This is a genomic window from Stieleria maiorica (assembly GCF_008035925.1).
Taxonomy (GTDB): domain Bacteria; phylum Planctomycetota; class Planctomycetia; order Pirellulales; family Pirellulaceae; genus Stieleria; species Stieleria maiorica.
The window spans coordinates 7431753-7489423 of the sequence record NZ_CP036264.1 but is presented as its reverse complement, the minus strand read 5'-3'; the positions used below and the strand labels follow the sequence as shown (position 1 = coordinate 7489423).

Here is a 57671-nt window from a genome sequence, read left to right as displayed (position 1 = left end):
AAACCATCACGCCGCTGATCACGGCAACCACGGCCAACCAAATGTGAACCAATAACGCCAGCACGACGCACCCCAGCAAGAGGAACAAGCTGCGCGGCATGGAGCGATACCAGAACGATAGCCCGGCTTGAACGGCCGGCAGGTGTCGACCGATCAGTTTCTGAGCGTTCAACGATTGCGCCGCGGCGCCCTCCAGTTCCGCCCGGCGCACGCTCTGCTTCAGCACTTTTTGATGCAGTGCCTTGGTGATCGCGGCCGCACGACGATCGGCCAAACGGCGATGACGCCACACCGCCACACTCAACACCACCGCCATCGCAAACGCCAGCGAAGTCAGCTGAGTCAATTGGACCAGCGGTGGCTGGTCGACAAATGAGGCCGGAAGCTGGATGTACAAATTCGCCCCCAGCCGCGCCGACGCCTGACGCAATTCTCTCGATTCCAGCAACAACGAGATCAGCCCGACCACCAGGACCACACAGGGGATCAGCAGGCCGGCAAGTGTCGCCCAAAGCAACGAGGAAAGTGCGCCCGGGCCCGCCTCCGGTTCGCGACGGGCTGCCGAAAGAGTATGGAATCGATTCAAAGCAACGGCTCCCCGATGATGAACGTCACGGTGTCATTGGAGAACGAATCGCTTGCCGGTCCCAGCCGGCGGTCTCCGCCTTCGCGAAAACCTGTCTTTCCGTTCACCCACTATGCCAGGTCGCGGTCCTCGAACAACAGCATCGCCAACATCCAAATCGCGACCGCGAAACATACAAGATAGTTAAAAGAACCGGCCAGGTAGATCCAGGGCACGTGGCTTCCGCTATCCATCGCACTTTGAACGTTAAATACATTCAAATTCGGCACGATCACCGCGATCAAATTGCCAAAGAAGCCCACCAGCGCGTTTTCCCCCTGGGCCGACGCGACCAGCGGTTGGGTCAGGTTGCCGATGACATAGATCACGAAACAGAGAATCAAATTGGCCAACAGCGGCAGCCGGGTTGCCAGGGCGACCGCGATCGAAGCGATCACCATCGTTTGCATGAAGTACAACCCCAACACCGGGACAGTCGACATGATCTCCTCAAATCCGATCTCCCAAATCGGCGTCGCCTTGGACGTTTCCCGAGCATCATAGATCGGCTTGTACGCCATCAACAACAGCAAGACTGCCCCGATAATCACGAACATCACCGCAACCGACATGATGATTCCGGCATACTTGCCCAACAGAAACGAGCGTCGGGACACCGGTTTGCTCAACACCGTCAGTGCCGTTCGGCCTTCGATCTCTTCGCTGACCGAGGTCCCCGAACTCCACACCGCTTGCAGCATCGCCAGCACCATGATCAGTGTCACGCTGCTGTCCTTGAACATGCGGATGTCGTCACCGAGCGTGTTGAACGGGTAAATCGAAAAGATGACGACTCCGACCACGCCGATGACCAACAGGATCAGATACAGCGTCTGCGCCATTTCGTTCTTCGCCGTCGACCAAGCCAGTGCCCAGACTCGCGGGGCGGCTTGGCGAAACGCGACCAGTCCGCTGAGCAAAAAGAACACCAGCCCGCCGATCCCGGCAGCCTGCGTCATCTCGGGGATCCTGGGGATCGACGTCATGGTGATGGTGACGGTCGCCGGGTCGAGTTCGCGGTTTTGAATGTGGAACCGCGACGAATCTTGCGGCAGCGGCGGCTGATCGCGGTCCTCATAGCGAAACACCAGCGTCTCGCCGGCATCGACGCGCGTCGGGTTGCGGCTGAATTCCGCCATCGTCGCACCGTCGGACAGCATCACCGTCTTGTCGGTCGAAATCTTCAACTCCGAAATCCCGATCAAATCGTATTCGATCGATTGCGGGTGAAACGTCGCCGCGTCGGGACTGACCGATGGATCCGCCCCCGGGATCGTCAACGCAACTTCCCTCGTTCCGTCACCGATCACATGCACTTCCGAGAGCGCGCGGACGAATCGCATGGGCTCGGAAATGAAGTAGGTGCCCGCCAATCCGATCAACACAAAAACCCCCGCGACGGACAACACGTAGGGCACGATCCCCTCGGTCAGAATCTCTCCCCATTCCACTCGCGTGCGGTACCACATCCCATAGACCACCGCGTACCCCATCACCAATCCGATCAGAACCAGGGGCAAAATCAGCGGCTGGACCGCTCCCTCGTCGGACATCGCGTACTGGCCGCACAGCACGACTGCAAACACCACCCCGATCACGATCGAAGCGATATTCCCGGTGGTCGATGAATCGGCCAGCTTGCCCAGCGGGGGGATGAACGACAGCAACGCCAGGGCGGCGTAGAAAACGGCCGCCGCGACAGCTCCCAACAGCAATCCGATCGCAATCGTGTAGATCGGGGTGACCCAAATCGGGAACCAGTCTGCGATCTGCCCCAGCATCATCGGTCCGGGAAACAATTGCGAAGCGTCCAACGGAAGAGCGGAAAGAGCGGCGGGAGCCGATAGCGCAGACGGGGCCATGAGCGGGGCAGCAACGAAGGGAAGGGTGACGAGTGCGTGCGACGGACCTTTTCCGCCGACTGATCGCTACGCAGCGAGTCACCAAATGGTTGCCCGGCTGGGAACAGAATTCTCAGTTTCGCCGGCGGGCAAGCAGAAATGCCAGCGGGACGCGTCAGCGAGCGGCCTGCCGAGGCACTCGGAAGACGACGATACACGAGTGACATCAGCCGATTCGCGCAAACGTTCGGGCACCAGAGTCGATGAAGGCAGCGTCGATAGAGGCCCGCGTCGATCGAGGCCCGTAGGCTGGCGCCAAACGGCTGATCCCAACAGGGTTTCGCACAATAAGAACCCCAAAATCCGACGAACGAAAACGCGAACGATTTCGCGCAACCCAGGCTCCGCCGCGTGTGGCGGAGCCACCCCGGCAATGCGTTCCGAGTTCTGAGTTTGATGTGATCATGCCAGCCCGAAGTGGAGAGCGGCACCTACCCCTAAACCGCATCCAGCTTGGCCCGGATGTCATCGGGGATGACCGCTTTTTCCAACCCGCCGCCGGGGCGGAGACGGCAGCAGACGGCGACGATGGTCCCTGTGGCGATCGGGATCACCCCACCATCGCCACCCTGGCGTGAAAACGCCAACCGATACTGAACACTGGAGCGACCGGTTTTGACCACCGACACGTCGATGTCCAGCCAGTCTTCGAATCTCGCGACGTTGGCATAATCGCAGCTGACGCTGACGCGGGGCCAGGTCACCGAGGGATCGTCGTGGGATTCGGGCAGGACCTTGATTCCCAGCGAGCGAAGCATTTCGTGCTCGGCGGATTCCATCCACGGAAAGAACGCCGAAAAGTGAACAATTCCGGCGGCATCGGTGTCACGAAACTCGACCATCCGGCGAGTTCGAAAGCTCATCAGTCGCCTTGGAAGGGCAGCAGCGCCATGTAGCGGGCGCGTTTGACGGCGGCGGTCACGGCGTGTTGGCTGACTGCGGTGCAACCGCTCTTGCGTCGCCCGACGATCCGGCCTTGGCGGTTGATCATCTTTTTCAGCAGCTCGACGTCCTTGTAATCCACGTACATCGGCCGCGGTCGTTGACCGTCGACAAAAATCGGGTCTTGTTTTTTGGCGCGGGATCGGACGCGTGAACGTTTTCGGGCTCGGCTACGCGAGCTCATCGGTCGGGCTGGCATGATGGTGCTCAGTACAGGACAGGTGGCGATCGGACACTCATGGCGGCTTGCGGCACCCTTAATCAGCTTAAGCGGTGTCGGCGCCTTCAATACGAGTGGTCGGTGAGACTGGAGCTTTCAGCGGGAACCGTTCCCGCCGGCGGCTCATCGACTCGCCAAAGGAAGTCAACAGAAGCGGGAGAGTATGCCGCGGCCGACGCCCTTGGGCAAGAGGAAACCGACCGCCATCACGTGAAAACGGTGTGAAATCCCGTCGAATTGTTCGCCCCTCCCGTTGAATTTGCCCTTTCCGCTGGGGCCAACCTTTGCCATATTCCGCAAAAATTTTTCGGCGTGGTTCTGGCGGCCCGGATCGCCGGCCCCAAATTCGCCCCTTCCCCGTTACTGAGACCTCGTACCGAACGGCTGTGCTTTTTGCCCCTCGCGGGGCAGACCAGGCCACATCGATCGGTGCCCCACAACACAAAATTGCTCCGACCCACCATTCTCGGTCTTTCCAATAAACAAGTTGACGCGAATTGTTTTCCGCGTCCCCGAGACGTCTTCGGTCGGCTGCGACAGCTAGGTGAATGAGATGAAATTGGAGAAAGTTAGAAACATCGGGATCAGTGCCCACATCGACTCGGGCAAGACCACACTCAGCGAACGCATCTTGTTCTACGCTGGTCGAATTCACAAGATCGAAGACGTCCGTGGCGGCGGCGACGGCGCGACGATGGACCACATGGAACTGGAAAAGGAACGTGGGATCACCATCACCAGTGCCGCGACCAGCCTGGAATGGAAGGGCTACAAGATCAACTTGATCGACACCCCCGGCCACGTCGACTTTACCGTCGAAGTCGAACGCTCCCTCCGCGTGCTCGACGGCGCCGTGCTGGTGCTCTGCAGCGTCGGCGGCGTGCAAAGCCAGTCGATCACCGTCGACCGCCAAATGAAACGCTACCAGGTGCCCCGCGTCGCGTTCATCAACAAGATGGACCGCACCGGCGCCAACCCGTTCCGCGTCGTCCAGCAGCTGCGTGACAAACTGGGTGCCGAAGCCTTCTTGATGCAATACCCGATCGGTGCCGAAGACAAGTTCGAAGGCGTCGTCGACCTGATCGAAATGAAGTCCTATCGCTTCTCGGGCGACGAAGGCCAAAACGTCGACGTCGGCGAAGTTCCCGCCGAACTGATGGACAAGTGCGTTGCCCAACGTGCCCACATGCTCGAACAGCTGTCGATGTACAACGACGAGATGATGGAGCTGTTGCTCAGCGAAGAAGAAGTGCCGCTGGAGATGATCTACAAGGTCACCCGCGACGCCGTGCTGGGCGGTGCCACCCCGGTCTACATGGGCAGTGCGTTTAAGAACAAAGGCGTCCAGCCGCTGCTGGATGCCGTCAACCGGTACCTGCCCAGCCCGCTGGATCGTGAAATCCGCGGCGTGGACCCCGCCGATGAAACCAAGAAGATCGAACTGAAACCGGATCCCGACGCTCCGTTCGTCGGCATGGCGTTCAAGATCGTCGACGACGAATTCGGTCAATTGACGTTCATGCGGATCTACCAAGGAACTATCGAAAAAGCGGGCACCTACATCAACCAGCGGACCGGTCGCAAGGAACGCTTCAGCCAGATCGTTCGGATGCACAGCGACAAGCGTGAAAAAATCGATTCGGCCAGCGCCGGCGACATCGTCGCGGTGACCGGGATCGACGCGGCCAGCGGTGACACCTATGGCGTCGAACGTGACCAGTGCACGCTGGAGTCGATGTTCGTCCCCGATCCGGTCATCAAGATCGCGGTCACCCCCAAGAACCGCGGCGACGGCGACAAGATGAGCAAGGCGTTGCAACGGTTCCGCAAAGAGGATCCGACGTTCCGCGTGATGACCGACGAGGAAACCAACGAGATCCTGATCAGCGGCATGGGCGAATTGCACCTGGAGGTCTACATCGAACGGATCCGACGTGAATACGACGTCGAGATCGAAGTCGGTGCGCCGAAGGTCAGCTACCGCGAAAGCCCCACGCGAATGATCGAATTCAACTACAAGCACAAGAAGCAAACCGGTGGTTCGGGCCAATACGCCCACATCGTCGGCAAGCTCAGCCCGCTGGATTCGATCAGCGAAGACAGCTTTGAATTCGAGGATCACGTCGTCGGTGGCCGGATTCCCAAGCAGTACATCCCGGCCATCGAAAAGGGCTTCCGCGATATCCTGAACAAGGGTCCGCTGGCCGAGTATCCGGTCGTGGGCACCAAGATCGACCTGGACGACGGATCGTTCCACGAAGTCGACTCGTCGGAAAAGGCGTTCTACACGGCCGCCCAAGGCTGTTTCCGCGAGTACTTCAAGCAAGCCGCCCCCAAGCTGCTCGAGCCGATCATGAAGATCGAAATCGAATGCCCCGAGGACTTCCAAGGGACCGTCGTCGGTGACGTCATCCGTCGCCGCGGCATCATGAACAGCAACGACATCGTCGACGGGGTCAGCATCATCATCGCCGAGATCCCGCTGGCCGAAACCTTCGGCTACTCGACCGACCTGCGTAGCATGACCCAAGGCCAGGGAACCTTCACTATGGAACTGGCCACCTACCGCGAAACGCCGTCGAACGTCCAAGAAGAAATCGTCGAGCAAAAGCGCCGCGAAAAGGAAGGCAAGTAAGCTCGACGGGCGGATCGATTGACCGCCCGAAACGCAGCCAACTGAAAGGGCCGTCGCAATCGCGACGGCCCTTTTCTGTTAGGTACGACGGCCGTTCCAGGCAGTCGCGCAGAGGCTGGGCTGCGCGAAATCGTTCGATTCGTTCGCGTTTTCCCTCGTAGGGTTTTTGGCGTTTTCAATTCCGCGCAACCCTCTTGGGATCAGCCGTTTGGCGCCAGCCTACGGGCCTATATCGACGCTGGGGCCCGAACGCTTGCGCGAATCGGCTGATGCCATTCGTGTTTCGTCGCCCGATGGCTGCTGTGAGTCGACTTTCCATCTCGGAAAGGTTTTGCTTGAATTCTGAACCACCGCAGAATCCAGAGATTGCACAGCCCGCGCTGAGCCCCACGGGCGACAGCCCTTCCGGGGCGTCGAGACGCTACTGTACGACGTCCTTTCCAGGTCGTCGCGCAAAGCCCCACGGGCGACAGCCCGGAAGGGCCATCGTACACGCAAGAAAAGCATCGCCCTGAACCGGGCGGGCCCTCCAGGCGAAACACCAACACGCCCCCCGTTCACCGGCGCAAACAAAAACGGCCCGCCATCGGATCGATGGGGGCCGCTTCATCGTTGTTCGACTTTCGAATCGCCGTCGGCAGGCGATTCAATCCTACTCGTCCTTCAATTCGCCGCTGTCGGCGATCGTGATCGGCAGACGTGTCGCACCGCTCGGCGATGAACCCAGCGATTCGATGCGCCGGACCACTTCCATGCCTTCGATCACGCGTCCAAAGATCACGTGCTTGCCGTCCAACCACGGCGTCTTGACGGTGGTGATGAAAAACTGCGACCCGTTGGTGTTCGGGCCGGCGTTGGCCATGCTCAGCAAACCGACTTCGTCGTGCCGGAACGCGAATTTTTCGTCGGCAAACTTCTCGCCGTAAATGCTCTCGCCGCCGGTTCCGTTCCCGGCGGTGAAGTCGCCGCCTTGCAGCATGAACTCGGGAATCACGCGGTGAAACTTGCTGCCCTTGTAATACAAGGGCTTGCCCAGTTTTCCGACGCCTTTCTCGCCGGTGCAAAGAGCACGAAAGTTCTCGGCGGTCTTGGGGACGTCGTCACCGAACAGGCCCATCACGATTCGGCCCGCGGGCTCACCGTTGATTTCGATGTCGAAATAGACTTGATGGGTGACTTTGGCTTCAGAGGCGGATTTGGCAGATGCTTCGTTGGTCATGGTCAGGAAGGTGGCTAGGACAGCCAATGCGGTAAGGGTTCGTAGCATGGGGAATTCCGATCGCGGAAAGAGTCTACAGGCAAGACGGTGAACGAACTAGCGGAGCGGCCGACACGACCGCCCCGTGGGAGGCTCCATTATCACAACGTCGCAGCGATTGGCCAGTGGCGGCGCGGTGTCATGCCTCGTCCCCAGGCTCCGCCCTAGGGGCGAAAGTCCCCGCAAGCTCCGCCTGGGCTGCGCAAGATCGTGCGATTTAGTTCGCAGGATTTTGGCGTTTTCGATTCCGCTAAACCCGCTTGGGATCAGCCGTTTGGCGCCAGCCTACGGGCCTCCATCGCTGCTGAAGCCCGAACGCTTGCGCGAATCGGCTGATGCCACGCGTGTTTCGTCGCCCGTTGACCGATGTAGCGACGCCCGCCAGAACGTGGAAATCCCCGGGGATCCACCTTCTGGCGAAGGTAGCTACGTTTTTCCGTCAAATGACAGCCATGCACTACGCAAAAATCCCGTCGACGATGCGGCCGTGGACGTCGGTCAAGCGGAAATCTCGCCCCGCATAGCGATAGGTCAGCTGCGTGTGGTCGATCCCCAGCAGGTGCAGCATGGTGGCGTGCAGGTCGTGCATGTGGACCCGGTTTTCGCGGGCGTAGTAACCGAATTCATCGGTCGCTCCATACGCGAATCCGCCCCGGACACCGCCGCCGGACAGCACACAGGAAAAGCCTTGCGGGTTGTGATCGCGGCCGTTGGATCCCTGAACGACCGGCGTCCTCCCGAATTCGCCGCCCCAGACGATCAGCGTGTCGTCCCACAACCCGCGCTGCTTGAGATCCGTGATCAACGCGGCGATCGGCTTGTCCGTCGCCAGCGCGTTTTTCTCGTGCCCCTTTTGCAGGTTGCTGTGTTGATCCCAAACCTGGCCGCTGGACACGGTGATGAATCGCACGCCGCTTTCGGCCAATCGACGCGCCAGCAGGCAGCTTCGGCCGAATTCACGCGTCGCACTTTCGTCGATGCCATACGCCCGCTCGGTCGCCGCGGTTTCCGATTCCAAATCAAACACCTCCGGCGCCGCCGACCGCATCCGCCGGGCCAGGTCGACCGCCTGAATCGCACCTTCGATCTCGCGATCCGGGCCGCTCCGCGACAGGTGGCTCGCGTTGAGCGCTGCGAGCATCTCCATCCGTCGATCCACTCGATTCGAATCCACCGTGCCGGTCAGATGCGGGATCTTTCCGGATCCCGGTTTGCCGTTGCTGCCGATCGCGGTCGCCTGGTGCATCGCCGGCAAGAAGGCGGCGCCGTAATTACGTGGGCCGCCGTGTGCCGTGGCCGGCCCGATCGCGATGTGGGCCGGCAAATCCGGATGGCCACTGCCGAGCGCATAACTGATCCAGGCCCCGACGCTCGGCCGGACCAGGTTGTCGCTGCCGGTGTTGATCATCCCGACCGCTTGGCCGTGCGATTGGCCGCGCGTGTGCATGCTGCGGATGACACACAGCGAATCGGCGTGCGTCGCCATGTGCGGCAACAGTTCACTGACCCACAAACCGGATTGACCACGGCGCGCGAACTCCCAAGGCCCCTTCATCAGTTTGGGAACGGCGTCCAAATTGGGCGGCAAATCGAAGGGCAACGGCTTGCCGTCATCGGTCGCCAGCCGTGGTTTGTAGTCGAACGTGTCGACGTGGCTGGGCCCGCCGTGCATGAACAGAAAGATCACCCGCTTGGCCCGCGGTGTAGGATGCAGCCCGCCACCCAAGTCGATCGCCTCGGCCGCGCGAGCACCGATCGGTGTCATTGCCGAAACGGCCAGAGACCCGAGAGCGAACCCGCCGCGTCCGAGCAGTCGGCGACGGTCGAGGACAAGTGGCTCGGCAGCTGGATCAAGTGCTTTCATATTACTTCTGCTGGTGCGTTGTCAATTCGTGACTTGCCGGTAGCGGAACTCGCCAAGAGTTTCGGCGGGGTACGGGGAGGACCAAAACGCTTGACACGTTCCGCAACCAGAAAAATGAGCTGGCATTGACCGTTAATCCAACATTCGAAATTCGGTGGTCGCAAAGATCGCCGCAACGAAGTCAGCGAAGCGTTCTTTTGTTGTGGCATCATCGTCTGAATCAGTAAGGCCGATGTAGTGCTCGGCCATCTGCATGTCGTCTGGTGAAGGTTGCCGCGAGAGACAAATGCGATAGGCCGCCCTTAGCCGTTCCCGCCAGGTTGATTCGGACTGATAAATCCGGTCGGCGGCCTGCTGTGCCCAGCCAGCGACATCGGCACTGTTGATCAACACCAACGCTTGACCGGGGACGTTGGTCGTCGGTCGCTTGCCGACCAGCAAGTCTGGATCGGCGGCGTCCAGTGCCGTCATCAGCGGCGGAACGTTGCTGCGGATCACGGGCAAATAAACTGAACGCACGGGTTGATCCAATCCGGATGCGACGTCCTTGGTCACGGCGTTGTTCTTGGTCACCAAGACGCCTTTATCGGCCACCGGTTCCGTACGTTCTTCCTCGGTCAGCACGCCGGCAGCGTGTAACATCGTGTCGCGGATCGATTCGGCCGTCAGACGTTTGCGATGGGCCCGCCACAGCAAGCGGTTTTCCGGATCCGACGCAGCCGCTGGGTCATCGAATTCGCTGCTGCGACTGTAGGCTTCGGAAAGCACGATCCGGCGGATCAACGGCTTCAGCTGCCAGCCCTGTCGCATGAAGTCGATCGCCAGGGCGTCCAGCAGTTGCGGGTGCGAAGGACGCTCGCCGCGAGTGCCAAAATTGTCCACGGTGCGAACGATGCCTTCACCCATCAGGTGCATCCAAACTCGGTTGACCATCACGCGTGCGACCAGCGGGTTGTCTGGGTCGGTCAGCCACTGAGCCAACTCGACGCGGCCGCTGCCTGCAGGGGAATCAATCGAAGCGTCGCCGGGACCGCAGACTTGCAAGAATCCTCGCGGAACGACCTCGCCGACGTTGCTCACTTCGCCGCGGATATGGACCGGGCTGTCGGCGATTGCGTCGGTCGGCAGATCGCGCGGCGCCATCGCGACCGGCAGCGGCGGCGGGGCGTTCTTCTTGGTGGCATCGAGTTGTTGCTTCAGTGCGTCAAGCCGATGTTGCGCGGTGGCGATCCGCTCGGCCAGTTGACGCGATTCGTCGGACTGCGCCGCCTGCTCGACCGGCAAGAACGCGATCGCATCGGCGATCACGTAACCGTCCGTGTCGTCGTTTCGGATCGTCACCACCGCGTCTTTGTCGGCTGAAAAAGTGAACGTCCCCAAGACGTGCCACGGCGGAGTGTCGGAGGACTTGCGTTCGCTGACGATCAATTGCTCGTTGCCGTCGGCCGTCGCGATGGTGACCGGGACGGTCGCGGCGCGGTTTCCGTTGCTGCTGTAGGCGAATCGCACCACGTATTCGCCGTCTTGTGGAAGCCGTTTGCGAAACTCGATCGAAAGCTTTCCTTTGTTGGCGTTGTCATCGTGGACGTATCCCGCGCCGATGAAGCCTTTGGTGTAGGTCGATGCGGTCCAGTCGCCGACCTTGGTCGCTTCGCTGTCGTCGACGATGATGCCGTTGTTCTCGCTGCGCTGGGCCGCTTGCAACTCCTGCGTCGTTTCCTTGATTTGCTTTTCCAGCGATGCGATCGTGGACCGATGTTCGTCGAGTGACCGCCGGTGATCGTCGGTCGTCGGCAATTCGACCCGATTCCAAGTGCTGACGTATTTTTGCGATTCGCCGTTCAGTGTTTGGGTGCTGCGAAAGATCCCGGCAAGTGCGTAGTAGTCTTCGGTCGGGATCGGATCGAACTTGTGGTCATGGCAGCGGGCGCATCCGAGCGTCATTCCCAAGAACGCGCGCCCGATGGTGTCGATCTGTTCGTCGACGACATCCAGAGTCAGTTTCTGCTTCGCGCGTTCGCTGAGCATCTTGGGGCCGAGCATCAGGAAGGTGGTTGCGACGACGTTGTCATACCGCTGCTGGTCGGTCGCGGCGGGCAGCAAGTCGCCGGCGACCTGCTGGCGGATCATTTCGTCCAGCGGCCGGTCACCGTCGAAGGAATCGATCAGGTAGTCGCGGTAGCGCCAGGCGTCGTGGAACGTCGCATTGAAATCGCTGCCGTTGCTGTCGGCGTAGCGTGCGACGTCCATCCAGTGTCTCGCCCAATGTTGGGCGAAGGCGCGTGAGGCCAGCAATTCGTCAACGATCTGGCTCCAGGTTTCCTTGCTTGGCGCAGCCGCCCAGCGCTCAGTGATGGAATCATCCGGCGGCAATCCGGTCAGATCAAATGCCAGTCGCCGCAGTCGCGTTTCGGGTGGGGCGGGGCCGACCGGCCGGATCCCGTGCTCTGCCAGTTGGTCATCGACACCTTGGTCGATCAGATTCTGGCGTACCGACTCCAACGAGTCTTCGGAGAGGCCGCGACGAAAATCGGTCAGGGGGCGAAACGCCCAGAATTTGCGTCCCTGTTCGAGGTCAATTTCGATTGTCGCTGGCCGGGCGGCATCGCCGGGGGATTGTTTTCGAGGATCGATCGCACCGGCGTCGATCCATTTGATGAAATCGTCGACCACCGCTGGGGGAAGCGGTGCGTCGGGGGGCATTTCGCTGGATTCGTACCGGATGGCCGAGATCAGCAGACTGGCGTCGGCGTCACCGGGGCGGATCGCCGGGCCGCTGTCGCCGCCTTCGCGCATCGCGCCGGCGCTATCGAGCCACAGTGAACCGCCGATTTCATCGGAGTCGGCGGAATGGCATTCGTAGCAGTGCTTGATCAGCACCGGGCGGATTTTTTGTTCGAAGAACGCCTCCGAGCCGGGCTCCGTCGCCGTCGCGACCCGCGCTCCAGGCCCGATCCAACAAAGGGCCCAACAAAGGGCAATGACCAGTGACGTCAGCGTACAGAGCGGTGGCGAGGGGATTCGAGTTCGCATCCGTGGCGGGACCGTCGTGGCGAGGGCGATGCAGAAGGGGTCCTACAGCGTAGCAGAGATCACCCAACGACGCCAAATTCCCCCTTGCCGAAATCCCCATCCAACCGGGGACAGACCCCATCCGCCCGGGGACAGACCCCATCCGCCCGGGGACAGACCCCACGCGGCGGCGGTCGAACGGGGACAGACCCCGACGGAGCGGGGCGGCGCGGGTCGATCAGGGGCGATAGGACGAATAGGACAGATAGGACCTATATGTCCCGTATGTCCTATTGGTCCTATTCCCCCAGCCGCCGATGCCGTGGCCCCGCCGATGCCGGACAGATAGGTCCAATGTGTCCCCTGCTTCCTATTGGTCGCACTCACCCACCCTAAAGGGCTGTCCTAGACAGGCCCTGGGTGAATCTCCCAGCTCCCAGCTCCCAACTCCCAACTCCCGCCGTCCAGTTCCCGGTGCTGTGGTTGAGCGAAATTGCCCAGATCACTATTTTGTGGCGGAGGAAAACGTCGAGTTTTCCGAATCGGCTGACATTACCGGTGCCGATCCCGATTCCAGGCTCAAGCGTGGAGGGCTCGGTAGCCGATGGCTGGAGAGAGTCCAGGCGCGCATCCGGGCGTTTGAATGGGGGCACGACGGCGTGATGCCGACCCTCTCGATTTTGTCTCCCTGAATTTTTGGTTCATCCTCGCCGTTTCATGAAGTACCGCCAACTGGACCGAATCGTCAGCCTGGATCCCGGACAACGGATTGTGGCCGAGCGCACGTTGCGGGCGGAGGAAGAATACCTGAAGGACCACTTCCCGCGATTTCCCGTGATGCCCGGCGTGATGATGCTGGAAGCCCTGCATCAGGCTGCGATTTGGATGATCCGTGTCGGCGACGACTTTGCGTCCCCCCTGGTGCTGCTTCGGGAAGTCCGCAATGTGAAGTTCGGCGACTTTCTGTCACCGGGTGAAACATTGTTGGTCACCGCCGAGCGTGTCAAAGAGAATGACGGTTTGATCACCGTCAAAGCGACGGCGGAGAAACAGGGGCGGGTGACCGTCGCGGCGCGGCTGATTTTGGAACGTTCGGGTAGCAACGAGCCGGCGGAGACTGGTACAGACGCGGACGTCATTCGGCGGGCAAAAAAACAATTCAAAGAGTTATTCGGGGACGTTTCGTTCAGCCCCACTTCAACCACCTAGTTTGATCTGCAAGGCTAGTTTTTACCGGCGGAGTGAACCGCCGGACGGGACTTGCGGAAAAGGCATTAGCAAAGGAAAACCACGAGATGGCTCTGACAGACGACGAAATTTTTGCAAAGGTCCAATCGGCCCTCGAAGACGCGCTGGGCGTGGACGACGACGAGGTCACGATGGAAGCGACCCTGGTCGGCGACCTGGGTGCCGAGTCGATCGACTTTTTGGACATCGTGTTCAAGCTGGAAAAGGCATTTGACATCCAGATCCCTCGCGAGGAACTCTCGCCCGAGGATATCCTGACCAACAGCCAATACGTGCAGGACGGCGTGGTCACCGCCGACGGGCTGGCCGAGCTGAAAAAACGCATGCCCTGGGCCGACTTGAGCGAATTCGAAGCCGACCCCAAGGTGCAAAACTTCGGCAACCTGCTGACCGTCGGTGATCTGTGCCGTTACGTGGGTGCGAAGGTCAACGACTGATGCGATGGCTATGGGTCGATCGTTTCACCGAGTTTGTCTCGGGCTCCCATGCCAAGGGCATCAAGAACGTCTCCTTGGATGAGGAGGTCGTCGATAATTACTGTCCGGGATTCCCGTTCCTGCCGCCAACCCTGATCATCGAGGGAATGGCGCAGCTGGGCGGGATTCTGGTGGCGGAGCATTTTTTGTTTGACAAACGCGTCGTCCTGGCCAAGGTCGGGCGGGCAAAGTTTCATGCACCAGCGCTCAACGGGACCACGTTGAATTACGAAGTGCACCTGGACGCCGTTCAGGAAAACGGCGGGACCGTCACCAGCATCAGCCGCTGTGACGGGGAGATCCAAGCGGAGATCGATTTGATGTTCGCGTTTCTCGAAGACGGCTATTTGGTCGACGGTCCGTTGTTCGAACCGGACGACCTGAAGGGAATGCTGCAGATCATGAAGTTCTTTTCGGTGGCGGTCGATGCCAACGGAAATCGATTCCCGACCTACGAAAAACTCAATTCGTCATCAGCGCCGAGAAGTCAGCATGCAAGGTGATCAGCAACATCGCCGTCGCGTCGTCGTAACCGGGATCGGAATGGTCAACCCGATGGGCCATGACGTCGACACGGTTTGGTCGGGGCTCAAGGCGGGCAAGAGCGGCGTCGCCTACACGACCCTGTTCGACGCCAGCGGTTTTCCGACCAAGATCAGTGCCGAGGTCAAGAACTGGGAGCTGGCCGAAGAAGATCTGCCGCCCGGTCGCCCGGAAACACTCGGTCGACACACGAAATTCGCCATCGGCGCGGCCCGGCAAGCCGTGGCCGATAGCGGTGTGAGCGACACCATCACCGATCCGACGCGTTTCGGCGTCTACTTGGGCAGCGGCGAAGGCAACCAGGACTTCAACACGTTCAGTCAAATGATGGCCGCCGCGCTCGCCGGTGGCGACTTCGACGCGTCCAAGTTCATCGCACGTGGATTGGAACTGCTCAATCCCGCCAGCGAGCTGGAACAGGAACCGAACATGCCGGCGGCCCACCTGGCGACCCTGCTGAACGCCCAAGGTCCCAACATGAACTGCCTGACCGCCTGTGCGGCCAGCAGCCAAGCGGTCGGCGAAGCGACGGAAATGATCCGCCGCGGCGACGCCGATGTGATGCTGGCCGGCGGAACGCACAGCATGATCCACCCCTTCGGCGTGACGGGGTTCAACCTGTTGACCGCGCTGAGCGAAAGCAACGACGAACCCACTAAAGCCAGCCGGCCGTTTGACCGGCTTCGCAACGGCTTTGTGCTCGGTGAGGGGGCGGCGATGGTGATCCTGGAAGACCTCGATCGCGCCAAGGCACGCGGCGCGACGATCTACGGCGAAATCGCCGGCTACGGCACGACCGCGGACGCCTATCGCATCACCGACATCCCCCCCGACGGACACGGCGGGATTGCGGCGATGCGGATGGCCATCGCCGACGCAGGGCTGAAACCCGCCGACATCTGCTATGTCAACGCTCACGGAACCAGCACCACGGTCAACGATAAAGTCGAATCGCTGGCCTGTCATGAAGTTTTTGGAGAGCATGCGGCCAAGGTTCCCGTCAGCAGCACGAAGAGCATGATGGGACACCTGATCGCCGCCGCGGGAGTCACCGAGATGATCGTCTGCCTGCTGGCGATGCGAGATTCGATCCTGCCGCCGACGATCAACTACGAAAACCCCGATCCCGCTTGCGACCTGGACTACGTCCCCAACGAGGCGCGGCCGGCAGACGTGAAGTACGCCCTGAACAACAGCTTCGGCTTTGGGGGGCAGAACGTCACCCTGTGCCTCAGCCGTGACGTCTAGCGCGACGGGAACGAATCAATAGCCGGTTAAGCAGTAAGGGACGAGGCGAGGAGTCCTCGTCGTTGGCATTACGGATGGACTCGTCGCCTCGCCCAATACCCGAAAACCGAGTGCGAGAGACGTCCCGCCGATCAGCCCGCCTCAACTCCGTCCCGCTTTTATCCGATGCCCGACTTCACCGACGCCGAACTGGTCGCCTTCCTGGACGAAGCGCTCACCGACGAACGGGCCACGGAATTGGAGCAGCAGCTGCGAACCGACGCCGGACTGCGTGAGCGGCTGATCGCCGTGCGTGGCCGCGAGACCGCGGGCTTGCACACTTTGGGGGCAATTTGGCGGCGTGGGCGATTGTCATGCCCCTCGCGTGAGGAGCTTGGGCAGTACCTGCTGGAAACGCTTCCCGAGGAGCAATCGGACTACATCCGCTTTCATCTGCAAACGGTCCAGTGCCGCTATTGTCAGGCAAATCTGGCGGACTTGGTCGCCGCGTCGGACGCCGACCAGAGCCTGGTGCGGCGGCGAAAGTACTTTCAGACCAGCGCCGGTTACTTGAACAAGTGAGCCCGCCGGCTAGGGAACGAAAAAATCCCTGCTCAACCTTGCGGATCCCGGCCGCAGGCATTAACCTTCGCGGCTCGAAACAAACTCAATCCCCCTCTTTCCCTCCCCCGAGGAAGCTACCATGACGCTCGATCGCAGCCTGAAGGTAAAAGCTGGGGCGATCAAAGCGCGGAACGTGCTGACCCGAGCCGAGCGGATCGCCCAGTTGCAACGCCTAGAAAAATTCAACGAAGACGAAGCGATCCTGGGGATGCCCAAGGTGCGTGTGATGAAGGTCTCGCTGAAGAAGAAGAAGAAGGTCAAGAAGGCCGACGACGACAAGAAGTAGTCGAGTCGATCTGGCTGGCCATTGCAGCCCAAAACGTGCGTTGACGCACGAACGAACAAGCCGTGAGCGAATTCTTTCGCCCACGGCTTTTTTCTTCGCGGTTTGCCCTGCCGGAGCGGCGCGGGTCTGGCGTACAACTACGCGTTAGAGATAACCCTTGCCCAAATCCCACACTGTGATCTGCCGATTTCTCCGACAGATCGCGTCGTGCCTTGGGAATGTTTGATGGACCTGATCGCCCCCCAGCGGCATGCAGGGTCTGTGCGGGCATGCCGGTGGCCGACCGAGTCGGTTTACCGCTCCTTTTCCCAAACCCGGTCCCTACCGATGTCCACTGCCGACGCAACCTCAACGTCTTCGGCGGAGCCCGATTCCGCCGAGGTGAGTTCGACCACAGAAACCGCAGCGATTGCTGACACGATCAGCGATCGAGCACCTGCGATCGACCCACAGCGTCTGCCGCCCCCCGAGCAAACGCGGCCGACACGCATCCTGTGGGAATACGTCACCGTGCTCGCGGCCGTGCACCTGATCGCCTTGCTCGCGTTCGTGCCCTGGCTGTTCACCTGGTCGGGGCTGGTGATTGCGATCGCCGGTCACTTCGTGTTCGGCATGATGGGAATCACGATCGGCTACCATCGCCTGCTGACCCATCGCGGGTTCAAGTGCCCGAAATGGCTGGAACATGGGCTGGCGATTCTGGGGATGTGTAATCTGCAAGATTCCCCGGCGCGTTGGGTGGCGATCCACCGCATGCATCACCAGCACAGCGACGACCAGCCCGACCCCCATTCACCGCTAGTCAGCTTCTTGTGGGGACACATGGGTTGGGTGGTCATACGCAACCGGGATCTGGACCGGACGTCCCATTACGAACGCTATGTCCGCGACCTGCTCCGCGATCCGTTCTATTTGCGGCTGGAACGCCGGGGTGGCTGGTTCTTTGTGTTCCTGGGCCACGCCGTCGCACTGACGCTTCTAGGCGCAATCGTCGGCTACTTCGTCGATGGTGGTGCCGGGGCGCTCAAGTACGCCGCCAGCTATTATGTCTGGGGTGTCGCGGTGCGCACCGTGTTTGTGCTGCACGGCACCTGGGCGGTCAACTCGGTCGCCCACGCGTTCGGGTATCGCAATTACGAAACCCGCGACCACAGCCGCAATAATTGGCTGGTCGCATTGTTCAGCCACGGCGAAGGCTGGCACAACAATCACCACGCCGAACCGCGGGCCGCCGCCCACGGACATCGTTGGTGGGAGTTCGATATGTCCTGGCGCGTGATCCGGCTGCTGGAAATGATCGGGTTGGCGACCGACGTCGTGCGCCCCAAATCGATGACGAAGTAGACCGCCGGCCAATGAACGGCCGGTCGCTTACCCCATCGATCACTTGGTCTTCGGCAGGGTGTAACTGACCTGTGCCCCGGATATGGTCACATGCTTTTTGGCGACCAGTTGGTCGATGACAAGCTGGATGTCCTTGTCCGTTAACTTGTTGTTGAACCACGACGCGAGCGTGCTACGAAGCGTCTTGACCTTCCGCGGCTTGGACGCCTTGGTGCGCTGCAAACGCGCAATCGCCACCTCAAGCGGTTTTGCCAGCGCGCCTTCCTTGTTCGCCGGGACCGGCTGCACAGCGCTCAACGTTTTGGTCCGGTCGGCTTGGATGCCTTGGGACTTCAGATGTTGAATCAGCGGGTCGAACCCTTTGTCATCGGAAACTATCTGAAACGTTGCCGACGGAACGGACTTCGAAAGTTTGCCTAAGTAAAACGCGATGTGAAAATCCAACGCATTGGGACCGCTGCCGGAGATTTCGATGTACTCGACCTGGCTGCCGAGAGGCTGGATAGCCATTGCCATCTTCACGGAAACTTTGCTTTGTTTCGCGCCGACGAAGACAAGGATTTTGGCAGGCTTTTTCACGAGCTGCTGTGAGCAATCGTGAGGAACATTTTCCAGGTCGATGAAGACGTAGTGGGGTCGCATCAGATCGCTTGAAAGGTCTATTTCGATTCGGGGACGTGACATGCCGGCCGGATTCCAACCAGAGGCATCCCGCTTCCCCCCGGCACCGGGCACCTGACAAGCCTTGGTCAGATCTGCCTGGCTGTCAGCTTCACGCCGCAATTGGTCGACCAATCTGCGTGCGCACTGCGTGTCGTGTGTGGCGCAAGGCGTTCGACCGTTAGATTCGGACGGCGCTGGTGTCCAGGCTTTCGCCGCCCACGCTCGCTGCGGAGCAGCGAAGGGGAAACGTCTTAAGATTGGGGTAAACGATAATGTACGACGCGAGGAGTCCTCGCTGGGCGCGATCCGAATGGACTCGTCGCCTCGTCCACTACCCGAAAACCGAACTGCGGCGGAACACTAGACACCAACGGTCAAACCTCTTCATCGACATAAATGATGTGGCGGAAGTGGTGTTGCGATTCGAAACTGGCCCCGAGCGCGCCGATCATCAGGGCGACCGATGCCGAAAAGGAACTCATGTGTGCCGTCGTCGTCAGTCCAAGGTCTTCCGATTGCAGTGACGATGATGCGGCCCAGTTCATGACAAGTTCGGAAGGGAAAAACAACCAGCCGGCACAAAACCCGATCGACATCAGTGCGATCCAGGTGACAAACATCCCCAGAAACACGATCGTCACGGCGGAGACGGAAGTGACAATCGTCTGCTCGCTTCGCCCCCGCCCCCTGCGGACGAGCAGTTGCTGGCGTTGAATCACATACCCCGTCGTGGCACACAAGCTGAGCGCGATCAAGAGCAAGACACTCGCGGGTGTCTGCGACAAGCCCAGGTCCCAGGCTTCGGCCGTCATGAATAGAATCAGCACGGTCGAGACCGATGCGATGGTCAGCCCGCTCAGCCGCCGAGGAAACTCCCAGGGCCTGGCTCCCAAAACCGCATCGACGATCTCGCGGCGATTGATCCAGGCGGCATTGATTGCAAACACGGGATAACTCTTGCGGCGCCCCGACGACTCTTCCAGCCGCGCGTCGGCGATTTCCGCGAGCGCCACCCGTTGGCGATTGGTTTGCTCTTCATCAAGGTGCTGCATCGCATCGAGTTCATCGACCGTCGCCGGGGGAAACAGCAGGTTGCTCGGATCGGAAGAACGGTTCAGCCCGGTCAAGTGCCCGATCGCGTGCAGCATCAAACGACTCAGCCGTCGCGCAATGCGATCCACCCGCACATCTTCATCGGCATCGCCACTGGCCTGGGGATCGATCAACGACAACGAGAAGACAGCTGCGTCGAGCGGCCTGCTGAGGGCGGCGAAACAAAAGGGAGAGTAGACGCCGGCCAGCTCGGCCGCGGTCAAAATGAACGCGAAGTCCCAATGATGGATGTCTCGGTCCTCGGCGGCCTGCTGCAACAGTTCACTCGGCTGGGCACGACCGTCCCCGGAAAGCTCCGGCCGACGAGCCCGCAGCATCCGTAAGTCAAACTCCGGAAACTGCCCACGGAAAAAGTCACCCACCTGTCCGATCGCGATCGAGATGGATTGACGGTCAACCGAATCCATCGGCCCGGCGACGATGACTCCGATCTCGATCAATGGGTTACGCTGCACGCGTTCAACTCCGCAATTCATTTCGGTTGCACGACACCGCCGCGTGGGCCTTTTAATGCGCCACTGCGCTGTCGTTTCGCGACGGCACCTGAATGCCTTGCCGCTCCAGACGCGACTGCCAACGCTTTCGTGCCAAGGCTTGCATGTCGACCGCCTTGTCGTGCTCATCAACGATTTCCAGCCCCAGCAACGTTTCCAAAACATCCTCCAAGGTAACAATTCCTTCGAACCCGCCGAACCGGTCGACCACCATGGCAATGTGGGCCCGCGCGTCCAGCAGGTCATCGAAAACCGACGTGATGCCATCGTCTTCATGGACGGCCAGAATCGGTCTGGAAAATGCCTCGAGCGTCTTGTCGGATTGCCCCGACGCGATCGCGGTCAGCAAATCGCTTCGGATCACGAACCCGGTGACCACGTCCCGGTGCTCGCGAAACAGTGGGATTCGCGAAACCGGCATGGTGGCAATCGCGTCGGCCACCTCACCCAACCGTTGCGATTGTTCCAATGAAATCACCACCGTGCCCGGAGTCATGATGTCCTCCACCCGGATCGACTCCAACGTCAGCAGGTTGCGCAAGATTCGCGATTCATGTTTCTGAAGCAAACCTTCGTTGGTCCCCAGCTCGGCGACGGCCGCGATTTCCGAGCGGGTAACGAGTTTCTGTTTCTTGTCACCGCCGAGCCACTGCGTCAGAAACTCCGAGAGCCACACCAGCGGCAGCATCACCACGATCAACCACTGGACGGCGACTGCGATACCCCCGGCTAGCTTCCGCCAGTGCAACGCCCCGATCGTCTTCGGGATGATTTCGCTGAGCACCAGAATCAGCAGCGTCAACACCGCGCTGATGACACCGACGTATTGATCGCCAAACATCTTCGCGGCCTGCGCACCGACGCCTGCCGCTCCGACCGTGTGGGCGATCGTGTTCAAGCTGAGGATGGCGGCCAGCGGACGGTCGATGTCTTCCTTCAAACGAATGATTCGCATCGCCGACTTCGTTTTTTCCGTCCGCCGCTCGGCAATAAAACTGGGCGTTATCGAAAGCAGCACCGCTTCGGCAATCGAGCATAGAAACGAAACCCCGATCGCAAGGCCCAGAAAGATGACCAGTAGTACGTAGTCCACAGTGCCGTCCCGACGGTGACTGGAGTGATGGAGGCGAGCAAGCCCCTCGGTCTGTCGCACGTCATATGCCAATGCACTCGACGGCTGCGCAGTTTTCGATGGGGTGTCGTCAGGATCGACGCCAGTGTCGACCGACGACTTCCAGATCGTCTGATTGACGGGACGCTGGAGAACATTGCGATGATGGCAAATCGCCGAGAAGGTCGACAAGCGACCGGAGTGGACGCTCAGGGACCACCACGCTATCGGAGATCAATGCCGCCAAATCGGGAGTTTGCTTTTCAGGTCGGGGAGATCTGTCCGCCGCAATCTTTCGCTGCCGCCGGAATGCAGCACTGCCCTTCGATTGCCGCATACTGGCATGCCATTTGCCTGCTGGGGACAAACTCGTGATGTCCAGCACGCTGCCCAATCGCAGCACACCTTCAGCCCGGAGCCGAGAGCGAGTGCCCACAAAAATGCACGAGAGGCATTCCAGCTGGTCGTTCCTCTGGCGGGCACGGTACGTTCCTGGGTGGATTCGAGATCGCGTTCTCGACGGCGCACTGGCGCCGATCCGCTGTGTATTCGCCAAGCACGAGCGACTTCGTCGCATCGCCGCGTGGATGCGGTTACACCGCCGTCGGCTGACTGCAGTTTTCGTCCTCGTGGCGCACCTTCTAGGGGCGGCTGCTTCACTCAATGTGCTTACCGAACAACGCACTCCCCAAGGTGCGATTGCGTGGATCGTTTCTCTGAATACCTTCCCATACCTCGCAGTGCCTCTGTATTGGACGATCGGAGAGACGCACTATGAGACCTACTCGACTGCCTATCGGGCCAGCGTGTCGGAGGGGGATCCTATCATCAAGCACCTTTATCAGAGTTTAAAGACTGCTGATCTGATCGCGCCGGCCTCTGACGGAACACGCCAAGTGCTTACGCGCCTGGTGAAGCTCCCCGTGACCCGCGGTAATGCGGCGAAATTGCTGATCGATGGCCGTCAAACATTTGACGCGATGATGGTCGAAATCGACGCCGCGGAATCCTATGTATTACTGGAATCGTACATCATTCGTGACGACTGGTTGGGCAGAGAGCTGAAGAACCTGCTGGTCAAGAAAGCCCAGCAAGGTGTCCGGGTCATGGTGCTGTATGACGAGTATGGCAGCCGCGATTTACCTTCCAGCTACCTTTCGGATTTAACGGAAAATGGCGTCTTGGTCCACGGCTTCAATTCCCCGCTGGCTGACGGATCAACGACGCGAATCAATTTTCGAAACCATCGAAAGCTGTTAATCGTCGATGGCGTCTCCGCGTTTGTCGGTGGGCTCAACATCGGGGACGAGTATCGATACGGCGTCGATGAACTGGGGCTGTACCGAGACACTCATGTGATCGTGCACGGCCCTTTGGTGCAATGCAGCCAAGTTGCGTTTGTGGAGGACTGGCATGCGGTGACCGGGGAGATGCTGGAGAACCTTCGTTGGACTCCAGTTGCTGCAAAAGCCACGGGAGGGGAGGGCTTGTGCGTTCCGACCGGACCTGCAGATGAGTTTGACACCGCACTGATGTTCTTCATGCAGTTGGTTCAATCATCCGAGCAGCGCGTCTGGATCGCGACGCCGTATTTTGTGCCCGACGAGCAGATGGTGACCACATTAAAACTGGCATCGCTGCGAGGCGTGGATGTTCGCATCATGATTCCGAAGCATTCCGATTCGACACTCGCTTGGTTGTCCTCCTTTTCCTACCTAAGCGAACTCGATGCGGCCGGGGTCAAGGTTTACCGGTACGAACCGCGGTTCGTGCACCAGAAAGTAATCTTGGTCGACGACTCCGTCGCCGCTGTCGGCACCGCGAACTTTGACAATCGGTCATTTCGTCTGAACTTCGAGCTCATGTTGGCGATGTTCGATTGCGATTTCATCTCAGATGTTGAACGCATGCTTGAAGACGACTTTCTGGAGTGTCGACGCGTTGAAGGCGATGACTTACAGAAACGCAATTTAGGATTTCAATTGTTGGTCCGCGCGTCCCGATTGCTAGCGCCTATCCAGTGACCGCGTTTACATTGGTGTGCTATTGGTAAACGCGGCGACGACCCGAATCAACTCTTCGGCGTCAATCGGCTTACTCAAATAGGAATTACATCCGCTGGCAATACACCGGTCCATGTCGCCTTGTATCGCGTCCGCGGTCAGTGCGATGATCGGCTGACTGAAACCCATTTCACGCAGATTGGCAGCAGCTCGATAGCCATCCATCCGGGGCATCTGCATGTCCAGTAAAACCAAATCGTAACGGACAGGGAAGCCGAGGGACTGACGAACAGCATCGCTGCATTGCAATCCGTCTTCTGCGAAATCAACCTCCGCACCTGCCCTGCGGAGCAAATGTCCGGCGAGCTGCCGGATGTCTCGTCGGTCATCCACCACGAGGACTCGGCAACACAAAGTGATGTCCTGCGTTCGCTGCTCCGGCACTTGAACCACGCTTTCAAGGCCAGGAGCAATCAAGTCGGATCGGTCAGACTCGACGACATGAATCCGGAGCCGGAAACAACTTCCCCGCTGCGACATGCTCTCGACCTCGATTTCTCCTTTCAGCATGTGCGCGAGCCGCCGACTGATCGCGAGCCCGAGACCGGTGCCACCGTATTCACGCCCGGCCGACGCATCGACCTGACTAAACGCTTGGAACAGTCGGCTCTGGTCGTTTGACGAGATTCCGATTCCGGTGTCAATGACCTCGTAGATCAACTCGTTCCCCTGGAATGCCAGTGACAGCGTGACCCCGCCATGGTGAGTGAATTTGATCGCGTTGCCGATCAGATTGATCAGTATTTGTCTCAACCGTTTCGGATCCGTGCGGATTTCACGAGGGATCTTCGTACTGACTTGAATGTCAAACTTAAGCGATTTTTCTTCCGCGCGCCCACGCATCATCGCATAGACGTCCTGCAACACTGTATGTGTGTCAACATCCTGCACCGAGATATCAAGTTTGCCGGCTTCAATTTTTGACAGGTCCAAGATGTCATTAATGATGTCGATCAAGAAGACTCCATTCCGATGGATTGTTTGCAGGTAGCCGAGTTTTTCTGAATCCTTTTCGAGTGACTCTAGTAGTTCAACATAGCCGAGCACTGCAGTCATCGGCGTACGGATCTCGTGGCTCATATTCGCGATGAACTCGCTTTTGGAGACGCTGGCCAGTGCGGCTTGCTCAAGCGCTGCATTTAGGTGCTGCTGGTGCCGTTTCTGCGCGTCGATGTCGGTGCATGTTCCGTACCAGCGGGCGATACCGCCGGTGTGGTCGCGAATCGGAACTGCCCGCGAAAGGTGCCATCGGAATTGGCCGGTCCGCTCATTGCGAATACGGAACTCTGCTTGGAAATCTTTTCCGGTATTCATCGCCTGCTTCCACGACCACAGCGCGTCACGGTAGTCCGCGGCATGAATCATGCGACGCAGCCCCACACGCCCCAGATTCGGTTCGGGGCCGAGCGATTCTGATGCTTGCTGATTGCCGTAATCGATTTCACCGCCCGGCGTCATCGTAAACACAATAATTGGCATCGAATCGGCCAGTTCCCTAAACCTCCGCTCTCGGTCTTCAACGGATTCCAACAAGTCGCGGACCGTTCGTTGCCGTTGGCGGTCTCGCAAGCAAGATTCAACGTTGCTGATGAGCGTACGGATGCGGACCGGACGAGAGATTCGCGTCACGTTCGCGACGTGCTGCAGGTATTCCAACGGTGCGGACGTCACTTCGTCGCGAGTGGTCAGCACCAGAAATGGGAAATCCGACCATGCCGGCTGTTGATCCAGAAAACGCCCGATCGTCGAACGCCATTCGCCGGTCAAGCGTTCTTCGGCAATCAGAGCCGCACCGACCGTAGGAGCAATCTGGTCAAGCAAATCGGGAAGGTCCTGACAAGCAGTGACGTGAACCGTAGGAGATTCGAGCAAACGCTGCGTTAGCGAAGCATCCTTCGCCGTTGGAGCGAGCACCAAGAGTCGCTGCGGGGTTTCCGAATCAGGAATCATGACTCTGGCTTTCTGCTGATCAGGTCCGCTGTTCCACCGTGATAGACGGGTGTCCCTTCCAGAATGCCTCGGAACTGGGACAGCGGCTCCCCGATCACAATCTTCCCATCCTGCATCCGGAACTCTCGAATCGTGCGTTCGTGGTTACTGCTCCTTTTCTTGACCACCGAGATCGCTTGCCGGACGCAACCATCGGCTTCAAAATAGCGAAACAGAAGCACGGTGTCGGCAAGGTAGCTGGCATCGACGGGTGTCAGCATCGCAGCGCCGAGCATCCCGTGTTGAGCAACGACCAGGAACGTCGCGATTCCATGCCCACCGAGGTAGCTAAGCAACTCGTGCATCTGCATGTGCAAGAATCGCTCTTCTGGCATCGCACTTAGATAGCCGTTTAAGCTGTCGATGATCACGACCGAGGTGCGTCGGCCGGTGTCGGTCCCCTTCACACTCTGTCGCACCATGTAAGCGAACTGGCCGGGTGTGATTTCCCCGGGATCAACCACCTCGATCCTCAACAACCCTTCTGACTCAAAAGCGGCCAAATCCATCCCCAGCCCCTTGGCTCGGCTCAGCAACGTGCTGCGTCCTTCATCGAATGCGTAAAGGATCGCGTGCTCACCCCGTTTAGCAGCGGCATAAGCAAACATCAGTGAACACGAAGATTTGCCCACACCAGCGGGTCCCAGTAAAAGTGTGCTGGTCCCGGGTGTTACCCCACCTCCAAGTAGCGTGTCCAGTCCTCCATTCCCGCTTAGCAGCAATGATTGATGCTCGGCCGTCTGCCCGGTCGCCGGTTCCATGATACGTGGATAGACCGAGATTCCGCCGCGCAAGATATCAAAATCATGGTAGCCGCTCTGGAATTGCCGGCCGCGAAACTTCACGACTCTCAATCGCCGCCGCTCTCGACCAAAGTCGGTAACAGGTCGATCTAGTTTGAGCACACCGGTCGCGATGCTATGCAGTTGCAAGTCGTGCCCCTCGCTACACATGTCATCGAGCAACAGCACTGTACAGTTCTTTCCAGTAAAGTACTGTTTCAATGCCAATACTTGACGGCGATAGCGAAGCCCACTCTGTGCCAACAAGCGAAACTCGGACAGCGAGTCGATCACGATGCGGGTGGGGCGGATGCGTTCAATTTGTTCAAGCAGCCCTCGCGTCGTCTCGGCCAACTCAATCTCAGCCGGTTCAAACATCGTGTATTGCAAGTCACTCTGGAACGAGCTTTCAGGGTCCAGAAGTTCGTAAATCTCAATCCCGTGTAGCGACCATCCATGGGACTGAGCAGCAGAAAGAAGTTCAGACCTTGTCTCTGAAAGCGTGACATAAATCGAAGGTTCGCCTTGCCGGGCGCCATCGATCAGAAACTGCATCCCCAATGTGGTCTTTCCGGTCCCCGGCTCGCCCTCGATAAGGAAGGTCCGATCGACAGTAAAGCCTCCGCCCAAGACTTCATCCAATCCAGCAATTCCGGAACGAACTGGACGCGATTCTTGACTCATGGGGCCGTTCCCAGCGATGATTTGGCAAATGCAGTGCAACGAATATCTGGTATCGAACGTTGCTCTGCAGGCTACCTCACCCCTCCCGAAGTCATCCAGCCCCCCCTCGCTCGAGTCGCCGCTGTTCGGCTCGCTGGCAATGCCGGTCACACATTCATCCGTCGGGTTTGGTCACCGATCGCAAGGCCCCCGGCCAGTTCCTCTAGCCACGCGAAGTCCGAACGCTAGACGAAAACACGCGAGCCAAACAGGTTCGGCTCGCGTGCTAGTGAAGGAGAGTTAACGAAAAGTGTGAATTGTCTTACTCACGTTCAATGTCAATCTCGACCTCCTCGACGCGGTTTTCACGGCTTTCCAGACGTTCGCGTAGGTTTCGGTTTTGTTGATCCGCCTTGACGTTATACCGCCGATTCAATTCGGAAACGAAGTTTTCGTCGGCGAAGTTGGGCCAATTGTCTTGGTCGAACCCCTGGGCACCGTCGAGCTGTTTTTCAGTCACGTTCAAAGTCAAATAGACATCGTCGGGATTGTCGCGTTCCTGCTTGACGTGAAACGCTTTGAACGGCACGGCGAACAACTTGTCGCCCAAACCGAAGATGCCGCCATAGGTGACTGCGGCATAAAGCACGCGCCCGGAGTTGGCGTCCAGTACGATGTCCTTGATTTCGGCAATGCCTTCGCCTTCTGCATCATAGACATTCAGGCCCAACAACTGACTCGCTCGAACCGTGGTGCCTTTCGTCTTACTGTCAAGTTGCCCAACCGAACTGCCTCTCTGGGCATTCCGCTGCACTCGTTCCTTTGTGCTCGCATCCTGAGCCATGGCCGGTGCGGCCAGCAATGCGACAATACCGAAGACGGTCGTTGCTTTTCTAATCGCAAGTCTCATATCACTACACCTCAAAAAGTTTCATCGGACGATTCGCAAGATGGACAATTCGCTGGCAGTCACGCGACCACCGCGGACGATTGACGATCAGCAATTGCATGAGCGTTCAAATTGTTCAACCTCGGCTTCCGCCGCATCACGGGCCATTCCGTACTTCTCCTGAATCCTCCCCACCAATTGATCGCGTTTGCCATCAATTTGGTCGAGTTCGTCATCGGTCAATTTGCCCCACTTTTGCTTGGCTTGGCCTTTCGCTTGTTTCCATTTGCCTTCGATGGTGTCCCAGTTCATCAGTAAAATCCCCTTTGTGCTTGAAAGTGTGATGGGCAGCTCGCATCGAACTGCACGACGGCCAACGGGGAAGCATTCCACGTGCCAACGAGCCGGCTGATTTTTTGCCACCGGCGTCGGCAGCGCGGATCAATCGGTGCAAGTCAACCGTCCGCGGGATGCCCGGACACGTCCGGGAAGCTAAATTAGACACGCCGTCTTTAAAAAGTCCTCGGCATCTGTCCAGGAGTGGCGTTGTGAAGAGATTAGCTGTTCCGGTGATCACCAGCACCCTGGTGCTGCTGTGTCTTGCTCCGCGTCAGTCTTGGTCACAAGAAAACGCGATCGAAGAGAATCGGCGTCTACAGAATACGTCTCGTGCAAAAGCGCGAGAGTTGGAATTCCGGATCGACGATGAGTCCTCGACGGAATTGGTGGTCGGCGATTCGCCGGTGATGACCTGGACCAGTCTCGGAGGGTGGTCCGGAGATGTTTTTGCCTGGACAGGTAAGGGACGCGTGCAGGTCGTCGGCTGCATCGGCTCGCACAAACTTGACGATGGCCGATACGAGATTTTCCAGGAATTCCATTCGTTGGCCGATGAACGAGTGATGGCGACGCGACTGGATGAATCGCAGGTTTGGATCCCGAGGACATCCATTGAAGCCAAGCCGATGACGGGGACGCGTCCCCCAGCGCGTTCGCCGCCCCAGCGACTTGCGCAGATGAGATTGTTAGCGCGGTCGTTTTCGTTCGGAATGCGGGTCAGCGAGGATAATGTTGAACAGGAATTGCGATTGCTGCCACAGCCTGTCGCGCGGGTTGTCGGTGGCAGCGATCGTGTTCTGGACTCGGCACTTTTCGCCTACGTTTCTTCCTCGGGGACTGATCCAGAGGTGTTCTTGTTGATCGAAGCCAGGGACGTCGATGGTCAATCGGTTTGGACCTATTCGATCGCACGTTTTACGACACGCGAGATCTGGATGTCGCATGGCGATCATCCGGTGGTGCGGATTGATGAAGCGCCGTATTTGGGCGGGACAACAGAACGAATCGCTGAGCCCTACTTTTATCGTGTCGAATCAGCCCTCCCGGTCGACGAGCTTGAACCGGCCGAGTGACCCCGAGCCAGTCCGCCGTGGATGAACCGCACCACCTCTTGGGGTCACGTCTCCGGCCCAAAATAGCGACAGCAGCACGATGAAGTCGCAAATTCTAAAAAATATCGATGACGCGCGTGACAAAGTCGCGTCCCCCATGTCTGTTCTACGATGGGCCCCCTCGCTCGTCTTGGAGAGATGAACCTTTCATGAACCATTACCGTGCGATTGATGGAATCTGGCAGCGCTACTGATGTGGACGCCCTCCTTGCTTCGGCCAAGTCGGGAGACGCCTGCGCGTTGAGCACATTGTTCGGGATGTACCAGAACTACATCAAACTGCTCGCCGCGTCACAGGTCCGGTCACGGCTCCGCGTGCGGGCCAGCGCCTCGGATATCGCACAAGAAACGTTCCTGAATGCGCATCGCGGTTTTGAAAACTTTCGCGGAACGACCGGCGGCGAGTTTGTGGCCTGGCTGCGTTCCATTCTAACGCGTCGAATCCAATACCTGGTCCAGCAACACGTCCAGTCGCAGGTTCGCGATGTCCGTAAAGAGGTCTCGATCGAAGCGATCGGAAAGTCGGTGGATCAATCTTCGATTCGATTGGAAACCGTCCTCCAGGCCGGTTCGCCCTCTCCTTCGGCACGGCTTCAGCGCCAAGATCGCAGCGTCCACGTCGCCAACGCGTTGGCGGAGCTTGCCGATGATTATCGCGAGGTGTTGATGTTGCGTAGCGTCGAGGGCTTGGGGTTCAAGGAGGTTGCCGCACGGATGCAACGCTCGCACGGTGCGACGCGAATGTTATGGTTACGGGCGATTGAGGCGCTGCGGGACCGATTGGGCAACGGAGACAGTCTATGAACCAAGATTCAGGTGCACAGGTGCAATTGACCGTGCGGCGTCAGCGGAAACTCGAATCACAACCCGGGCTGACCGAAGCAGATGAAGCATTGGTGGGCGTCTTGGATTTGTATCTGGAGCGTCGGTCAGTCGGTCGGGTGATTCAATCCTCCTTCATCGCCGAACAGTGCGCGCGTTACCCCGAATTGGAACTCGATCAAAAGCTACCAGGGCTAATCGGCAGCATTGATGCGTTGAACGGGTTTGCAGACGAACAGACAGACGAACAAACAGCGGGCTTCCAATCGGATTCGTGGGAAAACCTCGTTTCCAAAACGCTCGGCGATTATCAAATCCTAAGCGAAGTCGGTCGCGGCGGAATGGGGATCGTCTACAAGGCTCGGCAACAATCACTGGACAGAATCGTTGCTTTAAAGGTCCTGCCGGTTTCGGTCGTCCTGGACCAGCAGCAGATTGCACGCTTCATGCTGGAGGCCCAGGCAGCCGGCCAACTCCATCATCCCCACATCGTCCCGATCTATTCGGTCGGACCAGAGGATGGTGTGCACTGCTACAGCATGCCGTTGATCGACGGCCGTTCGCTGGACCAAATGAATGAAGCGTGGCAGGCCAACAAACCGGACGCCATGCAATCGATCCGCTGGATGATTCAAGCGGCCGATGCGATCGAACACGCGCACCAGCACGGCGTGATCCATCGCGACATCAAACCGTCGAATCTGATCATCGACAGCAACAACAAACTGTGGGTGTCGGATTTTGGATTGGCTCGCTGTCGACACGCCGATCGACTCACTCAACCCGGTGTGATCGTCGGAACGCGTCGCTACATGAGTCCTGAACAGGCGAGCGGGAACCCCGCATTGGTCGATCACCGCAGCGACATCTTCGCCTTGGGAATGACGCTGTTTGAACTATTGACCGGACAACATGGTCGGCAGAAAAGTTCTGCTTGGGCGACGGTGCCGATTGATTCGGAGCCGACGGCTTTCAACAGCCAAACGTGGTTGATCCGGCGGCATCACCCTGACATCTCTCGGGACATCGAAACCGTCGTGATGAAAGCGATCGCGCCCGATGCCGCCGATCGGTATCAATCAGCCGCCGAATTATCGGCCGATCTGCGTCGAGCGTTGAACGGTCATCCGATTCTGGCGCGACGCCCTTCTACGTTGGAGCGGATTTCAAAATGGACCCTCCGGCATCGTCGCGCCGTCGCCGCTTCGACTGCGGTGTTCTGCGTGTTGTTCGTTGGCCTGCTCGGCGCAACGCTGTTGTTCGCGCGACAGCGATCTGAACTCCAAAGTGCGCTCGTCGCGGCTGATCGCCATCTGTTGGTCGCCAACCAAAACCGAGACCGCGCGGAAGCTCATCTGCGTCGAACACGCGATGTGCTTGACCGCTTCGGTTTGATGGCGGCGGAACAGTTGCGCGGAGTCGCCGGAGCGGAACACGTCAGGGAGGCGTTGGTCCGCGACGTCCTCCGCTATTACGAAGACGATGTCAGGCAAGCAGAGTCCAAGTCGGATTCGCCGCTGCAGTTGGCCGAGACGCATTACCGGGCGGCAAAGATCATTGAGGAACTCGGTGCGAACCGACGGGCGCGCAACGTCTATCGGCGAGCGCTCGGACATTTCAACTCACATCTTCCATCGGCGTCCGTGCAATACCGGGCCGCCTTGTGCCGCAACAGTATCGCTGTCCTCTCGGCCGAACTGGGGGAATTTGCCGCGGCCGAAAATGAATACCGCGTCGTGCTCGAGCAGCTTCCGCCGATCGCAATAGACAACGCCGACCGCACGCGGACGCTGGCCACGGTCCATGGCAACTACGGACTTCTGCTGACATCACTTGACCGAACCGAAGAAGCGAAACGACAGTTCCACTTGGCCGGCGAACTGCTTCCCGAACACGACCTGATCAACACCGCCGACGCGCTGACCGCAGCGATGATCTTCAATAATCTTGGCCATCTGGTGCAAGACACGGACTTACCAGAGGCACTGAGGTACAACCAGCGGGCCATTCATGTTCTGCGATCGGTCGTTCGGATCGAACATGGCGGGGAACTGAACACCAATGCCACTCACGAGGCAGTCGGTGCACTCGCGCTCAACCTGAACAACCAGGCATCCCTGCTCGTTCGACTCGATCGCGACGACGAGGCGATCACAGCGTATCGCGATGCAATTGTGCTGTTCAGAAGCTTGGTCGACCGATTGCCCATGATGGTTCGCTACACCGAAGAACTGGCGATCACCTACAACAATTATGGACGTTGCCTGCACCGCTGCGGTCACGACCGCGATGCCCGGTCGGCGCTGCAGCGGTCCCACGACCTGTTAGAGAACTTAGTGCGTCGCCGCCCGGATGCACCTCAATACCAGGCCGCACTCGATGGCGTGCGGAAGAATCTTGCGCGAACCGGCGAACCCATCGCCCTGCAGAACCAACCCCAGGATCAGCGACCGTGAACCAACAACGAACACTGACACTGGAACGGTTAGAGACTCGCTTGGCCCTCTCTGCCGAGGCCCCGTTGACGCTGGGCACCGAACCGGATGGCCGATCAGGCGATCAGGGCGGGTTAGCTGCCCTTTTGAAACAAATCGATATCCTTACGAGTCAACGTCAGGAAGACTTGTCGTCCGATCGTAACGCCTCCGCACCAATCTCGGGTGAGAAATTTCTCGGTAGCGACGCCGCGGTTCGGCTGCGTGTCGAGATCCATGATCTGGATGGTCGATCAGTGGAATCGGCGGTGACGGGTGGGCAGTACGCTGCGAAGGTTTTTGTCCGTGACGTGCGTGACTTCGCGGACTCCAGCGCAAAAGCCGGCGGTGTGTTTCAAGCGATCATCGATTTGGACTTTGGGGACAATGCTCGTCCAGCGGGCCCGCCGATATTCTCCGATGGATTTCCCGTTCTTCGACAATACGGCACGTTGGTCGGGAACGCACTGCGAGGAATCGGTGCGGTCAGCGATTACGCGGTCGGCGGCGGGCAAGCCGAGCAGTTTTTGATGGCGGTCCCGTTCGTGGTTGAGGATCCAGCCCGGCCGACGCTGCTCAATGTCGCGCCATCGACATCCAGCACAGAATCGATGCTCCTGTTTGGCCTGAACGCCCCCATCCCGTCATCGGGCATTGGCACCGGATCAGCGACGCTTCAGCCGATTCCTGTCGAGCCGTCTCCACCGCCCCAAGAGAGTCCCCCGCCGGTTGATCTTTCGCCAGTGAATCCGCCGGACGGTCATTCTGGCATCGATTCTGGAGAAAGTCTTTCCCCGGACCCGGCGATCACGGAATTGGCGTCGACTCTGATTTCATTCAAGCCCGCCGGCCCAATCGATCTTGGCCGGGCCGCCGACGCTGCATGGTTCCGGTTGGAAATGGATGACGAGGACGAAGACGACGAAGACTTGCTGGAGCTGCCCATGCCTCAATCGGTCGATCCGCCGACTTCTGGAGACGACACCACAACCTCCGATGCGGCCGACAGCGACCAGGAGGAGCGCGAGGCAGACACAGAGGAAACGGGATCGACGGGCCTGTTTTTTGACGAACGACTGTTTATCGAAGGTGCGTTTGTCGAGCCGCTGCTTTCGCCGTTCCGCTTGCAGTTTCAACGCTACCGAGAAACGGATTCCAGAGAGACCAAAGCGGGTCCTGCTGCGGACGACCCGCCCATGCCAGAACGGGACCCCGCGACTTGGGTCGACATCGCAGTGATTTTACGGCCGCGAGCACACGGTGCGAAAACAGGGGAGGCCTACGTTGACGTCACGGGCAACCAAACACGCGATCGTCCCGATTCCGCCGACGACGTGGGACGTGAGTTCGCAATCAACTTTGAAATCGATCCGCCCCGACTGCCGGTGGTCGACCGCAACTTGATGCAGGGCAGCGGCGAAATGGCTCCGCTTTCTCGAAACACCGAATCAGATGCCAAAGTCGATTGAAACCTGAACGCAAAAAGGGAATCGGGGGATCCTGCGTGACGATTCGCCGGGTCCCCATGTCTTTTGGATTGGAAAACTTTCATTCGACCAGTCCATGATTTCAATTTCCTTTGACATGAAACGACGCGTTAAGAATTTGCGGCCACGAAATATCCACCTTTGTCACGAGCGTTTGGAAACCCGCCAATTGCTCGCCGCCGATCCCTTCAGCCCATGGACGCATCCGCTTGACCCGGCCGACAGCAACAGTGATGGCACGGTCACGGTGCGTGATGCTTTGGTCGTCATCAACCAACTCGGACGTTCGGACACGGCCGACCTCGCGGAGGTCGCTGCGCCACCCATCCTTGGACTCGATGCCGACGATTCGCAGACGACGCTGCATCTGGATACCAACGGCGATGCCGAATTGACCGTCCGTGATGCGTTATTCGTCATCAATCGACTGGGCCAAGCAACGACCGGCATCGGTGCGGCAGAGTCGGAGGAGGATTCATCGATCCCCGTAGGCCAGGAAGGCGAAGCCCAGACGCTCGGTTTTGATGACGACTTCGCACACGTGATCAGCTCGCTTTCAGCCGCACAGAATTCGCAAACCTATCGGTTCACCGCGACATTGCCACGCGCAACAGTCGACTTGAATTCGGTCCTGGACGAGAACCTGGCGGAACTGACGATCCTGGACGCTCAGATGCAGCGGATCACCAGCAGTTACTCGCAAGCCGCTCGAGCAAGATTCCAGGGAATCGATTTCCCGACCCAACCCGGTCGAGAGTACTTCGTCCGGGTCGAGTTTGCCGACGGTGCATCGGAAGCGGCATTCGATTTCGCCTTGAGCGTTTTCCAATTCGAACCGTCACGTTGGTTGCCGGAATCAAGTGATGAATTGACCGACGTCGACGGAAACGATGGTGGCGACGTCGGCGATACGATTCTCACGGCCGTGGACGTCGCGATCCGGCCTAACGGATCCAGTTTCGTCCAATCTCTTGAAACGACCGGCGACGTCGACGTGTTTCGACTGCCCAACGGACTGCCGGGATCGGTCTATGTCCACGGCGTCGATGGGATCGGTTTTGAATTGCTGGGCGAAAACGGAGACGTCCTGGACCGCGAGCCCTCGTCCATCGCCGTGAATGACCAAACCGACATCGGATACTACAAGGCGTTTCAGGACGCAGCCCTCGGATCTGATTCGATCTACTTGCGTGTCTTTTCGACCGCTGCAGCAACCGGGCAATACAGTGTCTCGGTGCTGCTGGATAACGCGCCCGATCAACCGGACGAATCGCTTTTGAGCGGCTACTCGCAAGACCAGGCCGGGGTGGTTCATTTTCATGAGAACTCAGCGACGATTGCCGGGACAACCGAGATCAGCGGGCAAGTTCATTTTTACCGTTTTACAACCGACGCAAGACGAGCCGTTTTAACGCTGACCGGCGATGAAGGGGTTGAGATGCAGATGTTCCGCGGCAGCGACAAAACGCCGATCGGTTCACCGCAATCCGATTCGCTTTCGGCATGGCTTACCGGACCGACCGATCAAGCCGCCGCCGAGTACGTATTGGCCATTCACAATCCGCGTCAAGCAAGCGACTATCGCGTCGCCATCGAATTGATCGAACCGACCGTGATCCCGGTGGAGGTTGATGCGTCGGAATTGGAAACCGCATTACCGTTGCCCGATTCCGATCCGGCGTCGGCAGGGGCACACGCGGTCATCACGATCGCCCCCAACGATGTGAATTACTATTCGTATGAATCCGGAGCGGCCGTGATTCGGATGCTGGCAAGAGGATTGAACGGAAAAGACGAAGCGGTATTGCGGTTGCAGTTCCACCTGCTGGACCAGAACGCGGAGGTGATCCCCGGAACCTATCCGGACAACTTCGAATCGATCCAGGAGATCCTTGATCGACTGGGTGGCCAAATCGTGATCGCCGACACGTCTGTCGGACAGCAGGTGTTCTTGAGGATTGCCAACCCGACCGATCAGGAGATCACGTTTCAGTTGTCGTTAAGCTGACTCGGTCGGGTCTTTTGAGGCAGGCCAGCCCTTCCGGACTGGCATCACTGATGCTTTAGGCTGGGCTGCGCAAAACCGGTCGATTCGTTTGCGTTTTCATTCGTAGAATTCTGGCGTTTTCGGTTCCGCGCCCCCTCTTGGGATCAGCCGTTTGGCGCCAGCCTACGGGCCTCCACCGACGTTGGGGCCTCCACCGACGTTGGGGCCTCCACCGACGTTGGGGCCTCCACCGACGCTGGGGGCTCGAACGCCGCTGGGGGCTCGAACGCCGCTGATGCCCGAACGCTTGCGCGAATCGGCTGATGCCACTCGTGGTTCGTCGCCCGCGGACGACCCGGAACGGATGTCGTCCGGCGAGGCGGTGTCAGGACGACGCCGGGTGATGCTTGGCGGTGATTTCAAGGGCGGCGTCGTACAGGCCCGGGCAACTTGCCAGGACGCTGGAAGGCTGCAACCCCAGCGGGTTGCCCTTCGCATCGCTGACCTTCCCGCCGGCCTCGGTCACGACCAGCTGTCCGGCGGCGAAGTCCCAGGGCGAGAGCTTGTACTCGAAAAACGCCCCGAACATCCCGCTGGCAACGGCACACAGGTCGAGCGCCGCGGTCCCGAAACGGCGGATCCCATGGATGTCGTGGGCAAAGAAGTCTTCGATGGCCGACAGCGTCGATCGCATCATCGCGCCGCGGTCGTAGTAGAATCCGCATCCGACCAACGCGGTGGACAATTCGGTCGCGGTGGCGGTACGGAGCGGGGCGCCGTTGTGTTTTGCCCCGTCGCCTTTGACGGCCGTGTAGGTGTCACCGGAGATCGGGTTCAGAACCACGCCGACCGTCGGGGTGCCGTTGTGATAGTAAGCGATCGAGACCGCGAAGTGGGGCACGTGGTGCAGAAAGTTGTTGGTGCCGTCCAGCGGATCGATGACCCACAGGTGCTCCGCATCGGTGTCACCGATAAGATCCTCTTCGCCCATCAGTTCATGATCGGGGCAGACGGAAGCGATCAGGTTGGCGATCACCGACTGACTTTCCAAGTCGGCATCGCTGACCAGGTCATAGCTCTTACCGCCGACTTCGGATTTATCCCGCAGCTCGACGCCGTCGTGCCAGTAGCGGTGCAAGACGTGTCCGCCGGCCTGGGCGGCCGACTCGGCAAGGCGGAGGATGGATGCCAGATCGCTGGGCATGAATTTGATGGTCGTCCGAGTCGCGCGGCGGCGGCTAACGTTCTCGGTACGTGATTCGACCTTTGGTCAAATCATAGGGCGACAGTTCGACACGAACCTTGTCGCCCGGCACGATACGGATGAAGTGCTTGCGCATCCGTCCGGCGACGTGCGCCATCACTTCGTTGCCGGTTTCCAATTGGACTCGGAACCGGGTGTTGGCAAGGGCCTGGGTGACCGTGCCCTCGACTTCGAACGCTTCTTCTTTCTTGCCCAACTTTTTTCCTAGGGGTTATCGTTTGCTGAACTGGACGCCGCGTCGGGCTCCACGCAAACCTGGTTTCTTTCGTTCCTTCATGCGAGAGTCTCGCGTCAGGAACCCGCCATCACGAAGGGTGTCGTGGAGCGACTCATCATAGCTGACCAGGGCACGTCCCAGTCCCATGCGGACGGCACCGCTTTGGCCGGTCAGGCCGCCGCCGGTGACACGCACGATGACGTCCAGCTTGTCGGTCAATTCGACAGCTGCCAGGGCCGCGGTGATCGCAGCTTGATCTTGGTCGTTGACGAAATACTCGTTCAGCGGCTTGCGGTTGATCGTAATCTTGCCTTCGCCGGCGCGGACGCGAACGCGTGCGACACTGCTTTTGCGTCGTCCGGTGCCCAGTGCGTCACCGTTGATCTTGTCTTTTTTGACCAGGGTCATCAGTAGAGTCGGTAATTGAGTTGTTTGGAAGGGGGTTCAGGGACTGCCCGCCGAACGGGCAGGCCGCGGCGATGCTAGCTGACTTTCTTGCCCGTGCGTGCCAGCGGTTTGGGATCTTGGGCCGCGTGCGGGTGATCCGGACCGGCATAGATCTTCAGCTTCTTGATCATTTGCCGGGCCAGTTTGTTTTTCGGCAGCATGCGACGGACGGCGTGATAGATCAGGTCTTCCGGCTTGCGTTTTTGGCGGTCGCCATAGCTCTCCAGTCGCAACCCCGGGTAGCCGGTGTACCACGTGTAGTGCCGGGCGTCCATCTTGCGGCCGGACATCGCGACCTTGTCCGCGTTGGTGACGATCACGAAATCACCGCAATCGACGTGTGGGGTGTACTGCGGGCGATGCTTGCCCATCAGGACGACGGCGATATCACTGGCCAAGCGTCCGAGGACCTCATCGGAGGCGTCGACGACGTGCCAATTCTGTTCAACTTGGCCGGGTTTGGCCATGTAGGTAGGTTGCGTCACGGAAACAGTTCTACGGAAAACGGAAAATGTGCGGTTGGGCGAACGTCAAACGGATCGCTCGGCTCTGGCGGGGGCGAAACGGCGGTTGCTGCAGCGGGTGCAGCTTGACCACGACCTCGGCGCCCGTTGTTCTGCGGCGGCGATTTCTGTCTTCGGCGGCGATTTCGGCCGGTCAAACACGGCACGGTCTCACGAGGAGATCGCTTGGAAGCGGAGCGAATCGGATTCGCGATCCCTGCCGCCAAGAAAGACCGAGAACGGTGCTCCGGCGGAGGATTCGGAAGCGTATCGACACCTCCCCGGCTCGGCAAGGGCTTTTCAGAGTTTTCGCAGGCGAAATTGGCTCGCCGGCTTATGCCCCGAAGCGACTTAAGTACTTCGTCAGCCGCAGCTTCTTGCGCGCGCTGTCGCTGGTCATGTACCGCAGACTCCCGAAGATGGGGCGTTTGGGTCCCCAAGCCCGGTCGTAGCGTCCTAAAACCCAAAAAATCCCGCTGTAGGAGTTCGGATCGCGTCCGTCCAAGGCGTATTTGTTGTTCAAGTGAATCATGATCTCCAGCGCCTGTCGGGCCGATTCGGTCCAGTGCAGGATTTTCTTGCCCCACAGCATCCGCATGTAGTTGTGCATGACGCCCTGGCGGACCAATTGACGCTGGGCCGCGTTCCACAGTTCGTCGTCGGTCTCGGCCGCCTCAAATTGCTCCAGCGTGTACGTCACCGGCCGTGGATCGTCCGCCGTTTCCGCGATCGTTTTCTTGGCCCAATCGGGCAGCGATTCGAATTTGTCGTACATTTCCGGTTCGCGAAAGGCCAGGTTGAACCCCATTTCGCGCCAGGTCAGGATCTGGTCCAAGAACCCTTCGGCCGGCTCGCTGGTGTTCCAAAACCCGTGGTTCTTGCCGTTGGCCTCGGACGCCTGGTCGGGGGTCCATTGTTCGTGGTCCAACACCCGCTCGACGATTTCGTGGGCAGCGATGTGGCCGAAATGCAGGTGCGGACTGAGCCCGCTGGAGCCCTGTTCGTCGGGGTGATTGCGATCGGTGTGGTAGACCGGCAGGGCATCGGTCAAAAAGCTGTCCAACGCCTTCGCAGCGGCCGCACTGCCGCCATCGACGACCGGGCTGGGGGGGACGGAATGATCGATCGGAATCGACGCCAAACCGTCTTCGCCGAGCAACGCATCCAAATCCGCCGGCTTCCATTTCCGCGTCACCGAAGCAGGCAGCTTGTCCAATTCGGGCAACGAGAGGTTGTCCAATGGATCCGTCTCGGGCAGCTCGGTCAGACAATCCAGGATGTTCTTGTGCATCCAGCGCCGATAGCTGTGGGCGACCGTAAAGGTTCGATCTGGCAGCCGCATCGGCACGACGCAGTTGCCGTCGACCAGCTCCAGCGGCACCGGCAACCGGTCTTTCACGGCGTCGATCATGTGAGGCAAAAAGAAGCACGGGTATTCGTCAGTGACCACCGTGCATGCGTTTTCGGCCAATTTGGCCAACAGCGGCGAACCGCGGCCGGGTTTCGGCTCTACATACGGAAAGTACGTGACCGGCTTGTCGCCAAACGCGTCGGCATTGTCACGCATCCCCTGGATGATGAAGCGGTGGATTCGGTCACTGGCCCAGTCGTAGCGCACGCGAAGCGGCTCAAAGACGACCAGCGGCTTGTCGAGTGACCGGGCGCGATCGACGGCATGCTGGAGCGCGAAGTTGTATCGTGTTCGTCGCGCCGCGATCATCCAGTACAGCACGTACTGGCCGCCTTGTCGCAACGACCGCGAATTGGCCTGCGTGATTCGAATTTCGGGAATCGGCATGTCGGCGGATGATCCGGTGGAATTCGGGAGCGAGGGTGTAGCGGACGTCGGCACGCCCATAGTATGGTGCCAAAGCAACCGGCGACGCACGGAAGCGGCCCCGCCTTCATTCGGACCTGACAACATTGAAGCGACATCGACTGCGAAGAAAGCTCCCCCTGCTGGCCACGCTGGCGGCGATCACGATCGCCGTCGGCGGGTACGTGTTCGGATTGGCGCTGCTGCAATCGCATCTGTACGCCTATTACGACTTTGAAGATCTGATCCAGCCGCGGCTGATCGACGCGACGATCGTCAGTTGGTTGCTGTTTTTCTGCAGTTCGATCGGCAGTTTCCTGAACGTCGTCGCCTGGCGGATGCCGCGTGGCGAAGGCATCGGCGGCCATTCCCATTGCCCACGCTGCGCGAACACATTGAAGATTCAGGATAACGTGCCGATCCTGGGCTGGATCTCGCTGGCCGGGCGTTGCCGTTTTTGCTCGCTTCCGATCTCGCGTCGCTATCCGATCGTCGAGGCGTTGGTGGGGATCACGTTGACGCTGATCGGAATCACCCAGCTGTACTCGCTTTCCCTGCCGGCGCAGTTCGTTCACGGTCACGACGGCCCGCTGTGGGCCCCCCGCGTCTCGCCAGAGCTGTTGGCGATTCTGACCTACCACACCGTGGCGGTGTCGACACTGTGGGCGATGGCGTTGATCCGCATCGATGGAACCCGCTTGCCGGCCCGGTTGGTCGTCTTTGCCGGCGTTGTTCTGGTGATCCCGATGTTGGCCTATCCGACCGTGATGGTCGTGCCGTGGCAGGCTAGTCGGCCGATGGTCTGGGTGCCCGATGGCTTGCACGTTGATGCGATCATGCGCGTGGCCAGCGCCCTGGTCGCCGCGGCGCTGTTCGGACGCGTGCTTGCCAAGGGGCTCTGCCCTTCGGCCGATTTAAAACTCGATCCGCTCGGCGGCGGCACGGCCCGGTTGGTCGATCTGATCGCGATGCTGTCGGTTCCCGCCCTCGTGATCGGATGGCAATCGATGCCGGCACTGGTGATCGTCGCGGCAGTCTTGGCGATCGTACTGCGTCCATTACTGCGATGGATCCCCATCAACGACGGTCCGCGCGGACAAATCGCCCGGCGTGGGGCGATGGAATCGTTCGCATTCGCCTTGCCGTTCGCGCTGACGTTGCACTTGGTGTTCTGGCGTGTGCTTTGGGAAACGCCCGCTTGGCCCAGCGATCACAGTAGCCGCAACGTGATCATCATCGCGGCGCTCACGGTCTTGGCCGTCCCGTTCTTTCTGACCGATCGCACCACAGCGACGGCGTCAGACGATGGCCAGCTGAAAGATCCCGGCGACGAAGACGAAGGTGTCGTCGACGACGTTTCAACCGACGAATTGCCAGAACACCATTGCGATGCCGAATCCGATGATGGAGATCAGCGTCGAGATGACCCCCCAAGTCCGTAGCGTTTGGGCTTCGGACATTTGGAAATAGCGAGAAATCATCCAGAAACCGGAATCGTTGACGTGGGAGAATCCCGTCGCTCCGGCGGCAATCGCCACCGTGATCAGTGCCAATTGCGGCTGGCTCATCCCGTCGACAAAGTTCCCCATCAAACCGGCGGCGGTCAGCATCGCAACGGTCGCTGATCCCTGGGCGATGCGAATCAACGTCGCGAACACCCAGGCCAACAGCAGCACCGAAATCCCCGAGTCGCGAAAGATCACCTCCATCGCATCGGTGATTCCCGTCGCCGCCAGCACGCCTTTGAACACGCCGCCGGCACCGGTGATCAAAATGATGATGCCCGCCGGCCCGAGTGCCTTGGTCGAGATTTCCAGCAGGGTTTCCCGATCCACCCCGCGCCGGGTTCCCAGGAAGTACAGCGCGGTGAGCGTTGAAAACAACAGCGCGATGACCGGGTGCCCGATGAACGTGACGAACTGCACCACCGGCGACGCACTGGCCAACGATGCGGCGAGCTCGGCGCCACGTTGGTCACGCGTCAGCCCTTCGGCCAGCCCCGCGGCATACCATTGCTCGATGACCGTGTTGGCCAAAATCAATCCGATCGGCAGCCCGATCAAAAACACGATGAACCCGAACGGAGGCAAAGCGGCTTGTTCGCTTTCGTCGATCTCGGGCGACTCAGGCAGTACGATCTCCACCCCCTTGGACAGCTTCACGCACAAGCAAGGGCCGCACAGAATCGCCGTCGGCAGGCCGACCAACACGCCGAATAGGATCACCCACCCCAGATTGACGCCCAACAGGTAGGCCACCGCGACCGGCCCCGGGGTCGGGGGGACGAACGCGTGCGTGACCGCCATGCCGGCGACCAACGGCAGCCCGAAATGCAAAAATGGCCGTTTCGTATCACGCGCCAACGCGTACAACAGCGGGGCCAAAATGACCAACGCCACGTCCAAAAAGACGGGGATCGAGATGATAAATCCGGTCAACAGCATCGCCCACGAAGCCCGCTTGGGGCCGAACACGCGCACCAGATGGTTGGCCAACGACTGTGTCCCGCCGCTGTGTTCCAAAACCGCTCCGAAGACGGCCCCGATCCCGATGATCGTGGCGATAAATCCCAGCGCGCTGCCCATGCTTTTGACGATCGTGTCGGCAACTTGGGTCAGCGGCACCGCATCGGGATTGACCGTCCGGCTGGACGCGGCGACGACGACGGAGACCAACAGCAAGGCCAAAAACGCGGACAGCTTCAGCTTTAAGATCAATACCAATAGCAACGCGATGCCGAATACCAGCAGCGCGATCAGCGGTCCCGCCGGTGGACCGGCCGGCTCCGTTTGCCCCAACACCATCGAAACAGACGCCGGCCAGTGGAGGCCAAGGGGGAACAGCAAAGAAGCATCGATCAACGGAGGCACCGTGTGAAACAAGCGGAATGACGAACGTGGATGCCCGGAGAGGGTTCAGCGACCCGGGTGCCGCTGGCGGGAGCGGCGAGTCTAGGCGGGCGGCAAGCGTGGGTCAAGAATCGGCCCTTAACGCCACGGCACGGGAAAGGAGGGATTCGCCCTTGCCGAGTACGATGGCCCTTCCGGGCCGTCGCTTTTCGCTGCTCCGCAGCGAAGGGAATTCACCTAAAGGGACCGTCCAGCGTAGGGCGATGCTTTCTCACGGTACGATGGCCCTTCCGGCCCGTCGCCCGTGGGGCTCAGCGCGACGACCTAGAAAGGACGTCGTACACCTATCCACCGACCGCTGCCCAGCTTTCTGACGAGTCACGGATTGCGAATCCTCTCATAGAGCTACAATAGACGCCGATTCCCTCTCGACCTCCAATCCACGCCTATCGGTCCCAGATGAGTTCTCCGATCAAACTTGCCGACCACTTCCACGGCGAGCGCTGCGCGATTTCGTTCGAATTATTCCCGCCGAAAACCGAAGCCGGCATGAAACTGCTGGAAACCAACGTCGAGCGATTGAAGGCGTTCGAGCCCAGTTTCTTCACCTGCACCTACGGCGCCGGCGGTTCGACCCAATCGCGGACGCTGGATGTTGTCGAGCGCGTGCGACAGATGACGGGCCTGCCGGTCGCGTCCCACCTGACCTGTGTCGGTTCGACCGTCGCTGAACTGCGCGACTACTTGGCCGAAGCCAGACGCCGCGGTGCCGAGTACATTGTCGCCCTGCGTGGGGACCCGCCCAAGGGCAGCGAATCGTTCCAGGCGGTCGAAGGCGGGTTGCGATACGGCAACGAACTGGTCGAATTGATCCGCGAAAGTTTCCCCGACCAGTTCGGCATCGCGGTGGCCGGATACCCGGAGGTCCATCAAGAAGCGCCCGACGCCCAAACGGACCTGGACAATCTGAAACGCAAGGTCGACGCGGGAGCCGACATCGTGGTCACGCAGTTGTTCTATGACAACGACGACTTTTATCGTTTTCGCGACGCCTGTGTTGCCGCCGGCATTGAAGTCCCGATCGTGCCCGGCATCCTGCCGGTGACCAATTTCAAGCAGGCACAACGGATCGCCGGGATGTGCAAGGCACGGATCCCCGACGACATGGCGGCCGCAATGAACGAAAACGACGATGCCGACTACCAATTCAAAGTCGGCGTGGATCACGCGCGGGTGCAAACGATCGACTTGATCGAAAACGGTGTCCCCGGGATCCACTACTACGTGCTCAACAAGAGCGACGCCGCGGCGCAAATGCTCGATGGCCTGTCACTGGGCGCCCCCTCGTCGTGATGATGGGATCGGCTTCCGGGAACCGTCCGGCCTAGCGCGATCGGTATTCATCGTACGATGGCCCTTCCGGGCCGTCGTTCGCTAGCACGCTCCACGCGACGACCTGAAAAGGACGTCGTACAATCAATCAACTCGCCGCGGATTCTGCTACCGCGGAAACGCCGCCAACGGCACATCGCGGTAGAGCGTCAACATGCCGGCGACTTCCTCGACCCGCTGCCGGCTTTCTTTGCTCAGCCCCGTCTTGAATTTGTAATTGGAAACGAACGTCCGGGCGTGCGTGTCGGACTTCAGCTGCAACGTGACCGTTTCCGGAATGCGTCCGTCGGCCGCGATGGTGTTGCCGAGATTGATCCGGGCAAACGGCGGAGTCCCAATCTTTCGCACCAAATTGACTCGGGCGACCCAATCGGTGAACTCGGCAAATCGATTCGGTTGCGCCGCAATCTCCGGCTCGGCGGCACTGGCGGTGTAGTGATAGTCGCCGAATTGGATTTGATAGGTGTTTGCCTGGTTGGCATCACGCACTGTTCGGGCAGTGATTCCCAGCCGGGTTTCAAGACCTTCATTGGTTGCAAACAGCCGAAACCGGGCGGCGGCGGTGACAATGTCCTGGTGGGTGATCGCTGATTTGACGTGATCGACCCGGGAGAGCAAGGTGATTTGGCCGTTGATCGGATCGATCAGCGTCACGTTGCGGGGCTCGGTGAGTGCGAAATCGTAGGCTTTGCCGTCCTTAAACAGCACCAGGTGTCGATCCTGGAGCTGTAGTTTCTCATCCGCCAGCACCTCAAACACTTCGATCGTGACTTGAAAGGCGTTGTCGTCGGCGGCGGGAATCTTTGCGGCGGCCAGACGTGCCGGTGATTCGGCCACGGTGGTCCCGGCCGTCGTCGCGATCAGACAACAACACACGATCCGGATCAGTGCCGCAAGCGATTTCGGAGCGATCAGTTGGGAAAGCCGCATCATGCTGGCGATCTCGTCGGTGAAAGTGGAGCTCGGGGGGCTGTCGCGAGGCGACCTGGACTTTTTCAGTCTCTGGAGCGTAGAAAAGGGCGACGCCGGTGGTCCAGACCAATGTCGCCGGCTTTTTCGCCACTTCAACCATTCGCCGACATCGATGCAACGCACGCTCTTGTTCATTCCCCACGAAATCGGGCCGCTCCCCATCTTAGGGGTCGGTTGGGCGTTGGGGATTTTGGTGCTGGCGCTGCTCGTTCGGTTGGGCTGGGCGCAGCGTCAAATCAGCCGATTCGGCGGCAGCAAGGGCGAAGATGGACCGCCGACACTGGGGCAGGTGTTGGCCGGCGAAGGACTGTTTTGGGCCGCCGCGGCGGGGCTGATCGTGTTCGTTCTGCCCAACGTCGAGCTGAAAAACGTCGCCGGCGATCCCGTGGGCATGGCGATCCGCGGCTACGGTGTGTTCTTGGTCTGTGGCGTGATGAGTGCGATCGCGCTGGCGGCCTATCGGACCTCGCGGGCCGGCATGAACCCCGAATTGATCTACTCCCTGGCCCCCTGGGTGTTCATCGGCGGAATCGTCGGCGCCCGGCTGTTTTACGTGATCCAGTACCGCGACGAATACATCGGCGCGTCGACGATGGAGACGATCAAAAACATGCTGGCCTTCACCGAAGGCGGATTGGTGGTCTATGGATCGTTCATCGGCGGTTTCCTGGCGTTCATGGTGTTCACCTTTCGCAACAAGGTCCCGCTGCTGCGCTTCGGCGACGCGATCGTGCCCTGCATCTTTCTGGGCGTCTTCTTCGGTCGCTTGGGCTGCCTGCTGAACGGCTGCTGCTACGGCGGGCGGTGTGAACCCGGTTGGGCGTCGCTGCAGTTTCCGCCACTCACCAAGGTCTATCAGGAGCAATTGACGAGCGGCGAACTGCTGGGCATGGACATCGATCTGAAAACCGGAAAGATCCAATCGGTCGTTCCGGGAAGTGTCGCCGATGAGTTGGGGATCAAGGCGAAGGACGTGTATGAAGCCGGCGATTTCGATCGGCGTCCCTACAAGACCGCCGACCCGAAGCTTCCCGAAGAAGAGATTGTGCCGGGTTGGATGATGCGAGTTTCGGGAAAGACGCACGTTTTGTCGCCTGAAGAATTGCCCGAGCGTGCGTTGCCGGTTCGCGCCGCGCAACCGATCAGCAGCCTCAGTTCGCTCGCCCTGTGCATCGCGCTCTGTGCGTTGTCCCTGTGGATCACGCGGACCGGCGCGATGATGTTTATCGGGTTTGCGTCGTACGCGGTGTTGCGTTTCGTGCTGGAGATCGTTCGCGTTGATGAAGCCGGCCAATTCAACACGTCGTTGTCGATTTCACAGTGGGTCAGTGTGGTCGTGCTGACGCTGTCGATCGTCGGATTGATCTGGGTGTACTTCATCCGCAGCGATGTCGCCGACGGCAGCGACGCGGCGGCACCGGGAGTGGCATCGTGAAGATTCTGGTCACCGGCGGCTGTGGTTTCATCGGCAGCAACCTGATTCGCCATTTGCTCTCCGCAACGGCGCACCGCGTTGTCAACGTGGACAAATTGACGTATGCGGGGAACCCGAACTCGCTGGCCGAATTCGCCGACGCCCCACGCTATGTATTCGTCCGAGGCGACATCGCGGACGTGACGTTGATGCGTGGCGTGTTTGCCGATCATGCCCCGGACGCGGTGATGCACTTGGCCGCCGAATCCCACGTCGACCGTTCGATCGACGGTCCGGCGGACTTCATCCAGACCAACGTCGTCGGCACCTTTCACCTGCTTTCGGCCGCGGGAGAATACTACCAACAGCTCTCCGGCTCGCGCGCCGAGTCGTTTCGTTTCCTGCACGTCTCGACCGACGAAGTCTACGGGGCGCTCGGTGCCGAGGGGCTGTTTTCCGAGTCGACGGCCTACGACCCGCATTCGCCCTATGCCGCCACCAAGGCGTCCTCGGACCATCTAGCCCGAGCCTGGAGGACGACGTACGGATTGCCCGTGATTGTTACCAATTGCAGTAATAATTATGGGCCGTATCAATTCCCCGAAAAACTGATCCCGCTGATGATCATCAAAGCGATCGGGGAGCAACCGCTGCCGGTCTACGGGCGTGGAGAGAACGTCCGCGACTGGCTGCACGTCGTTGACCACGCGTCGGCCTTGTGCCAAGTCCTGCAGCACGGCGCGGTGGGCCACACCTACAACATCGGTGGCGATTGTCAGCGTCGCAACATCGACCTGGTCCGCTCGGTGTGCGAGATTTTGGACGAGCTGCATCCCCGCCAGAACGGATGCCACGCCGACCTGATCCGCTTCGTCGCCGATCGGCCCGGGCATGATTTCCGCTACGCGATCGATTCGACCAAGATCCGCGGCCAACTAGGGTGGCAACCACAACACGACCTGGAATCCGGACTGCGGCAAACGATCCGCTGGTACCTGGAACATCGCGATTGGTGGCAAGCAATCCTCGACGGCAACTATCAACTCCAGCGACTCGGCCGAGTCCAATCGACGGATCAAACATGAAAGGCATCATCCTGGCCGGCGGCAGTGGGAGCCGACTGGCGCCGCTGACAACCGCGATCAGCAAACAACTGCTTCCGGTCTATGACAAGCCGATGATCTATTACCCGCTGTCGACGTTGATGTTGGCGGGCATCCAAGACATTCTGCTGATCAGCACCCCCAGTCACACGCCGATGTTTCAATCCCTGTTGGGCGACGGGGCTCAGTGGGGCATCCGAATTTCTTATGCGGTCCAGGAACGTCCCGGCGGGTTGGCCGAAGCGTTCCTGCTGGGCGAGTCGTTCCTGGAGGGGCAACCGAGTTGTTTGGTCTTGGGCGACAACGTGTTTTATGGCGAGGGGCTGATCCAACTGCTGCGGCGTTCGGCGGAACTGGCTCGCGGCGCGAAAATCTTTGCCTATGAGGTCCGCAACCCGTCGGCCTACGGCGTCGTCTCGTTCGACTCCGACGGTCGCGTGATCACGCTGGAAGAAAAACCCGACCAGCCGAAATCGAATTTTGCGGTGCCGGGGTTGTACTTTTTCGATTCGCGTGCCAGCGAGTTTGCCAAACAGCTGCGTCCATCGTCACGCGGCGAATTGGAGATCACCGATTTGAACCGCATGTACCTGAATCAGGCTGCGTTGGAAGTCAAAGTCCTGGGCCGCGGGATCGCGTGGCTGGATACGGGAACGCACGAAAGTCTGCACGACGCCAGCAGCTTCGTCGGTGCGATCGAGAAGCGGACGGGGTTGAAAGTCTGTTGCCCGGAAGAGATCGCGTTTCGCAACGGCTGGATCGACCGCCAAGGCCTCGCGCGCTGTGCCGATTCCGTGCGGCACAGCGAATACGGGCGGTACCTTCGCAAGTTGCTTGAGCACCCGATCACCCATCGCAACGTCGTGTAAGCAGTAGTGGTCGACGCGAGGAGTCCGTGCAGTCCGAACATCCGTGTTCCTCAAGCCCCCTACGCGACCTTCTTGAAGTCCAAGCCGGCGTTGTTGGCACCGTCCAGTTGGAACGTGAACCCGTTGGCTGCCATCGTCAGCTTGCCTTCCATCTTTTGCAGATCATTGCTGCGGACCAGCGTCAAGCGTCCCTCGGTCACTCGGTATTGGCCGGTGAACTGGCTGGTCTTGCCGTTGTTGCGAACGACCCAGGAGAACGTGTTACTGCTGTTGAGATTCAATTCGATCGTGACGTTGCTGGGCAAGGTCGCTTGGAAGCTTCCGATGTGGCCGGGAGTGGCTTCCGAGGCTGCAACGGCGGTTGTCGTGGTCGGCGCCGGATTCGAAACGCTGGGCGTGGATGATGTCACCCCGATCGGATTGGACGCGGTGAGCGACGCGAGTGCTGCCAGGGCGGACGATTCGGCATCGGCTGTGTTTGCCGCTGGTTTGTTTGTCGTCGGCGTCGTTGCGGGTTGAGTGGTCGCTTGTTGCGTGAGCGTTTGCTGTGGTGCCGCCGAGGTTTGCAGCGCCACCTGGGCTCGCGGCCGCGGGCGAACGGAGGCGACGGTGGACGCCGTCGAAGCCGGCTGAGTGATCGCCGCCGGCGGGGCGGCTTGCCCCAGCGCGGGGTTGAACCGCGGCGCGGCATTGTGGATCGGTGGCGTCGTCGGCAGCGTGGTGCGGTAGTTCGACGCGGCCCGGGCATAGCCCCCATAGACCGGGGCGTACGAAACACGTCCCCCGCGTCCACCACAAGCCGACGCGGTCGGAACAGATTGAATCGAGACGGCAGCAATTGCGGCAACGACGAAAAGCTTTTTGGCAGTGCGTTTCATGGGTCAAGATCCGAAAGAAAGTTGGTTGGGTTGCGGCGTGAAGATGCCTTTCAAACAACCAAGCGAAGCCGGCGAACGGATGTTTCAGATTTTTTTGTTTCGGGTTTCGGGTTTCAAGTTTCAGGTCCCCGGGGGACGGAGCCGCCCCGGTTTTTCTTGGTCAAGGCGATTTGGCGAACCAGATTCAATCTGCGACACTCTCGATCAGCAACAACACCGCCGTAGGGACCGAACCGAACTTGAACCGCGCAGTTGTTGCGGCAGGACCGACGGCACACAGAACTCAGACGGCTTTGAGCCGGATCAAGTAGCAGCTCGACAAAACCCCATGAAACACTCCCTTTCGACCTTCGGAAATCGCCTCGCGTTGGACTCGGGGATCGGCGAATTGATGCAGGACCTAGGCGAGACGCTTGCCTCGGGCGATGAAAACCTGTGCATGCTTGGCGGTGGCCAACCGGCCCACATCCCCGAGGTGGACCAGCGTTGGTTAACGCGGTTCCGCGAATTGGCCGGTGACCCGGCTCAAGTCTCCGCGGTGCTGGGCGATTACCAGCCTCCCGCAGGGGACGCCGCGTTTCGCGATTCGGTCGCCAAGTTATTTGCTCGCGAATTCGGTTGGCCGATCACCGCAAAAAACGTTTGCATCACCGCCGGCGGACAGACGGCGTTCTTCTTGTTCCTCAATGCGTTGGCGGGAAGGTTCGATGACGGAACGGAGCGCAAGGTGCTGCTTCCGATCGTCCCCGAGTACATCGGGTATGCCGACCTGGCGACGTCCAGCGATCTGTATCGGGCGGTGCATCCGAAAATTGAAAAAATCGGCGACCACGAGTTCAAGTACGCGATCGATTTTGATTCGTTGGAAATTGATGATTCGATCGCAGCGATCTGTCTGTCGCGGCCGACCAACCCGTCTTCCAATGTCGTCTCCGATGCCGAACTGGAACATTTGGCGGAGTTGGCCGAGCGGAACGACATCCCGCTGATCGTCGACAATGCGTACGGCGATCCGTTTCCGGGCGTGAACTTCACCGACAGCACGCCGGTCTGGCGGCCGTCGATGGTGCTGACCTACAGCCTCTCCAAACTGGGACTTCCAGGGACGCGTACGGGAATCGTGATCGGCAGCGAGGAAATGATTCAGTGGATCGGATCGATGAACGCGATCTCGTCCCTGGCCAACAACAATGTCGGCCAAGCGATCATTCGGCCGATGATCGACAGCGGCGAAATCATTTCGATCAGCCACGACGTGATTCGTCCGTTCTATGAGCAGCGGTCACGTCAGGCACATGATTGGTTGGTCGAAGCACTCGATGATTCCGTGCCCTTCCGGATCCATCGTCGCGAAGGCGCGTTTTTCCTGTGGCTGTGGCTCGAAGGGCTGCCGATTTCGTCGGCCGAACTCTATCGGCGGCTGAAACAACGTGGCGTGATGGTGATCTCCGGCCACTACTTCTTCTTCGGACTCCCCGAGGACGATTGGCCACACCGCGACGAGTGTCTGAGGATCAGCTTCACCACCTCCGAACCGGTGCTCCGCCGCGGGCTCAAAATCCTGGCCGACGAAATCAACCAGCTGTTTGCATAAGTCAAGAAACGATTCCCCAACTGCCAGCTCCCGAATCATCCCGATTGGTGCCACCAATCGGCGCCCCCACGCTGGGACGCTGGGGAAAATAGGACCTATGGGACGTAGGGGACACATGGGACCGGGAAGTAGTTGGCAGTATCCGGCGTCCTATCGGTATCCGGCGTCCTATCGGCATCCGGCGTCCTATCGGTCGCATGGGTCCCATTGGTCCTATCTACCCACCGGCCCTCCCAACCCCCGTGGTCCCGATTGGTGCCACCCATGAATCGAACGCCGGCGTGGGGATTTGCTGGCATTCACGATCCCAATTAGCCTGATTGGTGCCACCCATAAATAGCCTGATTGGTGCCACCCATAAATCGAACATTGACGGGATGATTTGCTGGCATTGGAACGCCGACTGTCGGTTACCAAATCGATGGGTGGCACCAATCAGGGATGGGTGGCACCAATCAGGGACGGCACCATCAATCGACCAATTCGTGCCTCCCACCAACCGAACACTCGCGGGGGAATTGCTGGCATTGGATCGCCGTCTGTTGGTCGCCCAAATTGATGGGTGGCACCAATCTGGGGCGGAGGCTGCGGGGTGGGGTGCGTCAACGACATGCGATTGTTCTGCATCAGCTATCATTCTTGCTGCGTTTTCCCCACACCGCTGATCGCAAGTTCCCGATGAAGTCCATCGCAGTCATCGTCACCCTGTTGCTGATTCACGCCTCCATCGCCAATGGAGGTGGTCCGCAACCCGGGGACCTGTACCGTGAATTTTCCGTGCATAACGGCGGTGATCGCGATTGGCGTGTCACCGATAAACGCGCGGTGGACAAATTCGAGCGGGCGAAGGCGCATCTGCCCAACGCGCGGATCGAAATTCGAATCGATGACCTGGAAAACGCGATTCGCGCTGAGGCGATGTTGGATCGCTGGGGCGGCCATCGAGGCACGATCAACAAACGCATCCGGTTCAACGACAACGATTGGATCCTCGTCCCGGAATTGGAACACTTTCCCGAGGGAGTACGGCCGGAACAGTTGTTCTATCAAGACAACCCGATCGTCGACGTCCCGCTGCAATACTTGCATGAAGGCGTCAACATCTTCGATGCCGATTGCGACGAACAGGGAGGATTCGGATGGGGACAGTGGGGACTCTACTCGATGGTCCTTCGGGTCTACTATGACCGTGATCAAAAAGGGGAAAACTATCGGGCCGGTGGTCGGATCACGAACCCGCAGCCCGGCCAGACACTGGGCGAGCATCCGCAAGTCGACGTCACCGCTGAAGCGACGATGGGCGTCGCACGGATCGATGTGCTGGCGGCCTACGACGGCTATGACGAAGACGGTGATGGCCGGTTCGGCGGGTACCACGAAAGCCACTTTCAACTGGTCCGCGGCGAAGTCAACCAGATTCGTGATCACGTCGGAACATTGTGGCAACAACCGTACCGATTGACTTGGAAAACCGATTGGGTGCCCGATCAATCCCCGGGCAGCATTTCGCTGGTCGCCAGAATCCAAGACGCGCGCGGTTATTGGTCGGTCACCGAACCGGTCGAACAGCTCTCGCTGCATCGCCCGAACGCCAGCGTCAAACTGTACCGGGCCGATGACGTGCCGGAAGATTTCGGAGTCCGCGCCGGAAACACGAAATCCTGCACGTTGACGATTCCCCCGTCCGACCCGATCGATTCGGCCACACAAGCTATCCTGCACCTGCGTACCTGGCACGGCTGGGACGGGCACCACGAACCGATTCGCATCAACGATCATGCCATGCCGGTCGCCGGAAAGAACCATTTTTACGATTACGATCGGCTGGCGTTTCCACCGAGTGTTCTGAAACAAGGCACCAATACGTTCACGGTGCACTCCCAGACCGAACACCACATGCTGGAGGTGCTTTGGCCGGGGCCGGCGGTCGCCGTGCGGATGCCGCGACCGGAGGTTGTGATCAACAACGGACGCTACCAGGATCGCGACCATTTCGTGATCGACACGCCCGGTGCGATCTATTGGTTGGACAAGAACTCCGGCGGCCTGTCACGATTGATCGATCGCGAGGGCAACGATTGGATCGCATTCAAGAAAGAACCTTGGGATCGCTATCCGGCTTCGGCGGCATCTTCGTTTCGCGGATTGCCGAACCTGTTGTTTCAGGGGCAGGGAGGCGGTTTCGGGCATCCGGGATGGGATCGCGGAACCAGCGTGCAACTCGACCGGCGAACGATCCAGACGACCAGCGACAGCGGCACGTGGCGGTTGCGATGGACGTTTGATGCGACGGGGGTGGAACTGGACGTCCAGACCGATGACCCCGAGCGCGCGTTTTGGTTTCTGTACGAAGGTCCGATCGCCGGTCGTTGGGCACCGCGGTCGCAATACTTCGCCTCCGACGTCACGCCGCCATCGCAGATCCCCCACGACTACTTCGGTGGTGACAAGGTGTTTGATCGATTCCGCTGGGCGTACCTTGGCGACCGACGATCGCCGCGCGTGCTTGCCCTGGTTCATCAAACGCCCGATGACGCCGTCGACACTTATGCTCACTTGGGTGATTCCGATCAAGGCCTCGAATCATCCGACGGAATGGTCGTGTTCGGATTTGGACGAGGGGCAAAGGGGATCCAGCCGTTGCTCAAGGGTGGTCAGTCGTTTCGCATCGGTTTGATAGAATCCCCCGGCCACACCGACGCGCAGTACCAGACGATCAGCACGCAACTGGATTCCTGGTGAACTCGGCGGATCGTCGATTGCGTTCCGAGGTGTCGACCAACAATCTGCCGTCCCACCTTCAGCCTTTCTGGAATCCATCATGACGCTTCACCCGCAAGCCCAAGCCTTCGTCGACACATTGGCTGAAACGGATTCCCCGACCTGGGAAGAGTTGGGTGTGGAGAAGGCGCGTGAGGTCTTTGAAACGTTCGAAGAGATGTGCGGCGAGGGTCCGGACTTGGCGCGTGTCGAAGATCACACAATGCCGTGCGGGGTGCAGATTCGATTGTATTGCGATCGCTCGGAAACCGTCCCGGTGACGATGTTTTTTCACGGCGGCGGATGGGTGCTCGGCAATCTGCGGACGCACGACGCACTGTGCCGCCGGTTGGCAAAGGCATCCGGGTGTGCGGTCGTCGCAGTCGATTACCGATTGTCCCCCGAACACCCGTTTCCGATTCCGGTACAGGACTGTTACCGGGCGACCGAATACGTCGTGGAACATGCGGCACGATTGGGCGTCGACGCGACTCGCTTGGCCGTCACCGGTGACAGCGCCGGCGGCCACCTGGCGGCCTCGGTTGCGATCAAAGCACGCGACGAAGCGGCATTTCCGATCGCACTGCAGGTGTTGATGTATCCGGTGATCGAGCCCAATTTCGACACCGCGTCGTATCGCCAGTACGCCGACGGGTTCGGTTTGACACGTGACAGCATGAAGTGGTTCTGGCGTCAATTTCTCGGTGGCAAACCCGCCGCCAGAGAAGCGGTACCCTGTCGCGCCGAATCACATGCGAATCTGCCGCCGGCATTGATCATCACGGCCCAGTATGATGTCTTGCGAGATGAAGGCGACCAATACGCGGACCAGCTGCGCGACGCCGGCGTCGACGTGACCCACCGGCAACAACAAGGCATGCTTCACGCGTTTCTGCATTTCGCCGGTATCTTTGACACCGGGATGGAAGTCGGGCACCAGGTCGCGGTCGAGATCGGCGAGCGGTTGAGAGCGTAGCGGAAGCCGCCGAAGCTTGTCGATTTCATCAGGATTTCGAGGTTGATGAGACGATGCCAGCCCGACGCGTCAGCGAGGGGCGCTGTATGGCCCCTCGCTGACGCGTCGGGCTAACATGGGCAGCGTGAAGCCGGATAAATCAACATTCCGTTGACGCGTTCCGCTACCGCAAAATCCAATCTCGACAGCGTTTTAAAGCTCGTCGTCGCCGTTCATGACGGCGTCCTTGATCGCCTGGACCAGACGGGCGCGGCCGAGTCGTGCCAGGGCGTTAGCATCGACGTGAATCCCCATTGATTCGGCCAAGCGGATCGCCAAATCGACGTCGCGAACGCCGTGATACTGGTTCGTCACACCATCGGCGGTGTAGATCGTTTGGTGATCCGACTTGAAACCCGACTCGTAGGCATCGGACAGTTGCTGGATCCAGGTTTCCGGGATGCGTCGGGCGCGGCAATGGTCGACGCTCCAGATTTCATCGCCGGTACACTCGGCCAACAAAGACAACAACCGATGTCGTGGCACAGCGTTCATTGCTCGTCCAGCATTCGATCGATTTGTGCGGCGAGAATAAAATCATTCTCGCTCAAGCCCCCGATCGCATGCGTCGTCAACACAATCTCCAAATGACGATACCCCGTCAGGTGAAGATCGGGATGGTGTTGCTGGTCTTCGGCGATCTCGGAAATCTGATTGATGCGTTTAACAGCCTTCACAAACGTCTTGCAGTTCAACTTGCGGTGGATCTGACTGGCGTCCGAAGCGACGGTCCATTCCGGCGTCGCGCGTGCAAAGCCCGCCGCTTGATCGGGCGTCAACTTGGGGACTCCGCCCTCACAGGGAACACACTTGGATGCAGCGAGTGATTGGGACGTCGGGGCCGATGGCGTGGGGGCTGAATCAGACATGGTTCAATGCCGTGAGGGGGAGGACTTCGATTTGCTAGCAGTTCCGACGCTCATCCACGGATCGACGGCGTGAAACGCGGGACGTGGACCGTGAACATGATCTTCTGCAATCCATGATTCTACACCAGCCGGGGAAGCGATCTACCGAAGACGAACCTGGGACGACTGAACAGATCAACTCAACCGACATCAACCGATTCGCACAAGCCGTCTCGCTCTCAAGCCGCCAGCGGAAATCGGGTAAGAAGATTTCGGGGGTAAGAAAATGATGAGATGCCCCCTCCACTCGGTTTCACAAATTTTCCTACCTCCAAAATTTTCCTACCTCCTCACCAGGCCACGGCGTCCTGTCGGGTCGGAGGAAGTGGCAGAATGATTCGGGGCAGAATGATGTCGCCGTCGCTACGTTTGATTTGCGACGGGCGATATCCCCGTGTGCAACGTGGCGCCGCCCAGTCAGCCCCCTGATGATGCGGTCGCAAGGAGGCGCGACTTGAGTGAAAAAGTCGATCTGGCGGCGGTTTTGTGAAAAGACTAGGTTGCCCGACAACGGCTTCCTGCGGATCCCGTTTGCGGTGACCAAGGAATCCGAGTCGGGGGGATCGCAGCAGCCTACTCTTCTCTCTATCAACACGAAGGATCGTGACGATGTCCAGTGGCGAAAAAACTCCGAAATCAGGTTTTCAGAAACGATCCAAAACGCAGCGTGTGGTGCAACCGCCGCCGCCGACCCCGATTGAACTATCCACCCCGTCGCCACGGTTTCTGATCAGCCGGATGAGTGCGATCGGCGACACGATCCTGACCTTGCCGGTGGCCTGTGCGCTGCGAGATCGGTTTCCGGAATCGAACATTTCCTGGATCGTCGAAGAAAAATCCGCGCCGGTGGTTCGTCGTCATCCGGCCGTCGACGATTTGATCGTGCTGCCGCGAGGCTGGTTCACCTCGCCCAGTCGCATCCGCGACGCCCGTCGGCAGCTCCGCGAGCTCCACTGCGATGTTTCGATCGATTGCCAGGGGATGACCAAGTCCAGTTTGGCGTGCTATTTGTCCGGGGCGAAACATCGGATCGGATATGCCGGAAAACACGCGCGAGAGTTGAGTCGTTGGTTTTCCAACATCCAGGTCAATCCTGTTTTTCATCACCTGACCGACCGGTCGCTGGAATTGTTGATTCCGCTGGGCATTCATTCGCCATCGGTTCGCTGGGATTTACCGATCGAAGGGCCGGCGCAGGTGTGGGCGCGGCGTTATCGCAACACGATCCCGTCCAGCCGGATCGCGATCCTTAATCCGGGAGCGACGTGGCACAGCAAACGTTGGTTGCCCGAACGGTTCGGTGCGACCGCCCGCTACCTTTACGATCGCTACGGATACACCAGCATCGCGGTGTGGGGCACGTCGTTTGATCGGGCGATGGCCTCGGACATCGTTGCGACCAGCAACGGGGCGGCCATTTTGGCACCTGAAACGGATCTCCAGCACTTGGCGGCGTTGATTCAAACGGCCGACTTGT

Annotated in this window: 48 protein-coding genes (2 of these 48 cut by a window edge); 23 read left to right on the top strand and 25 right to left on the bottom strand. The window is 59.5% G+C overall.

Annotated features, from left to right (window positions below; genetic code table 11):
* The 4 genes from Mal15_RS25435 to rpsR all read right to left on the bottom strand — a co-directional run.
* Positions 1-586, bottom strand: the beginning of a protein-coding gene (locus tag Mal15_RS25435; protein ID WP_147870318.1) for an ABC transporter ATP-binding protein. It extends 1235 nt beyond the left edge of the window; 586 of the gene's 1821 nt are visible here — the first part of the coding sequence; its start codon is at positions 584-586; its stop codon lies off the left edge, out of view.
* 110 nt (positions 587-696) lie between these two features.
* Entirely contained in the window at positions 697-2439 is a 1743-nt protein-coding gene (locus Mal15_RS25430) for an ABC transporter permease (protein WP_233903023.1), read from the bottom strand.
* A 524-nt stretch (positions 2440-2963) separates the two neighbouring features.
* The gene (locus Mal15_RS25425; RefSeq protein WP_147870316.1) at positions 2964-3389 is read right to left on the bottom strand and encodes an acyl-CoA thioesterase; all 426 of its coding nucleotides are present in this window, start codon (positions 3387-3389) and stop codon (positions 2964-2966) included.
* Positions 3389-3667, bottom strand: coding sequence for a 30S ribosomal protein S18 (rpsR, locus tag Mal15_RS25420; RefSeq protein ID WP_233903022.1), 279 nt, complete (start codon positions 3665-3667; stop codon positions 3389-3391). Before rpsR ends, Mal15_RS25425 begins: the two co-directional genes overlap by 1 nt.
* 574 nt (positions 3668-4241) lie before the next feature.
* On the opposite strand from rpsR, the gene fusA reads away from it, so the two are divergent.
* On the top strand, positions 4242-6323 hold the full coding sequence (gene fusA / locus Mal15_RS25415) for an elongation factor G (RefSeq protein ID WP_147870315.1): 2082 nt from the start codon (positions 4242-4244) through the stop codon (positions 6321-6323).
* Positions 6324-6975: 652 nt separating this feature from the next.
* On the opposite strand, the gene Mal15_RS25410 is transcribed toward fusA, so the two are convergent.
* The 3 genes from Mal15_RS25410 to Mal15_RS25400 all read right to left on the bottom strand — a co-directional run bounded on the left by Mal15_RS25410 (position 6976) and on the right by Mal15_RS25400 (position 12478).
* Positions 6976-7590 carry a peptidylprolyl isomerase gene (locus Mal15_RS25410; protein ID WP_147870314.1) on the bottom strand — a complete coding sequence of 205 codons (615 nt, stop codon included), beginning with the start codon at positions 7588-7590 and terminating at the stop codon, positions 6976-6978.
* 448 nt (positions 7591-8038) lie between these two features.
* On the bottom strand, positions 8039-9445 hold the full coding sequence (locus Mal15_RS25405) for a DUF1501 domain-containing protein (protein ID WP_147870313.1): 1407 nt from the start codon (positions 9443-9445) through the stop codon (positions 8039-8041).
* A gap of 132 nt (positions 9446-9577) precedes the next feature.
* Positions 9578-12478, bottom strand: coding sequence for a DUF1553 domain-containing protein (locus Mal15_RS25400; protein ID WP_147870312.1), 2901 nt, complete (start codon positions 12476-12478; stop codon positions 9578-9580).
* Positions 12479-13174: 696 nt separating this feature from the next.
* On the opposite strand from Mal15_RS25400, the gene Mal15_RS25395 reads away from it, so the two are divergent.
* The 7 genes from Mal15_RS25395 (at position 13175) to Mal15_RS25365 (ending at position 18205) form a co-directional block, all read left to right on the top strand.
* Positions 13175-13666, top strand: a complete 492-nt coding sequence (locus tag Mal15_RS25395) for a 3-hydroxyacyl-ACP dehydratase FabZ family protein (RefSeq protein WP_147870311.1) — start codon at positions 13175-13177, stop codon at positions 13664-13666.
* An 86-nt stretch (positions 13667-13752) separates the two neighbouring features.
* A complete protein-coding gene (locus tag Mal15_RS25390; RefSeq protein ID WP_147870310.1) occupies positions 13753-14142 on the top strand; it encodes an acyl carrier protein in 390 nt (129 codons plus the stop codon).
* A complete protein-coding gene (locus Mal15_RS25385) occupies positions 14142-14684 on the top strand; it encodes a 3-hydroxyacyl-ACP dehydratase FabZ family protein (protein ID WP_147870309.1) in 543 nt (180 codons plus the stop codon). The genes Mal15_RS25390 and Mal15_RS25385 overlap by 1 nt, the downstream gene beginning before the upstream one ends.
* Positions 14674-15972 (top strand): beta-ketoacyl-[acyl-carrier-protein] synthase family protein, encoded by a 1299-nt coding sequence (locus Mal15_RS25380; protein ID WP_147870308.1) that lies wholly within the window; start codon positions 14674-14676, stop codon positions 15970-15972. Before Mal15_RS25385 ends, Mal15_RS25380 begins: the two co-directional genes overlap by 11 nt.
* A 165-nt stretch (positions 15973-16137) precedes the next feature.
* A complete protein-coding gene (locus Mal15_RS25375) occupies positions 16138-16533 on the top strand; it encodes a hypothetical protein (protein ID WP_147870307.1) in 396 nt (131 codons plus the stop codon).
* Between the two features lie 121 nt (positions 16534-16654).
* Positions 16655-16861, top strand: a complete 207-nt coding sequence (locus tag Mal15_RS25370) for a small basic protein (RefSeq protein ID WP_147870306.1) — start codon at positions 16655-16657, stop codon at positions 16859-16861.
* A 327-nt stretch (positions 16862-17188) separates the two neighbouring features.
* Positions 17189-18205, top strand: coding sequence for an acyl-CoA desaturase (locus tag Mal15_RS25365; RefSeq protein WP_147870305.1), 1017 nt, complete (start codon positions 17189-17191; stop codon positions 18203-18205).
* Positions 18206-18244: 39 nt separating this feature from the next.
* Here Mal15_RS25365 and Mal15_RS25360 read toward each other — a convergent pair whose 3' ends face one another.
* The 3 genes from Mal15_RS25360 to Mal15_RS25350 form a co-directional block, all read right to left on the bottom strand.
* Complete coding sequence (locus tag Mal15_RS25360) at positions 18245-19000, bottom strand: PIN domain-containing protein (RefSeq protein ID WP_147870304.1); 756 nt, start codon at positions 18998-19000, stop codon at positions 18245-18247.
* Positions 19001-19242: 242 nt separating this feature from the next.
* A complete protein-coding gene (locus tag Mal15_RS25355) occupies positions 19243-20436 on the bottom strand; it encodes a zinc metalloprotease (RefSeq protein WP_233903021.1) in 1194 nt (397 codons plus the stop codon).
* A gap of 52 nt (positions 20437-20488) precedes the next feature.
* Positions 20489-21568 (bottom strand): CNNM domain-containing protein, encoded by a 1080-nt coding sequence (locus tag Mal15_RS25350; RefSeq protein WP_147870302.1) that lies wholly within the window; start codon positions 21566-21568, stop codon positions 20489-20491.
* A 458-nt stretch (positions 21569-22026) separates the two neighbouring features.
* On the opposite strand from Mal15_RS25350, the gene cls reads away from it, so the two are divergent.
* Positions 22027-23610 carry a cardiolipin synthase gene (gene cls / locus Mal15_RS25345; protein WP_390623405.1) on the top strand — a complete coding sequence of 528 codons (1584 nt, stop codon included), beginning with the start codon at positions 22027-22029 and terminating at the stop codon, positions 23608-23610.
* Positions 23611-23616: 6 nt separating this feature from the next.
* On the opposite strand, the gene Mal15_RS25340 is transcribed toward cls, so the two are convergent.
* The 4 genes from Mal15_RS25340 to Mal15_RS25325 form a co-directional block, all read right to left on the bottom strand.
* Entirely contained in the window at positions 23617-25599 is a 1983-nt protein-coding gene (locus tag Mal15_RS25340) for a PAS domain-containing hybrid sensor histidine kinase/response regulator (RefSeq protein ID WP_147870300.1), read from the bottom strand.
* The gene (locus Mal15_RS25335; RefSeq protein WP_147870299.1) at positions 25596-27104 is read right to left on the bottom strand and encodes an ATPase domain-containing protein; all 1509 of its coding nucleotides are present in this window, start codon (positions 27102-27104) and stop codon (positions 25596-25598) included. The genes Mal15_RS25340 and Mal15_RS25335 overlap by 4 nt, the downstream gene beginning before the upstream one ends.
* A 301-nt stretch (positions 27105-27405) precedes the next feature.
* The gene (locus Mal15_RS25330) at positions 27406-27993 is read right to left on the bottom strand and encodes a PRC-barrel domain-containing protein (RefSeq protein ID WP_147870298.1); all 588 of its coding nucleotides are present in this window, start codon (positions 27991-27993) and stop codon (positions 27406-27408) included.
* Between the two features lie 87 nt (positions 27994-28080).
* The gene (locus Mal15_RS25325) at positions 28081-28284 is read right to left on the bottom strand and encodes a CsbD family protein (protein ID WP_147870297.1); all 204 of its coding nucleotides are present in this window, start codon (positions 28282-28284) and stop codon (positions 28081-28083) included.
* A 236-nt stretch (positions 28285-28520) separates the two neighbouring features.
* Between Mal15_RS25325 and Mal15_RS25320 the strand changes: the two genes are divergently transcribed.
* The 5 genes from Mal15_RS25320 to Mal15_RS25300 all read left to right on the top strand — a co-directional run bounded on the left by Mal15_RS25320 (position 28521) and on the right by Mal15_RS25300 (position 36214).
* Positions 28521-29384: a hypothetical protein gene (locus tag Mal15_RS25320; RefSeq protein WP_147870296.1), complete on the top strand. Its 864-nt coding sequence runs from the start codon at positions 28521-28523 to the stop codon at positions 29382-29384.
* 210 nt (positions 29385-29594) lie between these two features.
* On the top strand, positions 29595-30227 hold the full coding sequence (locus Mal15_RS25315) for a sigma-70 family RNA polymerase sigma factor (protein ID WP_147870295.1): 633 nt from the start codon (positions 29595-29597) through the stop codon (positions 30225-30227).
* A complete protein-coding gene (locus tag Mal15_RS25310) occupies positions 30224-32701 on the top strand; it encodes a serine/threonine-protein kinase (protein WP_147870294.1) in 2478 nt (825 codons plus the stop codon). Before Mal15_RS25315 ends, Mal15_RS25310 begins: the two co-directional genes overlap by 4 nt.
* Positions 32698-34188: a hypothetical protein gene (locus tag Mal15_RS25305; RefSeq protein WP_167547040.1), complete on the top strand. Its 1491-nt coding sequence runs from the start codon at positions 32698-32700 to the stop codon at positions 34186-34188. Before Mal15_RS25310 ends, Mal15_RS25305 begins: the two co-directional genes overlap by 4 nt.
* A gap of 115 nt (positions 34189-34303) precedes the next feature.
* Positions 34304-36214, top strand: coding sequence for a dockerin type I domain-containing protein (locus tag Mal15_RS25300; protein ID WP_147870293.1), 1911 nt, complete (start codon positions 34304-34306; stop codon positions 36212-36214).
* Between the two features lie 162 nt (positions 36215-36376).
* On the opposite strand, the gene Mal15_RS34235 is transcribed toward Mal15_RS25300, so the two are convergent.
* The 6 genes from Mal15_RS34235 to Mal15_RS25275 all read right to left on the bottom strand — a co-directional run bounded on the left by Mal15_RS34235 (position 36377) and on the right by Mal15_RS25275 (position 40422).
* Complete coding sequence (locus Mal15_RS34235) at positions 36377-36523, bottom strand: hypothetical protein (RefSeq protein WP_167547038.1); 147 nt, start codon at positions 36521-36523, stop codon at positions 36377-36379.
* Between the two features lie 55 nt (positions 36524-36578).
* A complete protein-coding gene (locus tag Mal15_RS25295; protein ID WP_147870292.1) occupies positions 36579-37397 on the bottom strand; it encodes an inositol monophosphatase family protein in 819 nt (272 codons plus the stop codon).
* A gap of 34 nt (positions 37398-37431) precedes the next feature.
* Complete coding sequence (infA, locus tag Mal15_RS25290) at positions 37432-37653, bottom strand: translation initiation factor IF-1 (RefSeq protein WP_094411247.1); 222 nt, start codon at positions 37651-37653, stop codon at positions 37432-37434.
* 15 nt (positions 37654-37668) lie between these two features.
* Positions 37669-38082, bottom strand: coding sequence for a 30S ribosomal protein S9 (gene rpsI, locus Mal15_RS25285; RefSeq protein ID WP_147870291.1), 414 nt, complete (start codon positions 38080-38082; stop codon positions 37669-37671).
* A gap of 74 nt (positions 38083-38156) precedes the next feature.
* A complete protein-coding gene (gene rplM, locus Mal15_RS25280) occupies positions 38157-38588 on the bottom strand; it encodes a 50S ribosomal protein L13 (protein ID WP_147872510.1) in 432 nt (143 codons plus the stop codon).
* Positions 38589-38958: 370 nt separating this feature from the next.
* The gene (locus tag Mal15_RS25275) at positions 38959-40422 is read right to left on the bottom strand and encodes a cryptochrome/DNA photolyase family protein (protein ID WP_390623404.1); all 1464 of its coding nucleotides are present in this window, start codon (positions 40420-40422) and stop codon (positions 38959-38961) included.
* A 125-nt stretch (positions 40423-40547) separates the two neighbouring features.
* On the opposite strand from Mal15_RS25275, the gene Mal15_RS25270 reads away from it, so the two are divergent.
* The gene (locus tag Mal15_RS25270) at positions 40548-41882 is read left to right on the top strand and encodes an A24 family peptidase (protein ID WP_147870290.1); all 1335 of its coding nucleotides are present in this window, start codon (positions 40548-40550) and stop codon (positions 41880-41882) included.
* Here Mal15_RS25270 and Mal15_RS25265 read toward each other — a convergent pair.
* Positions 41799-43301: a GntP family permease gene (locus Mal15_RS25265; RefSeq protein ID WP_199773733.1), complete on the bottom strand. Its 1503-nt coding sequence runs from the start codon at positions 43299-43301 to the stop codon at positions 41799-41801. The genes Mal15_RS25270 and Mal15_RS25265 overlap by 84 nt on opposite strands.
* Before the next feature lie 447 nt (positions 43302-43748).
* On the opposite strand from Mal15_RS25265, the gene metF reads away from it, so the two are divergent.
* Positions 43749-44642: a methylenetetrahydrofolate reductase [NAD(P)H] gene (gene metF, locus Mal15_RS25260; protein ID WP_147870289.1), complete on the top strand. Its 894-nt coding sequence runs from the start codon at positions 43749-43751 to the stop codon at positions 44640-44642.
* Between the two features lie 147 nt (positions 44643-44789).
* Here the strand turns inward: metF and Mal15_RS25255 are convergent, their stop codons facing one another.
* Positions 44790-45614, bottom strand: a complete 825-nt coding sequence (locus Mal15_RS25255; protein ID WP_147870288.1) for a hypothetical protein — start codon at positions 45612-45614, stop codon at positions 44790-44792.
* A gap of 151 nt (positions 45615-45765) precedes the next feature.
* Here Mal15_RS25255 and Mal15_RS25250 point away from each other — a divergent pair, with 151 nt between their 5' ends.
* From Mal15_RS25250 to rfbA, 3 genes are read left to right on the top strand one after another with little or no spacing between them, the layout of a single operon-like run.
* The gene (locus Mal15_RS25250) at positions 45766-47088 is read left to right on the top strand and encodes a prolipoprotein diacylglyceryl transferase (RefSeq protein WP_167547037.1); all 1323 of its coding nucleotides are present in this window, start codon (positions 45766-45768) and stop codon (positions 47086-47088) included.
* Positions 47085-48152: a dTDP-glucose 4,6-dehydratase gene (gene rfbB / locus Mal15_RS25245; protein ID WP_147870286.1), complete on the top strand. Its 1068-nt coding sequence runs from the start codon at positions 47085-47087 to the stop codon at positions 48150-48152. Before Mal15_RS25250 ends, rfbB begins: the two co-directional genes overlap by 4 nt.
* Positions 48149-49039, top strand: coding sequence for a glucose-1-phosphate thymidylyltransferase RfbA (rfbA, locus tag Mal15_RS25240; protein WP_147870285.1), 891 nt, complete (start codon positions 48149-48151; stop codon positions 49037-49039). Before rfbB ends, rfbA begins: the two co-directional genes overlap by 4 nt.
* Positions 49040-49098: 59 nt before the next feature.
* Here the strand turns inward: rfbA and Mal15_RS25235 are convergent, their stop codons facing one another.
* The gene (locus tag Mal15_RS25235) at positions 49099-49917 is read right to left on the bottom strand and encodes a hypothetical protein (RefSeq protein WP_147870284.1); all 819 of its coding nucleotides are present in this window, start codon (positions 49915-49917) and stop codon (positions 49099-49101) included.
* 328 nt (positions 49918-50245) lie between these two features.
* On the opposite strand from Mal15_RS25235, the gene Mal15_RS25230 reads away from it, so the two are divergent.
* From Mal15_RS25230 to Mal15_RS25220, 3 genes are all read left to right on the top strand, one after another.
* On the top strand, positions 50246-51511 hold the full coding sequence (locus tag Mal15_RS25230) for a valine--pyruvate transaminase (protein WP_147870283.1): 1266 nt from the start codon (positions 50246-50248) through the stop codon (positions 51509-51511).
* Between the two features lie 678 nt (positions 51512-52189).
* Complete coding sequence (locus tag Mal15_RS25225) at positions 52190-54253, top strand: hypothetical protein (RefSeq protein WP_147870282.1); 2064 nt, start codon at positions 52190-52192, stop codon at positions 54251-54253.
* Positions 54254-54332: 79 nt separating this feature from the next.
* The gene (locus tag Mal15_RS25220; protein WP_147870281.1) at positions 54333-55247 is read left to right on the top strand and encodes an alpha/beta hydrolase; all 915 of its coding nucleotides are present in this window, start codon (positions 54333-54335) and stop codon (positions 55245-55247) included.
* A 192-nt stretch (positions 55248-55439) separates the two neighbouring features.
* Here Mal15_RS25220 and Mal15_RS25215 read toward each other — a convergent pair whose 3' ends face one another.
* Positions 55440-55781: a hypothetical protein gene (locus Mal15_RS25215; protein WP_147870280.1), complete on the bottom strand. Its 342-nt coding sequence runs from the start codon at positions 55779-55781 to the stop codon at positions 55440-55442.
* Positions 55778-56155, bottom strand: a complete 378-nt coding sequence (locus Mal15_RS25210) for a 4a-hydroxytetrahydrobiopterin dehydratase (RefSeq protein ID WP_147870279.1) — start codon at positions 56153-56155, stop codon at positions 55778-55780. Before Mal15_RS25210 ends, Mal15_RS25215 begins: the two co-directional genes overlap by 4 nt.
* Positions 56156-56803: 648 nt before the next feature.
* On the opposite strand from Mal15_RS25210, the gene Mal15_RS25205 reads away from it, so the two are divergent.
* Positions 56804-57671: the 5' portion of a glycosyltransferase family 9 protein gene (locus Mal15_RS25205; RefSeq protein ID WP_233903019.1), read on the top strand. 254 nt of this gene lie beyond the right edge of the window; the window shows 868 of its 1122 coding nt (coding positions 1-868); its start codon is at positions 56804-56806; its stop codon lies beyond the right edge, outside the window.

Excerpts from the sequence above, each read along its gene's own strand:
- Mal15_RS25330 (WP_147870298.1), bottom strand. The coding sequence starts at position 27,993 with ATGAGACTTGCGATTAGAAAAGCAACGACCGTCTTCGGTATTGTCGCA.
- Mal15_RS25275 (WP_390623404.1), bottom strand. The coding sequence starts at position 40,422 with ATGCCGATTCCCGAAATTCGAATCACGCAGGCCAATTCGCGGTCGTTG.
- rfbA (WP_147870285.1), top strand. The coding sequence starts at position 48,149 with ATGAAAGGCATCATCCTGGCCGGCGGCAGTGGGAGCCGACTGGCGCCG.
- Mal15_RS25405 (WP_147870313.1), bottom strand. The coding sequence starts at position 9,445 with ATGAAAGCACTTGATCCAGCTGCCGAGCCACTTGTCCTCGACCGTCGC.
- Mal15_RS25220 (WP_147870281.1), top strand. The coding sequence starts at position 54,333 with ATGACGCTTCACCCGCAAGCCCAAGCCTTCGTCGACACATTGGCTGAA.
- Mal15_RS25215 (WP_147870280.1), bottom strand. The coding sequence starts at position 55,781 with ATGAACGCTGTGCCACGACATCGGTTGTTGTCTTTGTTGGCCGAGTGT.
- Mal15_RS25235 (WP_147870284.1), bottom strand. The coding sequence starts at position 49,917 with ATGAAACGCACTGCCAAAAAGCTTTTCGTCGTTGCCGCAATTGCTGCC.
- Mal15_RS25315 (WP_147870295.1), top strand. The coding sequence starts at position 29,595 with ATGGAATCTGGCAGCGCTACTGATGTGGACGCCCTCCTTGCTTCGGCC.
- Mal15_RS25295 (WP_147870292.1), bottom strand. The coding sequence starts at position 37,397 with ATGCCCAGCGATCTGGCATCCATCCTCCGCCTTGCCGAGTCGGCCGCC.
- Mal15_RS25310 (WP_147870294.1), top strand. The coding sequence starts at position 30,224 with ATGAACCAAGATTCAGGTGCACAGGTGCAATTGACCGTGCGGCGTCAG.
- Mal15_RS25255 (WP_147870288.1), bottom strand. The coding sequence starts at position 45,614 with ATGATGCGGCTTTCCCAACTGATCGCTCCGAAATCGCTTGCGGCACTG.
- Mal15_RS25300 (WP_147870293.1), top strand. The coding sequence starts at position 34,304 with ATGAAACGACGCGTTAAGAATTTGCGGCCACGAAATATCCACCTTTGT.
- fusA (WP_147870315.1), top strand. The coding sequence starts at position 4,242 with ATGAAATTGGAGAAAGTTAGAAACATCGGGATCAGTGCCCACATCGAC.
- Mal15_RS25400 (WP_147870312.1), bottom strand. The coding sequence starts at position 12,478 with ATGCGAACTCGAATCCCCTCGCCACCGCTCTGTACGCTGACGTCACTG.
- Mal15_RS25385 (WP_147870309.1), top strand. The coding sequence starts at position 14,142 with ATGCGATGGCTATGGGTCGATCGTTTCACCGAGTTTGTCTCGGGCTCC.
- cls (WP_390623405.1), top strand. The coding sequence starts at position 22,027 with ATGCACGAGAGGCATTCCAGCTGGTCGTTCCTCTGGCGGGCACGGTAC.
- rpsI (WP_147870291.1), bottom strand. The coding sequence starts at position 38,082 with ATGACCCTGGTCAAAAAAGACAAGATCAACGGTGACGCACTGGGCACC.
- Mal15_RS25365 (WP_147870305.1), top strand. The coding sequence starts at position 17,189 with ATGTCCACTGCCGACGCAACCTCAACGTCTTCGGCGGAGCCCGATTCC.
- Mal15_RS25230 (WP_147870283.1), top strand. The coding sequence starts at position 50,246 with ATGAAACACTCCCTTTCGACCTTCGGAAATCGCCTCGCGTTGGACTCG.
- Mal15_RS25410 (WP_147870314.1), bottom strand. The coding sequence starts at position 7,590 with ATGCTACGAACCCTTACCGCATTGGCTGTCCTAGCCACCTTCCTGACC.
- metF (WP_147870289.1), top strand. The coding sequence starts at position 43,749 with ATGAGTTCTCCGATCAAACTTGCCGACCACTTCCACGGCGAGCGCTGC.
- Mal15_RS25380 (WP_147870308.1), top strand. The coding sequence starts at position 14,674 with ATGCAAGGTGATCAGCAACATCGCCGTCGCGTCGTCGTAACCGGGATC.
- Mal15_RS25250 (WP_167547037.1), top strand. The coding sequence starts at position 45,766 with ATGCAACGCACGCTCTTGTTCATTCCCCACGAAATCGGGCCGCTCCCC.
- Mal15_RS25325 (WP_147870297.1), bottom strand. The coding sequence starts at position 28,284 with ATGAACTGGGACACCATCGAAGGCAAATGGAAACAAGCGAAAGGCCAA.
- rplM (WP_147872510.1), bottom strand. The coding sequence starts at position 38,588 with ATGGCCAAACCCGGCCAAGTTGAACAGAATTGGCACGTCGTCGACGCC.
- Mal15_RS25370 (WP_147870306.1), top strand. The coding sequence starts at position 16,655 with ATGACGCTCGATCGCAGCCTGAAGGTAAAAGCTGGGGCGATCAAAGCG.
- rpsR (WP_233903022.1), bottom strand. The coding sequence starts at position 3,667 with ATGCCAGCCCGACCGATGAGCTCGCGTAGCCGAGCCCGAAAACGTTCA.
- Mal15_RS25340 (WP_147870300.1), bottom strand. The coding sequence starts at position 25,599 with ATGATTCCTGATTCGGAAACCCCGCAGCGACTCTTGGTGCTCGCTCCA.
- Mal15_RS25390 (WP_147870310.1), top strand. The coding sequence starts at position 13,753 with ATGGCTCTGACAGACGACGAAATTTTTGCAAAGGTCCAATCGGCCCTC.
- Mal15_RS25395 (WP_147870311.1), top strand. The coding sequence starts at position 13,175 with ATGAAGTACCGCCAACTGGACCGAATCGTCAGCCTGGATCCCGGACAA.
- Mal15_RS25210 (WP_147870279.1), bottom strand. The coding sequence starts at position 56,155 with ATGTCTGATTCAGCCCCCACGCCATCGGCCCCGACGTCCCAATCACTC.
- Mal15_RS25375 (WP_147870307.1), top strand. The coding sequence starts at position 16,138 with ATGCCCGACTTCACCGACGCCGAACTGGTCGCCTTCCTGGACGAAGCG.
- Mal15_RS25335 (WP_147870299.1), bottom strand. The coding sequence starts at position 27,104 with ATGAGTCAAGAATCGCGTCCAGTTCGTTCCGGAATTGCTGGATTGGAT.
- Mal15_RS25225 (WP_147870282.1), top strand. The coding sequence starts at position 52,190 with ATGAAGTCCATCGCAGTCATCGTCACCCTGTTGCTGATTCACGCCTCC.
- Mal15_RS25425 (WP_147870316.1), bottom strand. The coding sequence starts at position 3,389 with ATGAGCTTTCGAACTCGCCGGATGGTCGAGTTTCGTGACACCGATGCC.